This window comes from Halalkalibacter sp. APA_J-10(15), assembly GCF_023017105.1.
Lineage (GTDB): Bacteria > Bacillota > Bacilli > Bacillales > Bacillaceae_D > Halalkalibacter.
The window spans coordinates 403,701-461,371 of record NZ_JALKEV010000001.1; the positions used below are offsets into that span (position 1 = coordinate 403,701).

The window sequence follows — 57,671 nt, forward strand, 5'->3', positions numbered from 1 at the left end:
TCATAAACGGAGGTGAATAGAGGAAGATGGTGTCAAAGTTTAAGTCGTTATATGTTCCTTATTATTTTTTGTTTCCTGCTCTCTTATTATATGCGATCTTTTTTGTTTTTCCGTTTTTCTTTTCATTTGTGATTAGCTTTTCAGATTGGAATTTATTGAATGGGGATATGTCGTTTGTTGGGTTGAGTAATTATGAGGGGTTGTTTGGTGATGCCGTCTTTTGGAGGTCGATTATTCAAACACTCTACTATGTGTTTGTGACGGTGCCCTTTGCGGTGATACTCGGTTTAGTGTATGCCGTTCTTATTGAAAAAGCCGGGAAGCTTCGTTCTTTTTACCGGTTTCTCTTCTTTATTCCGGTCGTCGTCTCTGTTGCGGCTGCATCGCTTTCCTTCTCGTTGATTTACAGTCCGCAATCAGGACTGTTGAATCAGTTCTTACAAATGATTGGAATCGACGGTGTCAATTGGTTGGCGAATCCGAATACAGCACTTTTATCCATTATGGTGATTGGAGTATGGCAATCCTTTGGTTACAATGTGGTGCTATACATCGCAGGGTTAAAGCAGCTCGATCAAAGCCTTTATGAAGCAGCGGCTGTAGATGGTGCAACGCCTTGGTATCAATTTTGGCGACTAACGATTCCGTTGCTATCGCCTGTCCATCTATTCGTAACAGTTATGACGATGATCTATTCGTTCCAAGTGTTTGCCCTCGTACAAATTATAACGATGGGTGGACCGAATCATTCGACAAATGTTGTCGTGTTTTATATATGGCAGGAAGCTTTTCGATTCTTTAACACAGGGACAGCAAGCGCTGCAGCGACGCTCTTATTTGCCGTCATTCTTGTCCTCACAGTCATTCAACTAAAGCTACTCGTTAAATATGTTCATTACCAGTAAAGGTTGGAAAGGGTGTTATTTATGAAGCAGTCACCACTCCATAAATGGATGCTACATATCATATTGATATTGTCTGCGTTGCTTGTTCTCGTTCCGTTTTTATGGATGTTTAGTATTTCCATTTCAGCTACAAGCTCTGCGTTTCAACGAATCGCCTTCTTTATCCCTTCTGTCTTTAGCTTAGAAGGATATGCACATGTCTTACATACGACTCCCTTCTTTATATGGTTAGGAAATAGTGTTTTTGTAGCTATGATTCTAACAGCTGGACAAGTCATCATCGGCGTGTTTGCGGCCTATGCATTTGCGAATTATCAATTTAAAGGGAGTCAAATACTATTCTATTTTGTCCTTTGTACGATGATGGTCCCACCGCAAGCGATTATGCTGCCGACCTTTCTCGTTGTGAATGAGCTTGAGTGGGTGAATTCATTTAAGGGGGTGATTGTACCACATTTGGCTAGTGGCTATGCGATCTTTGTTCTGAGGCAATTTTTTATGCAAATCCCAAAAGATTTAGTAGAGGCGGCAGTCGTTGATGGAGCTGGGCATGTTAAAACGCTCTATCATATTTATATTCGTTCGTCTGTCTCTATTGTTGTCGGTTTGTTCCTTATCTTGTTTGTGAACAATTGGAATGACTATTACTGGCCGCTCATTATTCTCATGGATGAAAGCAAATTAACGTTACCAGTAGCCATCATTCAGTTTCGAAGTGAATCTTTCATTGAGTGGGTTCCGACAATGGCGGCCGCAACGTTAACGATTATTCCTGTTCTTATTCTTTATATGGTAGGGCAGCGCTATTTTACAGAAGGATTTATTCAAAGTGGAATTAAATAAGGAGGAAATGAAGATGAAACAATCATGGGTCTTAGTAGGAAGTTTGTTATTACTACTGTTGTTAACAGCTTGTGGGGGCGAGGAGGCAGCTCAGTCGCAAGAAGCATCGCCAAACGATAGCGATGATCAAGTAAGCTCGATGGAAAATGGGGGAGAAGCGGTTGAAATTACGTTTCTACACGTGTTTGGCGGAGATCAGGGTGAGGTCATTAAAGAGTTAGTAGAGAACTTCAATGATTCACAAGATGAGGTTGTTGTTAAGGATGAGCAAGCACAAGGCTGGTATGATGGAGTTATAGAGCGTTTGCAAGTGCTCTCGCTTTCGGATCAGCTACCAGAGGTGACGATTAGTGGCTTTGCCTTTAATGACTATATGCAATCGTTTATGCCGATTGTCCCAGCGCAAACGTTTATCGATGAGCAGGATTTTGATTTGTCGGATTTTTCAGAGCAAATGCTCGACCTTGCGAAAGGTGATGACGGAAATTTGCATTCAATGCCATTTGCGGTTAGTACACCTATTATTTATGTGAATAGAGATCACTTTGAAGAAGCGGGGATTGAATTGAAAGCACAACCAGATAGCTGGCAGGAGGTACGCGATTGGGCAGCTCAGTTATCTGAGGTCGATGATCGCTATGGAATATTCTTTCAAATGGATTTTGATACGTGGATGTTTCAGATGATGCTAGATTCAAATGGTGGTCAGCTAGCGGATGTCGATAAACAACAGGTTCAGTTCCAACAGGAAAAAGGGTTAGACGTATTAGAGTTTTGGACAGAGATGGTCTTTCAGGATGAGTCTTACCCGTATATGAATGGCGACCAAGCACAGCAGGAGTTTCAGCAAGGGAATTTATCGATGATGGTTGCGACAAATGGGCAAATCGGTCGTTTGAAAGGCAATGTTCCGTTTGAATTAGACATTATGCTGCTGCCAGAAGGGTTAAGCGGAACAGAGCGGAAGATCCCTGCTGGTGGAGCGAACATTTTCGTGCTGGAATCTGATGAGGAGAAGGAAGCGGCTGCTTGGGAATTTGTGAATTATGTCACTTCTGAAGAAGGTACGTCGATTATTGCGGAGAAATTAGGTTATATGGCTGTTAGAGAATCGGTGTTGGAAGAGGATGGCTTACTCGGTGATTTTCTTGCAGAATTTACACAGGCGAAGGTGTCGTATGAGCAGGCGGACGATATTGTACCTTGGTTTAATTGGCCAGAGGATCACGGTCCGAGAATTAATTCTGTTATGCTATCAGAATTTGAGGCGGCCTTTACTGGGCAAAAGACAGCCGAGGAAGCATTAGCAGATGCGGCTTCTGAAGTAGAAAGGCTGTTAGGTTGGTAAAAAAGATTTTGACGGTCAACACATGGCTGTTAATGGCGATGACAAGCTCGATTGAGGTCATGAAAGGGCTCCTGCCTGCTTTTTTGCAGGATGCTCTTTCCTTATCAGCATCCGAAGTAGGTGCCTTGTTTTCAATGAGCTTCTTTGCGCTCGTGTTGTCCAATGCGTTAGGAGGAGTAATTCTTCGTTTTGTGACGGTTCGTTTTCTCTACCTTACGAGCTTACTTGTGTTTGCTTCAGCCTGCTTATTGTTGGCGATATTCCTAACGGAGCCAACAGCCTGGTACAGTCTACTGTTTATAATCGGTTTTTCGAATGGATTCGGGAGCTTGCTAGCGAATGTGTTAACCCCAGCGCTTTATCCATTGAAATCAGGTAAGATGTTAAGCATCGTGCATTTCTTCTTTGGGATAGGGACGATGACGGCCCCGTACTTTTTTCTCTTGTTTTTTAATGGTATCCATTATGAATGGCAATGGGTGTTAATCAGCTTTGCGGTGATTGCTCTTGTGTTGGTTTTTTCTGTATGGATGACGGGTTGGCCGATTGAGCGACAAAAGGGTCCATCTAAGCGGAATGTGCTACAGCGTGAATGGAAGGTGATCGGAGCAGTTGGGTTTGCTTTGTTATTTTTCTTTTATATGGGCTCTGAAATTGTCTTTACGGTATGGTTAGTGGCTATTTTCAGAGAGGCGTATCAGCTTCCTGTTCAAACCGCATCGATTCTTTTCTCGATTATATTTGCGTTATACACATTTACGAGGCTGTTTGGTGCGGGTATGATTGAACGGATCGGAGCGCATCGACTTATTAGATGGAGTGCGGTGCTTTCTTTAGTAACGATTGTATGTGCGTTTTTAGGGATGGGGACGTGGGGGATGACTTTTTTCTTTCTATTTGGTATGACAATAGCGGTTATTTTTCCAGCGATGACATCGATTGCTGTGCGTTATTTTGGAGCTGATGCAAGTAGGATGATGGGCTATTTATTTGCTTGTGGGTTTTTAGGAGGTTCCTTCTCTTCTTGGTTATTCGGCTTCATGTTAGATAGGATCACCATCGAGGTTGCCTTTACCGTCTTACTATTCTTCTTTACGTTATTTACGATCAGTGTGCTTGGCGGATTACAAGAAAAGGGAGAGACATATGAAACTAAGAACATATCTAGAACACAATAAGGTTATTGCGTCTGTTCGATCTTTTGAGGAGCTACACAAGCTGAAGGAAACGGCTGTAACAACCGTTTTTCTCGTACGATCTAGCTTGAAAAATATTGAGGAATTTGCTTCTTATTGTGAGAAGGAATCCATCGATTTATTTATCTATTTTGATATGATTAAGGGGTTTTCCCAAGAGAAGGAAGCCGTTGCTCATTTGTTGAAGCTTTGCCCTAATGTCAAAGGGATCGTTTCAAATAAGGCTCATATTATTAGGGAAGCAATGGGTCAAGGGATATTTGGCATATTCACGATCTTTTTATTAGATAGCTATGGATTAAAGCAAGGGATTAAAGTGATTGAAGGCGTTGACCCTGATGGGATTAATGTTGCACCAGGGATTTTGTACCGCTCTATTGAGAATCTATCAAAGCAATTTAATATTCCAGTCATATCTAGTGGACTCATCGAAACAAAAGAGGATATGGAGCGTTTGTTTACGGCAGGAGCCACAGCGCTGTCGACAAGTAAATGGGAGCTTTGGCTATGAGAGTGAAGATTGGTGTGTTATGTACCTCTGATACACATGGCTTGTTTGATGGTAGCGTTTCAGTTGATGAGTTAAAATCGGAGTTTAACAGAATCAAGGATACAGAAGACTGTGATGGGTGGGTGACCATTGATAACGGTGACACGCTGCAGGGGAGCCCAAGCCTACATTATTATGCGCTGAATGCGAAAAAGGATCATCCTTTTCCTTTGTATATGAAAGAGCTAGATTATGATAGTTTTGTTCCAGGTAATCATGATTTTGACTATGGTAAGCTCTTTTTTGAATCGATGAACAAGAAGTCTCCTGTCCCGTTTGTATGTGCTAATATCATGAAAGAAGAAGGAAAGGTTGATTGGTTACATCCTTATGTGATAAAGGAGATTAATGGAGTGAAGGTCGCTGTCATTGGAGTTACACTGAGCGTTTCTTTGGAAGATCCACTTTTCAAAAAAGAAGGCTGGTTGATAGCGGATGAATGGATCGTGGTTAAGCGATTGCTCGCTCACCTAAAGGAATCGATCCAACCTGGTCTTATCATAGTTAGCTATCACGGTGGGCTGGACGATCAAGTAGGAGAGCGGAATGTAGGAGAACAGCTCAGTCAGTTAAATGAGATTGATTTATTAATTACAGGGCATCAACATCAACTTATTAATGACGATCAAGGTGATGGGCCGATTGTGATTCAAACGGGTAAATGTGGTGAGAAGGTTGGCTGTGTCACCTTTGATTTTGTGAAGCAAGGGAATCAATATATAAAATCTGCCTATCGTTCTAAATTAATAGAAATAAATCATGCTCAAATAGAGGAACAAGAAGAAGTGAGTGAATGGTTTAATCGTCCTCTTTTTAAGCATCACTTGCAAAAGCAAAAGCTATCACGTTTGCAAATGGAGGAAACGTGCGTGTCAAGGTGGGTACATGAGGCTATTAGTCATGAAGCTGGTGGTGATGTAACGCTTTTTTCATTGTCTGCACAAGAGCTAGAAATCCCTTCACGTTCGATTGATCGGAGGACCTTATTTGAGCTGTATCCATATCCTGATCGACTCTACTATTATTCGTTATGTGGAGAAGAAATCAAGCAACTATTAGAGATTAGTGCAAGTATGTATGATCCAACACTTGAAATGTCTGGATCATGGCTTACTCCTCATTCTCTCTATTATCAATTTGCGATCGTTGGAGGAGCTGATTATGAGATCAATGTTTCGAAGTCAGAAGGAGAGCGTGTGACATTGGGGCTATCCCCTATGAACAACTATACGGTTGCTGTGACGTCTTTTCTCGTTCACCGCGCGACAAAATACCATCCCTTCTTTGTAAAAAGGAAGCCTGTATATAAGGTCGATGTAGTCATTCCGGCATTGCTAGAAAGCTATGCTCGCAAAAAGATGACACTACAGTCAGTAACGAAACCAAAATGGAAGGTCGTTAAAGATGCCACAAATGATTAAGCTTGCTGTGTTCGACTTAGACGGTACACTGTTAAATCAGCATAAACAGTTATCGCCAAGAACAAAGCGGATAGTAAACCAATTATTAGATCAACGCTGCTTGCTAGCTGTTGCAACATCAAGACCACCTTGGTTAGTAGCGCCAATTGATCCTATCTTTCGTCGTTTTTCCATTATGATTTATTATAATGGTGGGAAAATCGTTGACCAAAGGAAACAAGAGGAAATCAATACCTATTTAGATCGAGTATCAGTGAAGCAATTTTTGTTAACTTGTCAACAAAGGCTTCCACTTCAAGTTGTAGTTATTGAAAGCAAGCAAGGAACGTACGCGACAATGGACATCCCTGATGAATATAAGGAAGGTTTATTCATAACAGAGGGAGCGTATCCAATCATCAATGACCTCGAGGGAGTCGATTGCTATAAATTATTATTACCAACCTCTCGTAAGTGTGATCTCCAAGAGCTTCAGGAGCCCTTTCGTCATGTATTTGATTTCACCTATACGCAAAGTGGAATGCTGCTTGAAGTGATCCCTAAAGGAATCAACAAAGGAGATGCGATCATGAAGGTGATTGCAGAAGAGGGGATTTCTCCATCAGACGTGATCGTTTTCGGTGATGATTATAATGATGTTGAGATGCTAAGTATGTTCGATTGCTCTTATGCGATGGAAAATGGGATCGAGGAGGCAAAGGAAGCTGCTACATATATGGCTGGTCATCATGCGGAGGACGGTGTAGCGAAGGTGTTGGAGCGATTGGGAGCGAAGTAATGAACGGAATTAATTAAAAAGGCCTTCATGAATTACAAAAAGCTCCTGCATTCATAGATTTATCAGAGAGGCGCCAAAAGCAATCTATAAATAAAAGAAGCATAATGAAAGGCCAGTGAAAAAGTACAATTGTATTTTTCAGTGGCCTCCATAAATGTTTACTAGTCGTTTGTTAGTCCATTAATAAATTCGGTAAGAATGTAACGATTTCAGGAATGAAAATGATGAGTAGAATGGCAAAAAGGTAGATAAACACAAACATTAAAATGTGTCTCATCATTTTCAACACATTCGTTCCGGCCACTTTTGCTGCTAGTAAACTGGATAGCCCATATGGTGGGGTTACAGTACCTAAGCGGATGGCCATAACGGTTACAATGCCGGCAACGACAGGGTCGATTTGAAGCCCTTGCATGACAGGTAGTAACAAAGGAACGAAAATGAGCATAGCTGAATTTGGTTCCATGAACGTACCTAAGAAAACATATAGTAAGGTCAATAATAGTAAGAAAAGCAGCGGATTAAAGTTATTCTCTAATAAAAAGTTAATTAAAGGCTGCATGGCTTGGTAATAGGTGAGGACCCACGAGAGCAAGGCTGCAGCTGCAATAAGGATGTAAATGGTTGCAGAATCAATGACGGCTTTCCATGTGACCTTCATATATTCACCGAAGTTACGTTCCTTTCTGAAAAAGAAAGCGACGATAAATACATAGACAACGGCAATACTTGCTGCTTCTGTTGCAGTGAAAACACCTGACATAATACCAACAATGACAATGAGAAATAGACTTAAAGGGAACACGCTTTTTCTAAGAGCAACGACTTTAGAAAGTTGCTCATCCTCTTTAAGACCGAGCTCCTTATTATCAATTGAACCAATATCATTTTTGGAAGCGTAGAAGTAAGCATAGACCATTTGTGTGAGTCCAATTAAGATACCAGGAACAATTCCTGCGATAAAAAGGGCGGCGACAGATGTTTGTGCCAATGCTCCGTAAACAATTAATAAGATACTTGGTGGAATAATCGATCCAATTGTAGAGGAAGCGGCTGTGACCGTCGCAGCAAATTCTCTACTGTATCCTGCCTTGATCATCGCAGGAATTAGAATTCGGCCAAGTGACGCCACGTCAGCTACAGAAGAACCTGAAATAGCCCCAAAGAAAATACTCGTTACGATGTTCATATGAGCTAAGCTGCCTTTGAATTTCCCGACTAATGCTTTTGAAATATAAATTAAATCATCTGTTACTTTAGTGAGATTCATTAAGGCGCCACAAAAAATGAACAGTGGAATGGCCAGTAGTGTGAAGCTTGAGAATGATTCAATCATGACTGAGCTAATTTGTGTGAAGCTAATTAATGGTTCAAAGATAATAGGGATGGATGCAGCAATGATAATACTAAAAGCGACAGGAACCCCTAATAACAAGCAAATAAAGAATATTAAAATAATCGTCAAAAGAATCATTGCTTTTTCACCTCTTTTCTCTTAAATAGGTCTTTGAGGTTGGCAAGGTGAAAATACAGCATGAAAATCGAGCCGACTAAAAAGGCTGAATAGTAATAGATTAACGATGGAGGCGATGATAAGAAGCGAATAGATACTAGTTCTGTTCGCATCAAGCCTGATCTGAATGCAGCTATGCCGACAAGGATTAAGATGACGATTCCGATTAAAGTTAAAACATAGACGATGATGTTTTTAATTCTTATTTTATTTTCACTCATATAATCCGAGAGAATATCGATTTCTAAATGTAGTTTTTCTTTGACTGCTAAGGCCGATCCCATAAACACAAGCCACATAACTGAAAACTTTCTAACTACTTCAATTTCGGGTATGGAATAAGAAAAGACATATCTGGCAATCACTCCTGTAAAGAGAGAGAGTGCTAATGTAATAAGCATGACAATACTTATAGCGCCTGCTACTTTCGTAATGATAGAGCTCAGTTTCTTCATGACCTCCACACCTCCTTAAAAGAGAAGAATAATGGTAGCTGGAACTACAAACAAAAGTAGCTCCAGCTTAATAATTAATTGAAAATATCGTTAATGATGTCAACGATACCGAATTCTTCGGCTAAATCATTCATTTGGATTCTAGAGATTTCGATCAACTCTTCACGATCTGGATCTGTGAACGTGACTCCAAATTCCTCCTCTAATGTGAGTGCATCTTCATCTGCTTGTTCAAAGGCTTTGGCGATATACTGAGGTTGAACCACTTCGGCAGCGCGTTGTATAGCCTCCTTATGCTCATCACTTAACGCTTCATAACGATCATTATTCATGACGATAAACCCTAATGTTAAGTTGTGTTGTGTTCTAGCAACATAATCGCCTACTTCACCAAACCGTTGCTCAATCATCGCATCGAGGCTGTTCTGAGAGCCTTCTGCTACACCTGTTTGTAGGGCAGAATATACTTCGTTAAAATCAATAGTGGTCGGGTTAGCACCTAGATTTCTCCACCATGTCATTTCTGCAGCGCTTCCGCCACTTCGCATCGCTCGCCCTTCTAAGTCAGCGGCCGATTCGATTGGGAATGTGCTAATAATGTTTCGTTCCAAACCACCTGCATACATGACGGTCTTTAGCCCAGGATTTTCAACTAATAAGTCTTCAAAGTAGGCAAGACTTCCTGGAGTATTGACAATTGATTCATAATGCTCTTGATCTTCAAAAAGGTAATTGGTACTTAATATATCAAAGACGGGGTTCTGTTCAGCAAACCAACCAGTATCTGAATAGATCATGTCAATATCACCTGTTATGACAGATTGGTAAAGGCTAGATGCATTTCCAACTGTCCCGCCAGTATGAACGGTAAAGGTAATTTCTCCATTACTTTGCTCTTCAATTTCTTCAGAAAATGCAATCAATGTTTGTGCCAATAAAGCATCCTGTGGGTTGATTGTGGCAGCGACTAATTCGACTGTTTCGCCTGATGCGGAAGCTTCTGTATCATGATCATCTGAACGATCGTTTGTAGCGCTTTCATTTGAATTATCACCACAAGCGACGATGATTAAAGAAATGAGACCGAAAGTGACAGCTAACATAATATGTTTGACATTTAACCCTTTTTTCATTGTAAATCCCCTCCAAATGGTTGAATTAAATTAGATCTTCTTCAGATAGAACAACATGCTTAATGTATTGACGTAAATAAGTGAATGTCACATGAATGTCTCCGTTGTGGTCTTGCTTGATCGAAGGGTAGGAGAATTCAGGCTTGTGCTCTAACTCTTTACTATCTACAATCGAATGCACTGGCCCCCATGTTTGCCCATCGTCTTTGGAAATAGCAATAGATAATGGGTTACGAATCACTCCCCAAATCGCTTCAGATTGATTAGTAGCAGAAACACCAACCTTGTCCATGTCACTTGGGTCAAACCAAGGAGGACGGTTTTCTTCTGGTGGACTCTGCTCTGCATTGATGTTGTTGAAAACGAGAGCCAGTCGTCCGCTATTTAATTTCACAGCCTGGATAGACGCATTATTATTTGGTAAGTGAATCGGAACTGGTCGACTCCAGCTACGACCGAAATCTTCCGAAACCGTTCGATAAATTGCATCGGCTTTTCGACTGCGGAATAGTCCAACAAGTCGCTGTCCTTCGGTAGGGACGATAGATAAGTGAACGAGTCCAACACTACCTTCAATTTTGTGTTCAGTCCATGTTGCACCTGAATCCTTTGAAATCATCACAACACTGAAATCATTATTCAAGAACCCATCCGTCGATTTGAGGCAATAATAAGCAGGAAGGACCATTTCACCGCTCTCTGAAATAATTGGAGGGTGCCTAACGAACGTCCCACTTGTATTAAATAACGATTTTATGCTGCTCCATGTTTGGCCATCATCGGTAGATGTCGAATAACGAACTACAGAGGAGTCTTGATGGACAGCATATTGTGCCGTGTATATTAACCAAAGCTCACCATTAGGGTTTCTAAAAAGAATCGGGTTTTGTTCAGAGCGTGTTGGATCGTCGGAAACGACAATTGGCTTACTCCATTGTTTTTCTTGTTGTGAAAAACGTGAAACCATTACTGAAATATCCGCTCTCCCTTCTCTTGATCCCCCAAACCATGCACATAACAAGTCATTGTTTTCTAATACCATCAAATTGGATGCATGATTATGAGGATATAATGTTGGGAGATTGTACTCTTCTTTAACAAGGTGACTGAGCATTCTTCTTCCTCCTTATCGTCCTAGTTTAATTGATATAAGTACCACCGTTAATATTGATCGTTTCGCCAGTTATAAAGCTTGATAAATCTGATGCAAGAAATAGAGAAGCCCCAGCAACATCACTAGCTTTCCCTAGTCGTTTGAGAGGGACATTTGCTAGTACTTTATCTCGGTAGTCGCTTGTCCATTGACCAACCATATCGGTTTCAATTGGACCTGGTGACAACCCATTAACGGTAATGTTATATGGAGCCATTTCTAAGGCGAGATGTTTTGTCAAATAATCAACAGCTGCCTTTGAAGCACCGTATGATGGGGAAGCATTTCTATGGCCAGATTTAGCTGTAGATGAGCTGATGTTAATGATTTTCCCTGCTCCTTTTTTGATCATGTGAGGAAGCACGGCCTTCGAGAAATACAAATTACCGTTTAAATTAATGTCAATTGTTCTCTTCCACTCCTCAATGTCCATGTCTAACGTGCTAGATCGAGCATTCACTCCAGCATTATTAACGAGGACATCGATGTGTGAATATCGATGGATCGCCTCTTCCACGATTAACTTAGCGGTTTTGGGGTTGGATACGTCTCCTGCTATTGAAATGCAGGATGCTGTATGTTGTATTGCTTCTCTCTCTACGTCTTCTAATAGGTCTTTATTTGTACCGTTTAGGACAAGGTTGGCGCCATGTGAAGCGAAAGTAAGGGCGATTTCCTTGCCAATTCCTCTGCTGGCGCCAGTAATAATCACGGTTTTATTTGCTAACATGACATCACAACCTTTTAGTTCAGATTTTCCTTCGGGGCCATTTCGGCTGCTGATAATAAGGCGGATATCATACTTCGCTCATCTGCTATCTGTTTGCCGGCTATATCAAATGCTGTTCCATGATCAACAGAAGTTCGAATGACGCCACTTTTTAACCCTACGGTAATATTCACGCCTTCTTCTAATCCTAATACCTTAATTGGAACGTGTCCTTGGTCGTGGTAGCAAGCGATAACGATGTCAAAATCGCCTTTTACGGCTCGGTAGAATAATGTATCGGCGGGGTAAGGACCGGTTACGTCGATCCCTTCCCTTGAGGCACGGTCAATACCTGGGATAAGCTTCTCTTCCTCTTCACCGTTGCCGAATAGACCATTTTCCCCAGCATGTGGATTAATCCCGCAAACAGCGATTCGTGGCTGAGCGTATCCTGCTGAACGTAACGCTTGCTCAGCAAGCATAATCACTTGATAGGTTCGTTCTGGTGTAATAGAACGAATCGCCTCGATTAAGCCGACATGTGTCGTTAAATGAATGACCTTTAAATTTGGTGAACTTAACATCATCGAGTAATTTTTCGTTTCGGTCAGTTCAGCTAATATTTCAGTGTGCCCAGGGTAGATGTGACCGCCCTTGTGTAACGCTTCTTTATTTAGAGGCGCGGTCGAAATTCCTTGGATGTGCTTCTTTTTGGCCAAGTCGATCGCTTTTTGTAAAAATTGAAAAGCAGCATCTCCGGCGACTGCTGATACTTCTCCATAAGGTAAATCACTTGGAAGGAGGTCTAAGTCTAGGCAATCAATCGTACCAAAAGAGAAAGTGGCCTCATTGACATCTTGAATCGTATGGATGGTTTGAGTACCATTTAACTGCTTCATTTCTCGTTCAAGTATTTTTTTATCGCCGATAACAAATGGGCGACATACGTCATAGATGGTTTGATTATTTAAAGCTTTGCAAATAATTTCTGGCCCAACACCAGCGCAATCCCCCATTGTAATTGCGATGATCGGTTTCATGTAATCACCTCCATTTTAAGGTAGTAATTTCCTGTAGATATTCTCCATATCTTCTAATGAAAGCTCCTTGGGGTTATTGTTTAATAACCTTGTTACTTTAGAAGCGGAAACGGCAAGTTCTTTAAGGTCTTCTTCTTTCACTCCATAGTCTGATAGGTTTTGAGGGATGTTTAATGTAGCTGTCCATTCTTCAATGACCTTAATCACTTCTTTGGCGATGGTTTCCTTGCTCTTATTCGTAATCGAGATGCCCATCGGTTCAGCGACTAAATATAGACGATCAATTATCGCATCCATATTAAAATTCATGACGTGGGGGAGTAACATTGAATTAGCTTCGCCATGTGGAATGTGATATTTTCCTCCTAGTGGATAAGCTAGCGCGTGTACTGCGGCAGTTCCTGCGGCAGTTAATGCCATTCCTCCATACATGGACCCAACTAACATGTTTTCTCTTGCTTGAACAGATGAACCGTTCTCATACGCATCTACAATACTTGAAGAAATAAGACGAATCGACTCAAGTGCAAACATATCACTAAAAGGGTTGGCTTTGTTTGAAATGAACGACTCTAGTGAATGTGTAAAGGCATCCATGCCAGTTGCAGCTGTAATAGGCTTAGGTAAGCCTAACGTTAGCTCAGGATCCAAAATGACTAAACTCGGTAATAAGTGTCTACTGACAATACCAACCTTTAATTCTTCTTCTGGAAGAGTGACAATAGCATTAGGCGTCACTTCCGAACCAGTCCCAGATGTGGTTGGAATGAGTACAGTTGGAATCCCCGGCTCTTTGACAAGATCTGTTCCAAGCATGTCTGAGATCGATTGGTGATTTGTCATTAAGACAGAGAGAATCTTTGTTGCGTCTAATACACTTCCACCACCGATTCCGATAATAAGATCGTAAGCTCTTACAGAAACCTCATGATAAACAGATTCAATATTTTCAAGAGTCGGCTCAGGTAAGATGTTTGTATTCACTTCAATGGTTGTTTCGGGTGAAGCTAGCTGTTCTTGGAGAATGTCAATGAATCCGAGATCTTTGATCGTATCCTGTGTCACGATTAATACGGACGTTAATGACGGTGTAAAGGAAGCAATCTTCTCTTTTACTGAATAAATTGAGTGTTGTCCTGAAACAATCATATCTGCTGTAATAAATTGATAAGCCATATCATTTTCCTCCTTCGTTATTAATTCCTTTCTGACTTTAGCTCGCGTAATACGTTTGATAGCTTTTGTGCAATGATGGAATCAGCTTCAGCAACAGGTGATTTCGGAGGACCTGCTTCATAGCCGTTTACTTCAACTGCCTTTTTCACGACAGAAGGAATAGTACCTAGCTTAAACAAATCTCTCAGTGGGTTTACACTTTCTTGTGCTCGTTCCGCTGCCTCTATATTGCCTGATTTCCAATGCTTATAAATAGAAGCAATCTGTTCAGGTATGATATTGGCAGTCGCAGCTACAGCACCTGTACCACCTGCTTGAAGTGTTTGAAGAATTAATGAATCAGTCCCGGCTAAGACAACAAAATCTTGGTCATTTGTCATTTGAATGTATTTGTTGGTGTTCTGAAAGTCGCCACTACTATCTTTTATTCCGACAATATTCTGAATTGGAGCCAATTCTTTCACAGCTTCAGGCTCGATAGATACCCCTGTTTTGGAGGGGATGTTATAGATTAGAATCGGTAATGTTGTGTTTGCTGCAATCGTTTTATAATGCTCAATCAATTCTTTCTGAGAAGGCTGAATAAAGTAAGGTGTAATAACAGAAAGAACATCGGCGCCAGCTTGTTCTAATTTGTGGCTTAGTCGAATTACCTCTTCTGTACTATTGCCTCCTGCACCGACGATTAATGGGACTTTACTATCAGTCTCATGAGAAACTATTTCAGTGAACGCTATTTTTTCTTCTTCAGAAAGCATATGGAACTCTCCATTGGTTCCTAAAATGAATAAGCCGTGAATCGATTGATTCAGTAAGTAGCGTGTAAGTGAAATCGTTGCAGCTCGATGTAATCGTTGTTCTTTGTCTAATGGTGTAATCATTGCCGGTATGATGCCATGGATATTCATTTATGCACCTCCTAAAACGTAATAGGATCTAAGCAAGGAATCTATCTTTCCAAATCCTCCTGCTTTTGTCACTGTTAATATGTTGTACTTCCCAGTTAATATTCCGATTGGTATACCTTCCTCTACTTCATCTAATAGGTGGAATTGGTTTGATTCGATATGCTCCGCCACTTTTTTTTGCTGTATCACCACCTGTAAATAATGCTCGTTCTATCGAAATGTCTTCGATGATCATACGGACGAGCTCGCCGATAGAGCTTGAAATATAATCACTCACTTGTACGGATGAAAGGTTACGTTTCTTCCCAATCTCGCGGGAGGATTGAATATCTTCTGGTGCTGCTGATGTATATAGGACGATGTTCGTATGCTCTTGTAATAGGTGAATCGCTTCTTTATAAGCTTGGTGGATCGTCTGTTGTTTCAGTTCTTTTGAATGGAGAAGACTTGTTGTGTTAAGTTCAATCCCCTTTATATTGGAATGGGCTAAAAGGTGTTCCAGTTGATCCCTAGTCCTTTCATGAACGCTCCCCACTGCAAATAGAATCCGTTCGTCACGACTCCCTTCCTTCGCTAAGTCGCTTACCTTTTCAGTCGCTAAATGATCTGCTAGCTGTTCTGCCATACCAGCTGAACCACACCATATAAATGGTTCGGCGTAATGATTCATGTACTGAAACAATGTTTTTAGATGGGCATTGGTTTCTGCATCACAAATCATGTACTCGACACCGTTCTCTCGTAATAATGCTAGCTTTTTATGAAAAGCTTCTTTATCTAGATATAAGTCTTCAAGCGTGATCATATCAGTTAAACGATTAGAAGAATGTTCGATTAACGCTTTAATAGAAGAACTATGAATAGGCGTACTCACATCTCTAGCAAAATAGGTTTCTTCGAGAGGTGTATCTTCAACGAAAATATGCCCATTTTTTACAAAACGATGATTATCTGGATATGATGGGGCAATAATGATGAATTTTGCATCGCTATTATCTAAAAGAGCATCGAGCTCTGAACCAACATTTCCTCTCATGGTTGAATCGATTTTTTTATAAATCGTATCAAACTCGTATTGTTTTGCTAGTTTTAAAGCTGATTGTACTTTCTCATAAGCTACATGCCTTTGTGATGAACGACTATCTGTGTCGACCACTAATACTTCAATATGCTTGGATAAGCTCACGTTTTCATGCATAAGTACAGATGTCGTTAACTGTTTTTTGGCAAATTGAACACCTGCGTCATTGGCTCCAGTGAAGTCATCAGCTATAATTAGTGCTTTCATCTTTTCACCTCCTAGTCAGTTAAGCGCTTTCAATTTATTCATACTATAAAATAGCTACTACGATCATTTCAACAAAAAAATAAAAATAATTTAATTAAATTATTTTATTAATTAAAATGTTGCAAAATAAAGCAATTATCTTTCGTGTAAAAGGCTTAATACGTACAATCTTCCGTATCAAGTGATGAGGGAGCGGGCTTTTGCTAGATAGATCAAAGATACTGAACAAATTATATTTTGCTTTTTCATATTCTAGTTCGCGGAACGGAATGTCATTCCGTTAATTAAAGGGATTGCAGCGTTTATGTGTAAAAAGTGGAACGTCATTCCGTAAATAGGTCAAAAGAAGAGACAAACGTAACGTGGATGGTCAATAGCGGAATGAGGCTCCGGAAGAACAGTAATTAAAAGAGCTTTATGAAGGAAATAACGGAATGAGGTTCCGTCGATGAGGGTGAATTTAGGTTGCGAGGAGGGCACTGAAAAAAGTTCATATCAACTTTTTTCAGTGCCCTTGCATCATGATTTTCTGTATTAACTGTTCATTTTTCTCCATAATGTTGACCGATTAAGTCCTAATCTCTTAGCTGCTTTTGATTGATTATTGTTTTCTTGGAGATATACTTCCGAGATGATATCCTTTTCAATTTTCTCCATCGGTTGATGAATATTAACGGGGATAAACGATTGATTACCATATGCGCGTTCTTTCTGAATCGTTTTTAGGGTGTGCTCTACATCATGAATGTAGACGTCGTTTGTTTGTTTGACTAATTGTTTGATAGCTAGTCTAAGTTCAACCATGTTTTCATACCAAGGATGGTTCTCTAATCGCTCGATCGCTTTATCATCAACACCAATTACTTGTTTCCCATATTGCTCATTAAAGTACAGGATAAATGTACGAACAAAGTGAGCTAACCTTTCCGTTCGTTTTCTTAAAGGTAGAAAGTAAAAGAGTTGATTTCGTACTTGTTCTGCAAGCTGTGCATGTAAGCCTGATTGTTCTTTTTCTAATAAATCGCGATCACCAACGAAAGAAAAGACTGTTTGGAAAGAGGCATCGGCTATCGCTTCGGACAGTCTCTTTTGCTGGTTTTTCGACAATTTTTCTATGTTGCAAAAATGAACAATATCTCTCTCTTGAAAGGTTTTAAGTAATTTGATTACGCGATTAAACGTACTCGTTTGGGGTTGGTGAAACCGAATTTCTGTAATTGTTTCAAAGGATTCGGCCGCTTTATCTAGAAGGATTTTGAGAAACATTCGTTTGCCTGTACCACGCTCACCTAAAATCGTGAATGGAGAACGTGTACCGCGGTTTATGATCTTTTCCAGTGCTGTTGTATACATAGGGTCGATTGAAATGAGCTGCGGGACACTCTCCATATTCGGATCAGAGAAAATAATGTCCACTTCAGCATCGCCATTAGAATGGTAACGGCTGAGTTCAACATAATGGTAAGGTGTTAAATCTGAATCGCTCACTCTCCCAATGTTTATATGATAAGGCGGTTTAAATTGATTGTCCTCAATGAAGAAGTGGACGGGAACACCTTGAAAATCATCCTCAAAAACAATGGAGGATGGATGATAAATGTTGAAAAAGTTGAGCTTTTTTATGTGTGAGTCGAGCTGCCTTTTCAATGCTGTGTTAGCGAAATGTAGCTGTCCATTTAGCTTAATAAGAGCCACGGGATTAGATAATTGATTCAGTAAATGATGATACACCTCGGCTTTCGAAGAGTGTTTTTTGATTTCCGATTTTAATGTTCTTGCCTTTTGGAAGGCTTCTTCAATAGATTCTTTCCCTGAAGTAATCAGAACGCCTTGCAACCCTAGCGAAGTTGCGAGCCTGATTGTTACAGCGTCACCTACGATAATGTATATTCCGAGTTTTTGTAGCTCCTTTAGTGTGTCCATCACGTCAGTTTCTTTCTGAACAACACGATATTCTACGTCAATTTGGATAACGGAGGACACAGCTTTAAAGCTATGAATGACATTTTCGAAGCCGACCATTCCGATTTTCACATTGTAGCTTTTTAATAATGTTAAGATTCGTAAGATGTCATAGCCTGAGATACTAATATCAATGACAGGTATATTTGTATTTTTTCTGAGAAGGTTGGCGGTTCCTCCTCTACTAATAATGACGTCGAAGTCTTCACCTGATTTTTTGTAATCATTGAGCAATGATTTACTTTGGTCTAAATCAGCAATGTGACTTTTTATGGTGAAATCACTTAATTGCGGTTGCATAGATTGAATAAGCTCTGCAAGCCCCTTATAAGGGGCGATTAGAAGTACTTTTGTTTTCATTTTAGACCTCCTGTTGCATATTTAGACAATTATTGTTTTGTGTTTCAATAATTTTAATTATACATAAAAGGTGTTTTAAAATATAGTGTAAGCGTTTAATATTTAGAGACATAACGAAATTTCTGTATCATAATGAAAGGTGGGTAGGATTCCTGCTCACATCTTCCTTCTTCTTAATTGAAGAGAGAAGTCGAATGACATGCAAGAAAATGGTTATTTTGCTCACCAGAGCCCGACCTATGGGTCTCCGTCAAAGATGAAGCAGCACTTCGGCATTAATTTTCGAGTAAGTGGAGAGAATATTGCGCACGGCTATTCGTCGTCAGAGGCGGTTGTGAATGGATGAATAGTGAGGGGCATCGCCAAAATATTTTACGTGAAGAATATACGTATATTGGTGTTGGTTATGATGGTTCAGGTCATTATTGGACTCAAATGTTTGTTGGACGATGATTGGAATAGTAACGCAAAATTGCCGTTATTAACCATTGCTTTATGAGTTGACTATCTAGAACAAATCGCATACGTTTAACGTATGTCAGTAGAGAAAGGTTACTAGGTATTAAGTCATGAATAAACTTCATACAGTTATCTATCTAGTTGTCATATTGTCACTTGTTTTTTCAAGTGTATTTATTTTTCTTTCGTTTAAAAAAATTGAAAGCCAATCAGACGATATTCTTTTTACTCTTGTCCCTCTAGAAAGGAAACTCAATCAAGCCATACGCAATCTTCTTAACCAAGAAACAGGAATGAGAGGGTATTTATATACGGATGATCCTGCTTATATGACACCTTATGATTCTAGTAATGGGCTGCTCGAAGACCGTCTTTTTCAATTGAAAGAATTAAGTCGATTTAACAGTGTTATTTATGAAAAAATCAATGGTCAGTATATCCCTCAAGCGGAAAAAGTACAAAAGACAATTGAATTACAGCTTGAGAGAAAGGCTAGTGGCGAAATGAACGTGTCAGAATCATTGATGGAGACGAAGATAGAGATGGATCGATTTAGAGAGCTTCATATAGAGGTTTCAGGAGTCCTAACGGTTGAAATGGATGAGGCGATGAGTCAGCAGCAGTCGACGAGCAAAGTAGCCAAAAACGTCCTTATTATGACAGTTGTTGTTTCGATTCTATCTGCTACATTACTAATCTTTTCATATTTGAAAACGAATAAATTAATTCATTTCCAAAATCTTGCATCTTCGGATGGGTTGACAGGCGTTCCGAATCGGCGTTTTTTAGATGAATATATTCAAAAGAGATGGCTCAAACATAGTCGAACAAACCGTAAATTAGGGGTGCTTCTCTTAGATATTGATTACTTCAAATCATACAATGACCACTATGGACACCTTAAAGGAGATGCGGCGCTAACGAAAATTGCGAAGAGGATCGCAGAAATCGCGGATCAATATCAGGCTACTTTTGGTCGTTATGGAGGGGAGGAGTTTCTAGTCGTGGCATCTAAAGTGAATGTGCAAGAGTTTCGCCAATTCGCACAAACGATTGTCGATGAGGTCGAGAAGCTGCACATTGAGCATAAGTCGTCGACTAGAGACATAGCTACAGTTAGTGTCGGTGGTGTGATTGGCACACCTGAAGAAGGTTTATCGGTTGAACAGTTTATACAAATGGCTGATGAACAGTTGTATGAGAGTAAGAGGAATGGACGGAATCAAGCAACGATTCGAGCGATTAAATAGGAGAATCCCAGAAGGAGAGTGGAGCTTTCTGGGTTTTTTTGTTTGTTCGTTTGTGATAGGAACCGTTAAAAAATGAACGGGGAAAATCAGGAGCAAAAAAATTCATTCAATTTTTCAAGTATCATTCTTAAGAATGTAATGATTAAATGATGGTAATAGAAGCGATTAAAGAACGATAGGAGGTTACAATCTTGAAAAGCTATGAATTTCCGAATGATTTTTGGTGGGGGACAGCCTCTTCTGCTGCGCAAATGGAAGGGAATGATGCTATGGATGGAAAGGGGAAGAGTATATGGGATCATTGGTATGAAAAGGAACCTCAACGATTCCACAATGGAATAGGACCTCAAAGGACATCTCAATTCTATCAACATTATAAGAGTGACGTTCTTCTTATGAAGGAGCTAGGGCATACATCATTTCGTTTTTCCATTTCATGGTCGCGTTTATTTCCAGAAGGTACTGGCAGGGTTAATCCGAAAGCTGTGGATTTTTATAATGATGTGATTGATGAATTAATAAAAGCAGGAATTGAGCCTTTTGTTAATTTATATCATTTCGATATGCCTTTTTTGTTACAGGAGAAAGGTGGTTGGGAAAACCGAGAAGTTGTAAGCGAATTCAGTCGATATGCAAGAACTTGCTTTGAGTATTTCGGCAACCGCGTAAGCAAATGGTTTACACAAAATGAACCGATTGTTCCTGTTGAAGCTGGTTATCTATATGACATGCACTATCCAAATCAAATCGACTTCAAAAAGGCCGTGCAAGTAGGATATCATTCTATTCTCGCAAGTGCGTTAGCTATTAATGAATTTAGAAAAATAGGTGAGATTGGTAAGATCGGTATCATTCTAAATGTAACTCCTTCCTATGCTAGGAGTCAGCATCCTGCTGATCAAAAGGCTTCACGTATAGCGGATTTGTTGTTTAATCGATCTTTCCTTGATGCTTCAGTAAAGGGGGTATTTCCTTCTGAACTAGTGCAACTATTAAAAGACCTTGGGTATTTACCAAAAGTACGAAAGGAAGATCTCATCATCATTCAAGAAAATACGGTTGATATATTAGGGGTTAATTACTATCAGCCGAGGAGAGTCAAGGCAAAAGAGAACCTCCCACATCCTCAGGCTCCATTTATGCCAGAACATCTATTTGATCATTATGAGATGCCAGGTAGGCGGATAAATCCTTATAGAGGGTGGGAGATTTACGAAAAAGGAATCTATGATATTTTGATTAACCTACGAGACCACTATCATAATATTGAATGTTTTGTTTCAGAAAATGGTATGGGTGTTGAGAATGAGGAACGATTTTTAAATGAGGAGGGAGTCATAGAGGACAATTATCGTATTGAATTTATTAAAGGACATTTAAAATGGGTGAATCAAGCACTTACGGAAGGGTGTAATGTTAAGGGCTATCACCTTTGGACGTTTATGGACAATTGGTCATGGTTAAATGCATATAAAAATCGCTATGGCTTTGTTTCGGTCAATCTGGAAAAACAAAGTGAGAGAACGGTTAAAAAAAGTGGTTGGTGGTTCAAAAGAGTCATTAAAGAGAATGGGTTTATGGAGTAGAAACTTGACAAAGAAATTAATGGAGAGTGGTATGTGATGGAGAAAAAGGTTCCTAAATCATTAGATGATATAATTAAAAGAGTGAGGGAGACCTTCCCTGAAGATCATGAGTTACACACTTTGTTTGAAAAGACGTTTCTTAATACGTATATGACTACAATTCAAAACAAGAGCGATGGGAAAACGTTTGTCATTACAGGTGATATTCCCGCGATGTGGTTACGTGATTCAACTGCACAAGTTCGTCCATACCTACTTGCTTCTCATGATCCAGACATTGAAACCATGTTACTAGGTGTATTAAGACAGCAGATTGAATTCATTTTACTAGACCCTTATGCGAATGCGTTTAATAAGGAGCCTAATAATCAAGGATTTCAGTCAGATAAAACGGACATGCATCCACATGTTTGGGAAAGAAAGTATGAAATTGATTCTTTATGTTATCCTGTTCAATTAGGATATCTTATTTGGAAAGAGACAGGGAAGGTATCACATTTTGATCAGGATTTTAAACGTGCCGTTCACTCTATTATTCATCTATGGAAAGTTGAGCAGAAGCATGAAGAACATTCACCTTATTCATTCGAGCGCATGAATGTTCGGCAATCAGACACGTTAAATCGTTCAGGAAAAGGTAGCAGAACAGGATTTACAGGGATGACGTGGAGTGGATTTAGACCGAGTGATGATGCTTGCTTATATGGATATCTCGTTCCTTCAAATATGTTTGCAATTGTGACCTTGGAATATATGAAGGAAATAAATGACGCTGTCTGGAACGATCCTGTGTTGCAACAAATATGTTCCCAATTAAGGCTGGATATGATGGATGGCTTAAATAGGTTTGCCATAACAGATCATCCGCATCATGGACGTATCTATTGTTATGAAGTAGATGGATTGGGAAATAAGCTGTTAATGGATGATGCGAATGTACCAAGCCTTTTATCTGCACCTTATTTAGGGTTTTGTGCTGAGGATGACCCTATTTATTTAAACACGAGAGCATTTCTGTTATCAAGAGAGAATCCTTTTTATTATGAAGGCTCAGTCGCTAAAGGGATTGGTAGTCCCCATACACCAGATCATTACATATGGCACATCGCGTTAAGTATACAAGGGTTAACAGCTGTTACTAAAGAGGAGAAGATGGCAGTTTTAGAGATGATTAAATCAACTGATGCAGAAACTGGATATTTACATGAGGGTTTTAATGCATCTAATCCTAATGAATATACGAGGGATTGGTTTGCTTGGTCGAACTCACTATTTAGTGAATTTGTTTTAGACTTATGCGGGTTGAAATTAAAAGGAAGTCCTTTATCACGTTCTTTGCAATGATTATTAAAGTCATAAGGAGTGATTGCAATGCTTAACGTTTTTATGAGTGTATCTGAATGGGTCTATCGATTACTAGTTGCTAATTTCTATTGGGTATTGGGTGTTTTAGTAGGAGGTGTCTTGTTTGGTTTTATGCCAGCAACGATTGCATTACATGAAGTGACTAGGAAATGGGCGTATGGTCAGTTTGATTTTTCAATAAGCAAAACGTTTTTTCAATCGTATAAATCTAAGTTCTTCAAGAAAAACATGGTAGGAGCAGTGTTTCTATTATTAGGTGGTTTGTTATTCGTTAATTTACGATTTGCTACACTAATTGAAGGTACTGTTATGATGGTGGTCTTCTATTTTATTTTATTCATTCTATTATTATTACTTATTAGTATGATTGTTTTCTTTAGTGTGTATACACACTATCATTATGAATCTTGGAGACAATATGTTGTACAGTCTTTCGCAATTGCTATAGGGAGTCCTGGCCTAATGGTAAGGGTGTCAATTGGTTTTCTATTACTAGCGTGGCTATTCTATCAGCTCCCTGGTTTGATGATGTTTTTCCTTGCGGTTTTGCCTGCTTATTGGAGTAGTATAGCTTGTAAAAAAAGGTTCGCTATTATTGAAAATTTAGTAACGTCTTCAACGTAAATGGATTGACATAGCTTCCTAATCTTGATAATAGAATCATATTGAGAAAGGACGGTAAGATGATGCAAAATAAAAACAGTCATTTATTCTCAAGATTACAGAGGTTAGGGAGTCAAGTGTTTAGTCGCATATTAATCATCTATTCCGTCATTATTGTATTTGTCATCATTCTCCTTCTCCTTTTTATTGGCAGATTTCTTATTAGTGAATATATTCATCAAGCTTTGGAGGCAAATGAACAGACCCTTGATCAGATTGAGGCTTATTTTGAGTCGAGAGATCAAATGTTAACATCAAATCTATTAAGGCTCTACTATAATAATGAGTTGGTTGAATCGATTGCATTTGCTCTTCAAAATGATTTGGAGGAGTATTGGGATTATCGCCTAAATCAATATTATAACAGTAGCTCTTTTGTCCCGAGTTCTATTGATTCATTTGTTAATACCATTTATTTCTCCGATATGGAAATTGATGCAATTTCCCTAACGAGCTTGGAAACGGATCACTCCTTTATGTATGTGTTTAATCACTATAATTGGAATCAAATGAATATGGTTGATGAAATGGTTACCATTCCTAAAGTTGAAAATGGTGTGACGATTTCTAAGCCAATTCATGAGGGTGTCGCTTCAAAAAGTATTGGGATGATAACGGCCTATTATAGTTTAGAACGTTTATATAATAGTATTGGATTTATGGATGAACGACAAATTGGTGGTGTGCAAGTCTATTCTCTTGAGAATGAGCTCTTATTCAATTCCATTGACGAATTACACGGTGTGACTCTTCCTACAGGACTTAGTAACAATGAGCAACAAACCTGGTCTTATAACGGAGAAACCTATTATCTTAATCATCGAGCTGACCCTAATATTGGCGTGATCTATGTTGGGATTATTCCAGAGACTGAGATAGAAGGCATTTCTTCAACGTATTGGATTATTGCCATGATGACAATTCTAGTCTCTATTACAGTTGTTCTAGCAGGGTATTTTGTATTACGTAAATATGCTAGACGAATGCGAGAGATTGAACGTAGTATGTTACTTGTGCAAGATGGGGATTTCAATATTAGAATTGATGTTTCGGATGGCGATAAGGATGAACTTGCAACGATATCAAACAGTTTTAATCAGATGGTTGAAGCGTTGCGTATGTATATTCAACGCTCATACGTGCTAGATATAAAGAAGCAACAAGCGGAGATGAGGGCGTTACAGTCACAAATTAATCCTCATTTCTTGTACAATACACTCGAAGCGATTCGAATGAAAGCCGTTATTGAAAAATCGAAAACAACAGCTAATATGATTTATCATTTAGCAAACACTCTTCGCTATTCCTTATCAGAAAAACAAGAAGTGCAATTAAGAGAAGAGCTAGAGCATTTAAGGCAATATTTGAAGATTATGTCTTATCGATTCCCTAAGAGGTTAATGATTGATTATGATGTCGATGAATCATTATTATCTATTTACGTTTTAAGATTTATTTTGCAGCCAATTGCTGAAAATTATATGATCCATGGATTGAGGACAGATAGTGATGACAATCACTTTTGGATTCGAATACAGAGAAAATCAGATTTTATTATGATTACATTAAAAGATAACGGTAAGGGGATAGAGACAGGAAGGTTAAGTGAGATTAACAGGATGTTAGAACTAGATCATGGAGAGGACTTATCTACAGGTTCTATTGGACTGTTAAACATTCACCAACGTATTCAGCTCCAGTATGGAAGCCATTATGGCATGAGGATCAAGAGTGTAGAAGATATTGGGACTATTGTAAAATTAAAGATTCCTATAGAGAAAATGAAATAATCGTAATGGTATTTATTGGCTAGTTTTAAGCTCGGAGGCAACGCCTCTGAGCTGTTCTTTAGTTTTTCCATTAAAACTAAACATTGTCAAATAGGAACGAGTAAAGGTTATTGCTAAAGTTATTGTAAGGGCTTTCAACAAGGTTATAGCTTGCAAATACTCTACTCTTATCCTGGAAGGTGGTGTAGTAAAAAGTTGAGGCCTAAACTTATCTAAAAGAAAATGTGTATTTTAAAGATCTATCTAAAAGGAGGATAATCAATGTCATTTCTATTTAAAGGACAAAAGAGATGGAGGCTTGTCGCGATTGTATTCGTTATGATTCTAGTATCAGCGGGTATCTCACCCAGGGTACTAGCTGGAGATACTCTTCCATATACAGGTGACCAAGCGACAGGTGCCAATCAACCGACTCAACATGGTTATACTTCTCATGACATATTACAATGGGAGCCAGAAAGAGATCCTTATGCCGAGATGTTACGTGCTAGAGTGCCATTGCAAGAAAGAGTGGATGCTTTCGCAGATACTCAAGCGAATCCAGAATTGAATGCAGATACACAAATGTTTAATTTAGCTGGTGATTATGGGAATGCTTTTATGGATAGTACAGCCTATACGAATAAGTTTGGTCAGTATACCTTTCCGTATTGGCAATATATTGATTACTATTCATACTGGCATGGAATGGCTACTGCTGATGTTCCCCAAGAGTTATATGATCCAGAATTACCTTGGTATGAACGTTGGTTTGAGTTTGGGGTTTTAAATATTCCTAACCCTGCTTATACGAATGCCGCTCATAAAAATGGTGTTAAATCATTAGGAGTGATCTTCTTCTCTAGTAACGATAGAGGGCCGCAAACATATACTCAGATGCTGGTGGAGGATGAAGCTGGTGGGTATCCTGTTGCGGATAAACTAATTGAGATAGCTGATTATTTTGGTTTTGATGGGTATTTCTTTAATCAAGAAGAAGCGACAGGTGTTAGGATAGAAGATCTCCCTCGTTATAAAGAGTTCTTACAAGTATTACAGGAGGGAGGGTTATATGTTCAGTGGTATGACTCAGTTAATCATTCAACAGGTGAAATGAGCTTTCAGAACCAATTTAATGAGTTAAATAGCCCGTTTATAAGGGATGATGTATTTGGTGATGTTACAAATTCAATCTTTCTGAATTATAATTGGAATCGCACACGTATGGAAAGCTCGAAGGCTCATGCAGAGAACTTAGGTTTAGATCCTTTAGAAACTGTTTTTGCAGGTGTTGAAGCTGGTGCTGATCGTTTTGGACAACACCGAAATGATTTGAGGAATAATCTTGATGAAGAGGGTAATCCGATGAATAGTATTGCGATGTTAGGTGCGGATTTCACTCATCACGGCTTAGATGAGGATCTTGGTGGTGAGGATACCATTAGAAGGTTTAAGAATGACTATCAATGGATGTCATTTATTCGTGATCGTGCGTTTTGGTCTGGTCCTCAATTAGATCCGACTAATTCTGGTAGAGATGCTACTATTGACCTTTCAGATGTAGCGGCACAAGGAGATCACTGGGATGGAGTAGCCGCATACATTGCTGAACGGAGCGTCATAAGTGGTTCCAATTTTATCTCTCATTTTAATTTAGGTCGAGGGTTAGCTTATTATGATGATGGACAAGTAAGCTCAGAAAAAGAATGGTCGAATATAAATATACAAGATATTCCTATTACTTGGCAGTGGTGGATGGAAACCAATGGGACGCCTCTCGAGATTGATTTTGATTTTGGTCCTGACTACCAAAACGGATCACGTTATGAATATGAACAGATAGGTGCTTATAATGGGGGAAGTTCACTTGTCGTCAGTGGTGATTTAGATGAGGAACAATTTCTACGGCTTTATAAAACGGATATGTTGGTAAAAGATACTTCGACGTTTACTATTACTTACTATAAATCAAGTGAAGCTGATTCATCATCAATGAGTGTCGGTTTGATTTTAAAAGATGCGCCGCAAACTTTAGAAAGGATAGAAGTCCCTTATTCAGGGGAAGTAACAAATGAATGGGTTACAGAAGAATTAGATCTTTCAGAGTATGAAAATCGTGAGTTGGCGACTTTTGGTGTTGTCTTTGATCCACATGAAGCTGATTTAATAGAAAATTATCAAATGAATATTGGCCAAGTTAAAATTAGTGACGGGACGATTGAAAAACCTGAGTCGCCTAATCAAGTTAAGATTGATAAGGCGTTCCCTCAATCAAATGAAATGGTTCTTTCATGGGATTTAGAAGATTATGAGTTGGTACGTCAATACAATGTTTACAATAACGGTGAGTATGTTGGTGGGATTTATGATGACGTGTTTTATATAAAAAATTTAAATGCAAGTCAAGGGGACATAGAAGTGACTGCTGTTTCAGCAGACGGACAGGAAAGTGATCCCACAAGTGTTGCGTATGATTTCTCTAGTGCGGTAAGCCAAATTGAAGCTACGCAGGATGAAAATGGAGACATGTTGATCGAATGGGAACTTCCATCTAATGCTTCTGGTGATATTCAGATTCATCTTGAATCTGAATACAACGATACAAGTAAGTTTGAAAAGGAGCGTATTGTAGAAGGAGGGGAATCATCCATTGTATTATCGGATATGCCTGTAAATGGAGATCGATATCATTTAAGGATAAAGATAGGAAATAATGAGGGGGTTAGTTATCGCGACCGTTTCATTGACCGAACAATTGAAGCATATTCGATGGATAAGATTGATATCGATGAATATTCTGTGACTTGGCAATTACCTACGATTCGTGATTGGCATTACTTATTTGTGTATGAGGATGGAGAGCCACTTTCCTTCTTAACGACTTATAATCAAGGGGAACGACCTTACATTATTCGTGGTCGAACTCATCTTAATGAATTAACATTTGCGACGCAATCACTTAATAGTAAGCTCGAGTTTGTTATTCAAGATTACTCAGGGAATCGTGCTAGCACAATTGTTAGAATAACAGAGGATGGGTTTCATGAATTATTAACAGATTTAAACGATGAAGGCGAGCTTTCTCAAGCGAGTTATAAACAGCTTAGTCAGACCTTTCAAATAGCTCAACAACATAAACAAGATGGACGTATACGTCAGGCTATCAATCATTTAGAACGGTTGAAAAGTCATATTAATGGGAAGACCATGGAAGGCACTGCGGAGACAGTAAAAAAACAGTTAATGGATAGCGCCGACAGTTTCATCATGCAATGGCATGATCAATAAGATTTTAAAGACTACTGAAGAGAAATCTTCGGTAGTCTTTGTTAAATATGTCGTAGTTAAGTAAAATGCGTTCTCAGGGAGCTAGCAAAAAGCGTTAATATCATGAGTTATAAGGTTAATAGAAGAAATCATTGTCGTTCTTAGAAGAAGAATAGAGATAATGAAATTTAAATTTTCCATTAAATCTATGATTTTTTATCTATAACCTAAATCAAACAGCTGGTACGCTTTATGTAAGGGTTTTCAATAAATCCTGCATTTATGATAATGACGGAGCTTGACCTTGTGTGCTAATAGATAGAAGTCCTTTTGGGGAATGACAAGTCTTGTAGGATAATAATCACAAGGAGGTATTGTAAATGTTGAATGTATTATTAGTTGATGATGAACCGCTTATTTTGGAAGGATTACAAGCATTAATTGATTGGGAATCCCTTGGATATACGATCATTGGAACAGCTTTTAGTGCAGAAGAGGCATTGCTTAAGTATAGTGATGAAGCTTGTGATTTAGTGATTACCGATATTCGTATGTCAAATAGGAATGGACTTATTCTAATATCCAAGTGGCAAGAACTTCAACCTAAAACGAAATGGGTCGTTTTATCAGGGTATGAGGATTTTAATTATGTGCGACAAGGACTTGTATTAGGGATTGAAAATTACCTCGTTAAACCAGTGAATGAAAAAGAATTAATTTCGACATTAGAACAAGTCAAAAAGAAAATCTATTCTTCAAAACATTATACGTTAAATAAATTTATTTTACGTGATAATGCTATTTGGCAATTTTTACATGGTGAAATGGAGAAGCTTGATTTTGAAGGGAGAATGGAATTATCCAATGTCCAGATTTCTTTACCATTCACTAAACTAACGTTACTCACGATTCCTAATCATAGTGCAGGAGAAGTTTCTTCTATTCAAAAACAGTTAGAATTTAAATTTAAAAAGAAAGGGTTAGTTTGCTGCTGTACACCAGAAGATGATCTATTAATTTTAATTCAAGGTGTCCATATTCAAATGAAGGATTTGCAATATGCGATTGTGACACTAATGAGTGAACAAATTCAAAAGCCATTTATTCTATACATGGGTGATGAATGTACGAGTGACAGTGAATTAAAAAAGTGCTTAAAGTACGCTAAACAGCATCGAGAGAGGTATGCATTTTTTAATGAAACAAGAATCGTCTATGATACAGATTGGAAAGAAACAGAAGAGGAATTCATTCGAATAGAACCATTATTAAAATTAATCAATGAAGCTAAGTTAGATCAAGCGAAACTATGGGTAGAATCTAACCTACTTTCTAAACGTTACCATAAAACACAAATAAAAAGTGGAGCCGTAGAAGCGGTTATCGCCATTAATACACTAACATCAGCAGTAGAACGTTCAACAATAGCTGAACTACTAGATGACATTATGAATAGTACGACAAAAAAGGAATTAGCTCAGCATATGTACTCGGTATTAGAGAACGTCATTTTGCATGTTATGAGGAGTAAAGATGTAAATCATTCTTTAATTCATGATGTTGTCGATTATTTGCACAATGGAGGCTATAAAGAAGAAGTTTCATTGAAAGTGTTGGGGCAGAAATTCTATATCAATTCTATTTACTTGGGTCAATTATTTCATAAAGAAATGGGAATATCGTTTTCAGAGTTTTTGAACCAATTACGTTTAAATAAAGCGAAAGAACTGTTGTTAATGACTCACAAAAAAGCTGGAGCAATTGGGAAACTAGTCGGTTATGCAGATCCGACTTATTTCTATAAGCAATTCAAGAAACAATGTGGTGTTACACCAAATGAGTTTCGTTCGATTGAAAAAGCAAAAAAAATTAAACAGTTTCCACTTGATTAATCCATTAAATCTATGAATTGTCAAATATGAAATGATTTTACTTGTTGATAAAATGAATGTAAGGGTTTTCTTATCCTTGAAAGAGAGGAGATGAAAGATGAAGCAGTTTATGAAGAATATCAATGATAATCGAACGTGGCTATTAATGGTGTTGCCTGGAACAGTTTGGTTTATACTTTTAGCGTATTTACCAATGGCTGGGAATGTTATTGCCTTTAAGGACTATCGCTTTCATCCCGATGGTTTCTTTGCGAGTTTGATTCATAGTGAGTGGGTTGGATTTGAGAATTTTCAATTTTTATTTTCAACAAGAGATGCCTGGGTCATTACAAGGAATACGATTTTATATAATGGTGTTTTTATTATTCTTGGTTTAATTTTTGCTGTTGCGTTAGCAATTCTTCTTAGCCAATTGATTAATAAAAGGCTTGCGAAAGTCTATCAAACAGGGATGCTTTTTCCTCACTTTTTATCGTGGGTAGTTGTGAGTTATTTTGTTTTCACATTTCTAAGTATGGATCGTGGGCTGTTTAATAATCTGCTTGAGTCCATAGGGATAACACCTATTACGTGGTATCATGAACCGCAATATTGGCCATATATCCTTACAATTATGAATACATGGAAGACGGTTGGTTTTGCAAGCATCATATATTTAGCTGCTATTGCTGGGATTAATAAAGACTTTTACGAAGCGGCTATGATTGATGGAGCAAATAAGTGGCAACAAATTAGACATGTAACGTTACCTGCATTAATGCCATTGATTGTAATTTTAACGATTTTGGATATTGGAAAAATCTTCAGTGCAGATTTTGGTCTTTTCTATCAGGTTCCTCGAGATTCAGGCACTCTCTATTCGGTAACAAATGTCATAGATACGTATGTCTATCGAGGGCTGATGCAAATGGGGGATATAAGTATGACAACAGCAGCTGGACTTTATCAATCCTTAGTAGGTTTAGTACTTGTTCTATTAACAAATTATATCGTTAAAAAGATCGATGAAGATTATGCGCTGTTTTAAGGAAAGGAGGAGTTGTCATGGAAGTAGAGCATCAAAAAAAAGCTCGTAAAGCGTTAAAGAAAGCCAAGCAGAGAGATCCTCATACTTTTAGTCCTAAAACCAATATATTTATGGCGGTCATACTAGGCATATCAGCTTTCTTATGTGTATTTCCTTTTATATACGTCATTATTATCTCACTATCTTCAGAAGAGTCTTTAATTCGGTACGGTTATCAAATTATCCCTAGGGAATGGTCGATAGATGCGTACTCGTATCTATGGAATATGCGGACTCAATTATTTCAATCGTACGGAATTTCAGTTCTAGTTACGACCTTAGGTACAGTGATTAGTGTGTCTATGATCACATTGTATTCTTATGCGATCTCAAGACCGCAATTTCGTTATCGTCGTTTTTTTACGTTTTTTGCTTTCTTTACAATGTTATTTACGGCTGGATTAGTACCACTGTACATTGTGATGACACAATTTCTTGGATTAAGAAATACAATTTGGGCTTTAATTTTGCCATTGGCAATGAATGCTTTTTATATCATTATAATGCGCACCTTTTTTGTTCGTTCTATTCCTGAATCGATTTTGGAATCTGCAAGAATTGATGGTGCTAACGAGTGGAGAATCTTTTTCAAATTAAGTGCGCCGTTGGCTATTCCGGGCATTGCTACGATTGCGCTTTTTAGTACACTCGGGTACTGGAATGATTGGTTCAATGCTTTGTTATTTATTGATAAACCGGATTTAGTTCCGTTACAGGCGTTATTAATGAGAATTGAGAATAATCTAGAATTTATTCGACAGAATACAAACCTTGGTAGCTCTGTGCATGAAGTTTATTCGACCGTTCCTCAGGACGCAGCAAAGATGGCCATGGTTGTTATTGCGACATTGCCTATTGCGGTGACATATCCATTTTTCCAAAGGTTCTTTATTAGTGGATTAACAGTTGGCGGTGTAAAAGAATAATTATTATCTTGTTTTTAAAGAGAACCGCGGCTCTTTAAAATAAATAGTAGTAGTAACCAAAAGAGAAAAAGGGAGGTTGAAGTATGAAAAAGCTATCGTTTTTATCTGTAGTATTAGTGGCGAGTGCTTTCCTATTCGCTTGCAATCATGGGGAGGAGGGAGCCAGTCAAGACGTAGTTAATGAAGGTGATAATGGAACCGTTCAAGATGTTGTAGAGCTTCAATGGTATATGATTGGGACACCACAGCCTGATACAGATGCAGTGATGGAAGAGTTGAGTAATTACACTGAAGAACAAATTGGTGTAAGAGTAGACATGACTCAAATTGATTGGGGAGATTATGAGGAACGAATGCAAATCATTACTTCTTCGGGAGAAGACTATGATATTGCCTTTGTCTTTGGTGGTATGTATACATTAAATGCTCAAAGAGGTGCATATCTTGGCTTAAATGACTTGCTAGACTCCCATGGTCAAGAATTAATGGAAGAACTACATCCAGATTTAATAGCAGGTGCAAGTATTGATGGAGAGCTTTATGGAATTCCAGCTAATAAGGAAATTGGGAATCAGACGGTCTTAGTTTTTAATGGAAATTTAGTAGATGAATATGATTTTGATATAGAAAGTGTAGAGGACTTTGCTGATTTAGATCCAATGCTTGAAACGATTAAAGAAAATGAACCAAGTTTCTCCCCTATTTCAGCAGCAAGTATGTTTCGCCCAATTATGCCTTTTGATTATGTACTAGGGTGGGATATGCCTATTGCCTTTCCATTAGAAGGCGACACTGAAACGGTGATTAACCTTCTTGAAACGGATGAAGCAATGGAAGTATTTGAAGTGATGAGAGACTATTATCAAAAAGGATATGTTCCTTCTGACGCAGCAAGTTCAACCGATCCATGGCCTTATTCTGTAGAGAATTGGTTTGTTAGACTTGAGGGCTATAATCCATATGCTGAATTACTTTGGGAAAGAGAAGCGGGTTATCCGATTAAGGTACAGGAAGTGACGAATCCAATTATTAATAATGAGGCTGTGACAGGTTCGTTAATGGCGATTTCAGCTACTTCACAGCATCCAGAAGAAGCGATGAAATTCCTGAATTTACTTAATACCGATCCATATGTTCGTAATTTAGTGAATTATGGGATTGAGGATGAACATTATGAGAAGCTAGATGATGGAAAGATTCGAGATTTGCCTGCTAGGTCTGAGCGTTATTCGGTGCCTCAATATGCATTAGGGAACCATTTTATTCTAGATTTATTTGAAAATGATCCTGATGATAAGTGGGAGGCATTTGAGGAGTTTAATGAATCAGGAGTGAGAGCGCCTTCACTCGGATTCCACTTTGATCCAACACCTGTCCGTACGGAAATTGCCAATATATCTAATGTGGCAAGTGAATTTATGCCCCCTATTTTTACAGGAAGCGTTGATCCTGAACAATATGTTCCGATGGCAGTAGAGCGATTGAATGAAGCAGGTATGCAAGAGGTATTAGAGGAAGTGCAAAATCAATATGATGAATGGAAAGAAGTTGTAGAAGAATAATGTATGCATGAAGGACAGGTCGCTGACGTGGCCTGTCTTTTTTACAGAGTTAGATTTTATAAGTGCCCTATATTAAAAGATAAGTACGAAAAAAACTTTAAAGGGTTAATGAAAGAAGGTGTAGGCGGACTTAAGGGTGGAGGTAGTTTCGTACGTTAACACGTTGATGTGTTCAGATCAACTCAAGCCCTTGCAACTGCTGTGGAGTTACTAAAAGGGGATTTATCATTAAACGGAGCGGAGGATAAGGATGGAGAGAATTCAACGGTTTCTAAACGAAATTTCTAAATATGTATTGGTGACATCAAGAGAGTTAGGTGATTGGAAAGGTACAGTAGGAATATACGAACAACCAGGGGAATACTCCTGGCATACGCACAATTTGACTATAAGAAAAGGAGACAGACTTATTTCATCAGGTGAAACGATGCGGTTAAAACAGACGGTCATCGCTCCTTCGGATAGCAATAAGGGTGAATTAGGGCTGAGGCTTTTATTTGGGTCATTGGCACAGAGAACCATACATGAAGCTTTGGTTTCGGTTGATGGTATCCCTTACCACGGGATCGATCGTAATCGTGACTATCTTCCTTTACCAAGTACAGATAAAGGTCAGTGGGAGATTGAAGTAGAACTGTATAATCCAATTGCTCAATCTAAAGACCGATTAAACGAACAAAATGAACCTGCTGAGTATGAGCCTGCTGATCTATATTTGTTAGAGAATGATTTAGTCATAAAGAACCAACCGTTAGAGAAGTATTACTATTTATTGAAGGCATATGTTGAAGCAATTGAATTGCTACCAGAGAGTGATATGGATCGTATGATGACATATAAAACAATTCAAAGACATCTCAATGAAGTTGAACATACTGATAGAGGGAAATGGATAGATGTTTCTTGGGTTGAGCAACAAATTGTGGATTTGAAAACCGAGTTAGAAAAGCTTTCACTTAGAAACAGTGGACTTATTCATTTAGTTGGTCAATCTCATATTGATTTAGCATGGCTATGGCCAGCCAAGGAAGCAGTAAGAAAATGTAGTCGGACATTTTCAACGATGAGCTCTTTGCTCGAACAACATTCGTCTTTTTTGTATGCACAGAGTCAGCCACAAGCTTTTGCATATATGAAGGAGTACTATCCTGACATTTATGAACGTGTTCAGAAGCATGTTAAATCCGGTCGATTCGAGCTTGTAGGTGGAATGTGGGTAGAGCCGGATTTAAATATTCCTTCAGGAGAGTCATTAGTGCGCCAGCTTCTATATGGATTAGCATTCTATGAAAATGAATTTGGTATTAAACCGAAAATAGAGTGGCTTCCAGATACTTTTGGATATTGTGCTTCATTACCACAAATTTTAAAATTGGCGGATATGGATTATTTTATGACAACCAAGATGAATTGGAATGATACGAACCCGTTTCCTTATGATTTATTTTATTGGAAGGGAATCGACGGAACGGATGTAATGGCTTATTTGAACCATGGAGTGAATGAATACACACACCCGGCTGAGTTAGATGATCATTGGAAGAGCTATAAGCAAAAGGATGTCCATTCTGAGCAAATGCTTTTATATGGACATGGTGATGGTGGTGGTGGTGTAACGAGAGAGATGCTGTCATATGCTGATCACTCTGGACAGTTGCCAGGATTGCCACAAGTTAAATATAGTACAGCACATCAGTTTTTTGAAAATATTGAAAAATCACAGCCATCATTACCGACTTGGTACGGAGACATGTATCTTGAACTACACAGGGGGACGTATACGACACACGCTTATAATAAAAAGGCTAACCGATATGCGGAAGTACTTTATAGAGATGCGGAAATATGGACAACATTTGCTAAATGGCAAGGTGCTTTAATCGATCAAAATGCTATTGAGAAAGGATGGAAGCTACTTCTATTTAATCAGTTTCATGATATTATCCCAGGTACTTCGATTCCTGAAGTGTATACTCAATCAAAAAAAGATTATCAGTATATTCATAAAGTCGGGCAACAGCAACGAGATCAGGCATTGAATTGGATGGTGGGTCAAGTTGGAGCTGATGGGGAAGGCAAACCTTATATTGTATTTAATAGCCTTTCATGGCAGCGATCAGAAACTGTCTATATTGCTGGGGATGCATCATTGACAACTGTAATGGTTAAAGATCATGCGGGTCAAGTTCTCCCTTCAAGTGTTAGGGAGGAAGAAGATGGTCATTATATCCTGTCTACTTTTGTGCCAACTATCCCAGCTATGGGGTATACAACAATCTGGTTAACGGAGAAGACTAGTACTTCTGATAAGGAAAATATCGGTGAATTTCACAACCGGTGGGAGACGAGATTTTATCGTGTTCAATGGAATGATCATGGGGAGATGATCTCATTGTTTGATAAGGAGGAACAAAGAGAAGTCATTGCTGATGGCTTAAGTGCCAATCAATTTCAATTATTCCATGATCGCCCACTTGTCTGGGATGCATGGGATATTGATCAAGAATTTGAAAGCACTCCTGCAGAATGTGTAGATTTAACAAAAATAGAAATTGTCGAAACAGGTCAAGTTGAAGATATTATCCAATTTAATTTTAAACTATCGAATTCAACGATTAAACAGCAAGTGGTCTTCTCCCATCATCATAAGCGTATAGATTTTCGCACATGGATAGATTGGAATGAGGAACATAAGCTGTTAAAAGTTGCGTTTCCTGTCGACATTCGAGCTTCCCAGGCAACCTATGAGATCCCTTTTGGTGCGATTGAGAGGTCTACGTCGAAAAATACATCATGGGAGAAGGCGCAATTTGAAGTATGTGGACAAAGATTTGCTGATCTTTCAGAGGGGAATTATGGCGTAAGCTTGTTAAATGATTGCAAGTACGGTTATGACATTAAAGATCAAACGATACGTTTGTCTTTATTAAGAGCACCAAAGTGGCCTGACCCGACAGCTGACATAGGAGAGCATGAATTTTCTTATTCTCTTTATCCACACAAAGGTAGTTGGCAGGATGCTCAAACGGCACAGCGTGGATTAGAGTATAATCAACCAGTTATTCTCAAGGAAGGAAATCAAGGTATAGGTAAGTTACCTGAAGAGTATTCCTTTATTCAAGTTGAAACAGAAGATACGTTTATTGAAACGGTTAAGCAAGCAGAGGATATGGGCGGAGTCGTGGTTCGATTGTATGAAGCCACCGGATCAAAACGCCGTATTGCTTTGCGGTTGAATAATAGCTTTGAGGAGATAGTGGAAACCAATTTATTAGAAAAGCCTATCGAACCATTTAGAGCATCTGATTCTAAGCTGGAATTTCATCTGAAACCATATGAAATTAAAACATTCCGATTGAAGTGAGGAGGGAGGACAGTGGATATTTATTTAGATCCGTATCGCTCTATCGAAGAACGTGTGGAGGATTTACTTCAAAGGATGACATTAAATGAAAAGGTCGGTCAGCTTAACCAACATTTATATGGTTGGGAGGCTTACAAGAAAAAGGGAGATTTATTTGAGTTAACGGATATTTTTAAAGAAGAAGTTAAGAAGTGGAATGGATTAGGAGTGCTCTATGGCTTATTTAGAGCAGATCCATGGTCTGGGAGGAGTTTTGAAAATGGGATAACGGCGGTAGATAGTCCTAAAGTTGCGAATCAAATTCAACAATATATCAAGGAGCATACTAGATTAGCGATTCCGGCTCTACTAGCTGAAGAGTGTCCTCATGGTCATCAGGCACTAGATGGAACGATGATTCCTACAAATATTGGGGTTGGCTCAACGTGGAACCCTGATTTAATGAAGGGGATCTATCAAAATATTGCAAAAGAAATACGGTGCAGGGGGGCTCATTTAGGCTTAATATCTACCTTGGATATATTACGTGACCCTAGGTGGGGACGTTCAGAAGAATGCTTTAGTGAGGACCCGTTCCTCGCAGGTGCTATGACTGAAGCTGTTGTATATGGGTTACAGGGTGATGTGAATGGGGATTTAAGTGCTGGTTATCGAATTGGTGCCATTCTCAAGCACTTTTGTGCACAAGGCGCTGGTGAGGGTGGGCTGAATGCGGCTCCAGCTAATATTGGTGAAAGAGAATTACGTGATATCCATCTCCCGGGTATGAAGAAAGGCTCAGATGCAGGAGCTATTGGTTGTATGTCGGCTTATAATGAAATAGATGGAGTTCCGTGTCATGCTAACAAGACACTATTGACGGAGATTCTTCGTGAGGAATGGTCTTTTTCAGGTATTGTCATGGCAGATGGCTTGGCGATTGATCGTTTACAGCTGCAAGGCAATAGTGATGAACAAGCAGCTGCTATAGCACTTCAAGCCGGTGTGGATGTCAGCTTATGGGATAAGGCGTTTACAACTTTAGAGGATGCGGTGAAAAAAGGATTAATATCCGAAGCGACGATTGACCGATCTGTTAGGAGAGTTCTTCATCTTAAATTTTCGTTAGGTTTATTTGAAAGACCGTTTGTCGATGAAGGGAAGGTCTATGAAGTGATAGGCAATAAAGAATTGAAGAAGAGGAATCTTCAAGTAGCCCGTGAATCTGTTGTGCTTTTAAAAAATGAGGGGAAAATCCTGCCGTTAACGAGGGCTTATAAAAAGGTTGCCGTTATTGGACCTAATGCTAATACGATCTATAATCAATTAGGTGATTACACGGCGATACAACCTAATGGTAAAGGGACAACGGTGTTAGAGGGGATACGTCAATGCGCACCTCCTCATGTGGAAATTCTTTATACAAAAGGATGCGGAGTCAGAGATAGGTCAAAGGATGGTTTTCAAGGTGCGTTGAAGCTTGCTCAAGAAGCGGATATCATTGTGTTAGCAGTAGGTGGTAGCAGCTCAAGAGATTTCAATATGACCTTTGATACGAATGGAGCTGCAATTCCAAGTAATCAGCCTTTAGATATGGATTGTGGAGAAGGGATGGATGTAGCTGATTTGGAATTAGGGGGAGTTCAAAATGAGTTAATTGAATCCCTTAGTCAATTAGGTAAGCCGATGGTAGCGGTACTTATACAAGGGCGCCCTCATTCGATGCAATTACTAGTGCGCAAATGTTCAGCAGTTCTGTGTGGATGGTATCCAGGATTAGAAGGCGGTCAAGCGATTGGAGAAATTTTATATGGGTTTGTTAATCCTAGCGGCAAACTCCCTGTTTCGATCCCTAGATCATCTTCGCGGCTCCCAATTTATTATAATCGGAAAGACATGGGGCATAGTTTGACATATTGTGATGTGGAATCTACGCCTGAATATGTCTTTGGATATGGATTAAGTTATTCGGAATTTGAATATGAAATAAGTTCAGTATCGAGGACAAAGATTTCTATTCATGACCTTAATAAAGGAAAGACGATAAAATTTGATATTAAGGTGAAAAATGTTGGTAATCAGGCGGGTGCCGAAGTGATTCAGCTTTATCGTTATGATGTCGAGTCAACGGTTACATCAAGAGTTAGAGAGTTAAAAGGTTTCCAGAAAGTTTTCTTAATGCCAAAAGAGACACAAATGGTTTCATTTAGAGTAGGTAAAGAAGAAATGGCTATTTGGAATAAAGAAATGGACTATTGTGTCGAGTCAGGTTTAATGAAGTGGTTTATCGGAACCGACTCAACGGCAAGTTCTGAAATAACCATCGAAATAGAGGGGGCAGAGGTGTGTACATTGCGATCGATTTAGGAGGCACCTTTATCAAGCTTGCATATATATCGACAGATGGGATCATTCATCAATTTGTTAAGACTGAGACCTCAGGAGATTTTGCAGGTTTTCTAGAAACAATTACTTCTTTTTCGTCTAACTACGAAGGTGTAGTAAGAGGTATCGCCATTAGTTCTCCTGGTACCGTTTATCCAGATGGAAAAGTAGGAGGTTCAAGTGCTATTCCATTTATTCATGATGGTAATCTCAAAGAAAAGGTGGAAAGAACGTTAGGCTTACCTGTGTCGATTGAAAATGATGCTAATTGTGCAGCCTTAGCTGAAGTGTGGAAGGGAGCAGCTCAGGAATACAACGATGCTGCTTGTATTATATTAGGCACTGGAATCGGGGGTGCGATTATAAAGGATCGTCAATTACACAAAGGAAGGCACTTACTCGGAGGAGAAATAGGATATACATTGATGTCAATTAATCCTGAAACGAAGTCATTAAGCCAATGTAGCCTTGTAGCATCTACTGGAGCTATGATTCGATCATATGCTAAGAAAAGGAAGGTGCCGATTGATCACTTATCTGGAGAGTGGGTTTTTAAACAAGCGGAAGACGGTGATCATATTGCCCGAGATGTGATTGAGACATTTTACTTTACTTTAGCTACAATGGTCTATAATATTCATTATATTTATAATCCAGATGTTATTTTAATTGGAGGAGCGATAAGTGAGAGGCCTGATTTACTTGATGGTGTTAGAAAGGCCTTAGCTACTATTTTTGTTGAATTAAATGATTTAGAGCATATCCTTCCTGAGGTGAATGTTTGTCACTTTCGAAATCATGCCAACTTGTTAGGTGCTCTTTATGCGCATTTACAAATATCAGGTAAGTAACCGGAAATGAAAGGGCTCTTGGGTAATCCATTACCTATAGAGCCATTTTCTTAAATTATAATGCAATCACGATAACTTCTCAAACTGCTTCACAGCTCTTATCAACCAATACAGTGCAAGCCAGGGTAAGAGGAACTTTGTCCCCCATTCGATCGCTTCGAATAAAAGACGATAATCTATTCCAAATAAAGGAAAAATAATAAAGAGTGCAAATAATGGAATAATGGCAATGCCAATTGTTTTCAAATGAACACCTCCTATTCCTTATTTTAACATTAGTGAGGAGCGTTGGCAGTGAGAGATTTGAGCGAATTTTGTCATATTAGTGCTTTCATATTGATGTGAAGTGTTTTCAACCAAGATTAGAGCACTTTCGCAATCTCTGTTGAGCGATCTAATGTCAGCGCTTGTCCTCTCTTCTTGAAGAAAGGAATTGGCCGAAATGATGTGAATTATCTATACCTTTGATGGGAAAAATGTTAGGATAAATAAAAGGAATGTAAAATAATGTATCAGTGAGTTTGGGTGAATGCGATGATACGTGCTGTACTAATAGATGATGAACCGTTGGCGATAAGGTTACTACAGAGTAGGTTAGAGGCGACAGAGGACTATGAAATTGTTGGTACATATGTCTCTGAAGATGGGCTACAAGCAGAATTGAAGAGTATTGACTTTGATGTGGCGTTTATCGATATTGATTTACAAGGTACGAATGGAATGGACCTTGCTGAATTTCTTCTTTCAGAAATAGAAAGGATACAAGTCGTGTTTGTGACGGCTTATGAAGAGTATGCGGTGAGAGCGTTTGAACTACATGCAGTTGATTATTTGTTGAAGCCGGTTATGGATGAACGATTAAATAAGACGACGAAACGATTGAAGGAGGCGATGGTCCTCCTCCATTCTGAAGTTCGTGAGGAAGTCCACGAGCCTGTTCAAATCTACAGTTTTCAAGAATTAATGGTGTATCGTCATAAGGAGCTTGTGAATTGGAAGACGAGCAAGGTGAAAGAGTTGTTTGCTTATTTGTTTACGTATCATGAACAATACATTGATCGTGATTTGATTATTGAAGCGCTATGGCCAGAGGAAGACTATAAGAGGTCTAAGATCCATTTGCATACGTGTGTGTACCATTTACGGAAACTTCTGCATTCATTAGGGTTTCATCAGCCGATTTCTTTCTCAGATAAGTGTTATTCACTGTCTCTAAGTAACGTTCAAAATGACGTAGATGAATGGCAAGCTTTGATGAATGAATTTGAACGAGACCCGGATAAGTTTTCGACGCACCAATTCGACCGAGTCCTACACTTGTATAAGGGGAAATACTTAGAACGAAATGATTATAACTGGGCGAGAGATCGATCTTCTACGTATCAGTATAAGATGATTCAGTTTTTAAACGTCATGAAGAAGAAATACAAGGGGCAGCATGAGAAAGCGTTAAAATGTTTAGCGTTTCTTGCTCAGGAAGACCCATATTCCGAGGATTTATTGAAGGAAGAGCTTGATCATTTACGGGCAATTGGTCAATTAGCGGAAGCAAAATCGAAATATGCTGAATTTGTTAGAAGAGTGAATGAGGACCTTAGTCTTGAGCCTTCTGACTCTTTAAAGAGCTACTATCGTGCACATATCCAATCATAGAAATGATGAATGACTCCTTTAAAAGTATGGTTTTTTAAGGAGTTTTTACTTGAGCTCGGTGCATAGGCTAATAGTCATTCAGTCACAATGGGGCATACAGTTCGAATTAGCCCTTTCGACACTGTTGCTTACTATCACAAGTTCCGAAATAAACGATAAGGTACAGAATGGCCATAGACACCATGATCGCACTACGCCTGAAACGGCTATAGAGTTAGGTGGGGCAGTTATGATAAGAGCTATATTAATAGATGATGAACCACTCGCGATTCAAGTGTTAGAAAGAAAGCTTGAAGAAACAGGTGCATATGACATAGTTGCGACCTTCCATTCTGAACTGGAATGGAAGGCTGAAGTATACGAGCTACAGTACGATGTGGCATTTGTTGATATTCGATTGGTTGGCAGTAACGGACTTGATGTAGTAAGAGAGATGCAAGCTACAAATAAGGAATCATTATACGTCTTTGTGACAGCTTATGAAGAGTATGCTGTTAACGCATTTGAAATGAATGTCCTTGATTACATAATGAAACCAGTTTCAATGAGTAGACTACAGAAAACGACTGAACGAATACATCATGCGCAGGAGTTACGAGTGATAAAAGCTACGGAGAAAGATGTTCGAGGGTTGAACATTAACCTGTTTCAAGAGTTTACCGTCTATTACGAAAATGAACTCGTCCATTGGAAGACGAGCAAGGTAAAGGAGCTATTTGCCTATTTACTTACGGATCGTAATCAATATGTAGAACGCGATATGATGATTGAAGCGCTATGGCCAGGTGAGGATTATCAAAAATCCAAAAGGCATTTACATACGTGTATGTATCACTTAAGAAAAAAACTTAAATCGATCGGCTTTGATCATGCGATTACGTTTTTGGATAAACGTTATTTACTACAGATAGAGACGTCTACTGATGTTGATAAATGGAAAGAGGCGTTAGACCATTTACATAAACAACCGGATTCGGTTGAACAATTTGATCGCTTATTAGCCGTGTATAAGGGGAAATATTTGGAGCGTGATGATTATGAGTGGGCAAAGGAGCGTATGCAGGCTTACCACTTTCATATGATTAGCGTCATGATGAAGATGAAGAAATATTTCATTGACAGAGAGCAATTGGAGCAAGCAAGTCAATGCTTGTTCGTACTAATGAAAGATGACCCTTATTCAGAGGATTTAGTTCAAGAGATGATGGACATTCTCAAACGGATGGGGCGGCGTGCAGATGCGGTTTCGCTGTACGAGGGATTTTCGGCACGCTTGCAGAATGATCTACAGCTTAAGCCATCTGCCAGATTGAGGGCTTTTTTTAAGAGGATTTAGATTAGACGTGTGACTGAAATCAATAGGGTTCATGCTTTGATAGGAATGATTATTGAGGTTATATGTTCAAAGTTTAAGAGATTATTGAGAGTTAACTGGTAAAGTAGAATTATGCATTTTTTGTCATATGGTGGTGAATATCGAACAATCTATAAGTTAGGTTAGATACCTTTACGATAATGAAGGAGGGAAATTATGCGTGTCAAAAAGATCCTTTTTCTTATTTTAACGACCTTAATAGTATTTAGTTCATTTCATCAGGTGAGCTTTGTTCATTTAGAAGAAGGTAGCTCTTATGTAGGAGACTTGAATGTCAATATTGATATCTCTCCTTTTCGAGAAGCGGTATATGCTGGACAAGATACTTTGTACCATTTAACTCTAAAGGTCACTGGATCACGAACAGAATACACCGATGCAACGATTATTGTTGAGTTACCAATTACAGATTACTCAGATTTCACACAAAACTTGACAGAATTAACTATTAATAGTCAGACGCCTACATACAACGAGACGAATCATCAATTAATCTATCAATTCGACTCTCTTCAATCAGGTCGATCATATGAAACGATGCTTAAAGTAAATACGATTAATGGAATAGCTCCAAATGGCACAACTTTGACAACGCTTACATAATTTAAAGCGAATGAACAATCAGTTATTTCCGATGAAGCGACAGTATCCGTTCAATCCTCTTTGCTGCTCTTGAAATTCCAAAGCTTGAGCTTGTTCTCCCTATCTATCTTGGAGCGTCTGATGAGATTTTGGACAAAGGTGTCGGTCAAGTAGAAGGCTCTTCTATTCCAATAGGTGGTGAAGGAACCCATACTGTTCTTGCGGGTCATCGTGGGTTAGGGACGAAAGAAATGTTTCGGCATATCGATGAATTACGGGAGGGAGATGTTTTTTACATTTATACATGGAGTGAAACCTTGTCCTATCGTGTTAGCGAAAAACAGATCATCTAACCTCATGAAACAGAATCACTGGAGATGGAGGAGGGAAAGGATTTAGCTACTCTATTGACCTGTCATGCCTATCGACAAAATGTTCAAAGGCTGTTAGTGCATGGAGTACGGGAGTGATGATTTTTAAATAAAAATAGCACAGGGACCAGGGCTAATGAGAACTCTGGCATAGATAAACATCTAATTCCTAATAATGAATCAATCATACTAGAAATTTCATGAAAAAATGTATGAATTGCATATATTTCCATAAAACAAGGACTTAAGAAGCCTTCCCATAGTAATGATATGGGAGGTTTTTTTGGGAATAAGAACCATCATGTATGGATAGATCGTGAATTTTTGTATCAGGTTTAAGTGATTTTTAAGCGTCCATTGATAAAGTAGGTTAGTAAAAAAATATAGGAATAGGTGGTGAAGATGTCAATGCTTATGCGCTTATCAAAAATAGAATGATACGTATGAGTTGTGATTGGTGTGCCATGGAAAAGACAACAACTAAACATCACCGTTTGAATGAGAATAGAAAAGGCTGAAATGAAAAACAATCAAGGGCTCTTAGAGGAGATGGAGATTTGGCTCACCTTGCATGATTGCAAAGAAAACTTGTAAAGCATGAAGAACTGACACTAAACGACTGTACGTGGAAGGTTCATTAGTGCTTTAAACGTGTTGGTCTACAAAGTAAGAAATAATGAATGAAGTGAGGGATAGGAATATAATGAAAAAAATCTTAAATATGCTACTGATTGTTGTATTAGTGCTACAGACAATGACTGGTAGTATTGTGTTGCCATCATTTGCTGCAGCCAATGACGGTGAGGAAACGATATTTAAAGAAGTGACAATAACCGATTCTGAGGGAAACGAAATCGGTTTAGATGAATCAACGGAACAAGAAGTAATCGTTCATGTTGATTGGTCTGTTCAAGGTCTTGAAGTGGGCGAAGGGTATCAAGAAGCATTAAGCTTACCAGACGAGCTTATCATAGACCATGATCAGACCGTTGAACTGCTCATTGATGAGCAAGTAGTCGGTGTTGCTGATGTGAACATGGATCAGACGGTCACGGTGACATTTAATGAAGTGATTGAAGAAGTACCGGAAGCGGAGGGCTTGTTTCAGTTCGAGGCATACTTCGTTCCAGATTCGACAGAGGACGAAGAGGCAGTAGATGAGAATGCCGAGGAGTCCACGGAAAGTGAAATAATTGAAGAAGACGAAGAAGTAGCTGAAGCGGATTCTGAGGAAGCAGATTCTTCAGAAGAGGTAACAGAAGACGCCGATGAAGTAGAAGAGGCGAAAGAGGAAGACGAGGATCAAGAGGAAGAAAGTGATTTACATAGCCATTCTATGTCTTCAATGAGTAGTGAAATCACAGAGAATATTATTACGGGAGTTACGTTAAAGATCGATGATGTCGAAGTCCAAAATGGAGATGAAATTGTTGTTTGGCATCCATACGACTCGTCCAATGTCTTGCTAGAATATGATTTTGCTTTGCCGAATAATCACGGTTATGGTGATGGGTCAACATTTACGATTTCAGTACCTGATATGTTTATAATTCCACAGGTGCCCGCATCAGAACACGTGCCATTATCGCGGTCTGACGGAACGATTTTTGGGACATTCTATACAGAGGGTAATGAAGTTATTATTACGTTTAATGAGAATATTGAAAACGAGTCAGATATCTCAGGGAATATTAGCCTTGAATCGAACTTTGATGAACATTATGACGGCTCAGCAGAAGGAGATCGTATTGTTTTTCCAATTGAAGGAGAAGAGGATTTAGAGTTTCCGATTAAGTTTATTCCAAATGCGAATGCTATTGATAAGCAAGGTGTTGGGAATAGAAGCTATAATACACAAACGATTACATGGACAGTAGATGTGAACAAAAATCTACAAACCATTGAAAATGCTACATTAGATGATCAACTTACAGGTGAGCATTCATTTATAGATGGCTCATTAAAAGTGTATGAGCTTGAGATGAATGCGAATGGTGAGGTTGATGGTGTAACAGAAAAAACGGATCATGGTTTTGATTTGTCATTTCCAATAGAGTTAGGAGATATCGATTCAGCCTACCGTTTTGTCTATGAAACGGAAATCAATGATTCTGATGGAAATAGTTATCAAAATAATGCCACTTTGGTCGGCGACGATATGACTCCAATGCATGCGGAAGCGTCTGTGTCTGTTGATCGTGGGAAACCGCTTGAGAAACGATCTACAGGGTATAATAATGTTTCACAAACGATCACGTGGGAAGTGAGATATAATTTTGATGAAAAGAATATTTCACAAGAAGATGCCAAGCTGACGGATGTGTTTGGTGATAATCAACAGTTAGTTGAAGGTAGCTTTGAGGTTGTCGCTGTTGAGGTTGATCCAGATACTGGAGATGAAATAGGTGAGACACCAATTAGCTCGGATAATTATACCATTGACGAAACATCAGATGGTTTTGAACTTCAGTTTAATGAAGATATTAACCAAGCGTATAAAATTGTTTACCAAACGACAGCCATAGAACGTGTTGAAGAAGGCTACACAGTGGAAAACGAGATTAGTGATGAGTTTGGCCATAGTTCAGAAGCGAATCGAGGAATTAGCCAAGGTATCTTCATTAAATCTCATGGTACTCCCAATTATAAAGATAAAGAAACAAACTGGTCGATTACGATCAACCGTGATGAGCATGTGATGGAGGATGTTGTCTTTACGGATACATTGCCAGAAGGATTTACACTAGAGGATATTCATGTTTCTCATGAAGGTAACGAATGGGAAGATGGAGAACAGTATTCGCTAGATTATAATGAATTAACGGGGCTTATCGAGATTACTTTTAATCAAGATTTGACGAAGCGTGTCAATATTCATTACACGACATTGATTGATTTTGACGAAGCTGGTCGCGGTAGTCACGTGAATAATGCAGGGCTTGAATGGGTTCCTGAGGGTGATGATACGAGTGTGAGTCGTGAAGCTTCAGCAACATTTACCCCAGATGGTTATACACAGAATAATGGCTTTAAGCACGGGTCTTACAATTTGGAAACGAAGGAAATCACGTGGACAATTGGTGTGAACTATAACAACGAAACGCTTAATGACGTTGTTGTGGAAGACTTCATTCTAGGTGAGCAAAACTTTGATATTAATGATGTGAAAGTTTATGAAATGAATTTAACATCAGTGGCTAATCACTATGAGATTGGTGACGACGTAACGGAACACTATACGATTTCATCAACAACTAGAGAGGAAGAAAGCATCACACAGGATGGCTTTCAAGTCTTATTAGGTGATATTACGACGGCTTTCGTTATTCAATATACGACTGATTTAAATGACCAATTGGTTGAAGCTTCTTATGATAATGAAGCAACTGTATCAAGTACGAACAAGGACGACTTTGGTTTACATACTACAGTTAGTCCGCAGTACGGTGGTCAGTTTATCGACAAGAGTGGACAGCAAAATGCAACAAATGGTCGAATTGTCAACTGGCGAATGAATCTTAACTTTAGTCAATCCTCTGTGGCGAACTTCGATGTTCATGATACGCCGAGTATTAATCAGACGATTCTAAGAGACACGCTAGTCGTTTATGAAACGAATGTTAGTGGGAATTCTATCAATAAGAATGAGGATTCTATATTAGAAGAAGGTGTAGATTATACACTGGTATTTAGTGAAGATGAAGATACAGGACAAGAATCCTTCACCCTTACGTTTAACGATGAAATTGATCGAGCGTATGTTTTAGAATATGATACGTATATTTTGTATGCGGGAGATGGAAATGCTTACGGGAATACAGCTACAATTGCAGGTGAGATACCCGGAGATGAAATTGAAAGCTCTGATTCGACGAATACAAATATCTCCTTCAATAACATCTCGGGAACGATTACTGGTCAGGTTGGCTCATTACAAATTACGAAAGTCGATGCAGACGACACTGAACTAACGTTAGAAGGTGCAGTATTCGAGCTGTATGACGAAGCTGGTGAAGTATTATTACGAACGGGTACGACCGATGAAACCGGAGTTGTCACGTTTAATAACTTACTTTATGCGGAGTATCAATTGAGAGAAGCAGAAGCTCCTGAGGGCTATGTGGTCGGAATTGAAGATACGCAGACAGTAAGCGTAAATGCTGCTGTGACTGAGATTGAAGTGGTGAACTATGAAATTAAACGCCATGTTGAGTTGACGAAAGTCGACGGTACGGATGGTACATTGTTAGAGGATGTCGTATTTGAGTTATGGAGCGCCTCTAATGATTCGATCATTGACACATACACAACGAATGCTGATGGAGTCATTTACGTTGAAGATTTAGAGCCAGGTGATTATTACTTTATTGAAACGACACCTGCAGATGATTATGAAGCGAATGAAAGCCAATATCCTTTCACAATAGAACCAGAACAACTCACCATTGATCAGATTACAGTAGAAAACGAATTGATTCATGGTAGTGCTTCTATTCAAAAGGTTGATGCGGATAATTCAACAACAGGATTAGAAGGCGCGATATTTGAAGTTCGAACGGCGTCAGGCGACTTTGTACGGACGATAACATCTGACGAGGATGGTGTTGTCGATACAGGTGATTTACGCCCTGGTGATTATCAATTAGTGGAAACTGAGGCTCCATTTGGATTTAGTGTTTCTAATGATGAACCAATTGAATTTACAATTGAAAGAGAAACTCAGAGGGGTACAGAAGATCTACTCAATTTAGGAACGATTGCAAATGAAGTGAAAACAACATCGATTGAACTTACAAAAGTTGATGATGTTAATGGTCAAGTGCTAGAAGGTGCAGAATTCACATTAACGTACGTAAGTGGTGAGTATTCAGCAAGTTCACAAACGGCAGAAACAGATGAAGATGGAAAAGTAACATTTAATAATCTAAAACCAGGAATCTACGAATTAAGGGAAACGTCAGCACCAGATGGTTATCTTTTAAGTAGTGAACCAATAGAGGTAGAGGTAACGCTTAATGATGTGGATAGTGGTGAAACAGTAACGACTAGTACAGAAAACAGCCCATCTATAAGTGTTGAAGTGGAGAAAATCTGGTTAGATGATAACTCACCAGAACGTCCAGAATCGATCAATGTTACTCTTCTGCAAAATGATGATATATTTAGACAAGAAGAGGTGACGGCAGAGGAGAATTGGGTCTATACCTTTGAAGATCTACCAAGATACGATGAAAATGGTGTCGAGTATACGTACACGATTGATGAAGAGGAAGTAGACGGGTATGAGAAGTCTATCGACGACTTTAAGATTACAAACTTACGAGTCGGTACAATAGACGTAGAAGGAACCAAAACATGGCTAGATAACAACTCAGACGACCGCCCAACATTGATTGAAGTGAACCTACTTCAAAATGGCGTTCAGGTTGACAATCAAGAAGTAACAGCAGCGGACAATTGGCAGTACAGCTTCACAGACCTAGATGAGTTTGATGAAGAAGGAATTGCCTATGAGTATACGGTGGAAGAAGAAGCAGTAACTGGTTATGAAACGACAATCACTGATTATGACATCACGAACTTACGAGTCGGTATAACGTCTGTTGACGTGACGAAAGAGTGGTTGGATGGAGATTCAGACGATCGTCCAGAATCAATTACGGTTCACCTTCTGCAAAATGGCGACAAATATGATGAAACAGAAGTGACGGCGGAAGAGAACTGGGAGTATACCTTTACCAACTTGTCAAGATACGATGAGCAAGGTGTCGAGTATACGTACACGATCGAAGAAGAGGAAGTAGCTGGTTATGATTCTACGATCGATGGTTATGAAATTACGAACGTACGGGTTGGCACGATTGATGTCGATGTAACTAAGGCATGGCGTGATGATAATCCAGCTGACCGTCCAGCTGAAATCACTGTGAACTTACTACGAAACGGTATAGTGATTGAAACAGTCGAAATCGATGCAGAAATGGATTGGGAGCATACGTTCACGGACTTAGCTGAGTTCGATAGTGAAGGTGTCGCTTATGAATACTCAGTAACTGAGCACGATGTTCCAGGCTACAATTCAGAAGTAAATGGCTATGACATTACGAATACTCGCTCAGAGGGAAAATCGATCATTGTGACAAAAGGTTGGTTAGATGATGATTCAGAAGACCGTCCAGAATCGATTACCGTTACACTTCTGCAAAATGGGAATGTGTATGAAACAGTTAACATCACGGAAGAGGATGGCTGGACCTATGAATTCGCTAACTTAGATGCCTATGATGATGCGGGTCAAGCGATTGAGTATACGGTTGAGGAAGAGCCTGTAGAAGGTTATGAAACGACAATCAATGGCTTTGACATCACGAACCTACGAGTCGACACGACGTCTGTTGAAGGGACGAAAACGTGGGTAGGTGATACACCAGAAGATCGCCCAGATTCAATTGTGGTTGTCCTTTATCAAAATGGTATCGAGTATGAGAAGAAAACCGTGACACGATCAGATGAATGGCAATATAGCTTTACGGACTTGCCGAAATTTGATGAGTCTGGTGTAGCGTATGAGTACACGATATCGGAGCTGGACGTGGATGGATATCGTTCAGAGACGGACGGTTATAATCTCATTAATACGTTCATACCGATTGCTCCAGAAGAAGAGGAAGTAAAAGAAGTCATATCAGATGCAACTGATACAACTGAGGAGGATGGGAAAGGCCAATTGCCTTTAACAGCAACTAACTTCTTTAATATCGTTCTATTCGGAGCAGGATTCATCGCTTTAGGATTCTTGTTACTCATGATTACACGAAGACAACGAAAAGCATAATCTGTTGAATAAGAGAAAAGCTTTCACACGGTTATTACTTGTGTGAAAGCTTTTTCTTGGTATATTAGCAATGGTGCAGGTTTGAGGGAGATGAAGTTCAAACCTGCATCAATAAGGTAGCAATGAACTACTGCTGGCTAGTAGCTTTAATTGTAAATTGAATAGTAGTCCCTTTCCCCTCACTTTTGATCGTCAAGCCTTGGCCGGTTTGTTGCTTGAGTCGGCGGTTGACGTTATAAAGACCGATCCCGCGTTTTTCTTGCGATGGTGGCTTATTTAGAAGGTGAACGGCTTTATCGTTCGGGATACCGCAGCCGTTATCGCTTATGGTGACGGTGGCAGTGTCGGATGTTACACATTTTAATGAAATGGTTATGCTACCTTCCTTCTCTTTCATTAAGCCGTGCTCAATCGCATTTTCGACCAGTGGCTGAATGGAGAATGGTGGGATTCCCCATTCTTTTACTTGTTCATCAATGTCATACTTAACGGAGAAAGGAGTATGAGCACGTTCTTGCATAATGAACATATAGGATTGAACGAATCTTAATTCATTTTCAACGGATACGAGTCCAGCTGAATTATTAAATTGAAAGCTCGTTTGTAAATAATAACAGAATTCCTCAAGAAGCTTCTTCATACGAGAAGTATCAAATTCTGCTAAGCTTAAAATGGCGTTTAATGTGTTAAAGAAGAAATGTGGCTGAATTTGTGCTTGCAACCATGCTGTTTCGATACGGACATTTTCCTCGACGGTCTTCTTAACACGAATAAGTGCAGATACTCGAGACCTTAGCTCTTGGGCATTTACAGGCTTTGTTACATAGTCATTAGCACCGGCATGGAAAGCGGCTTGAATATCTGCTGTTTGACTTCTAGCCGTTAATATAAGAATCGGGAGTTCTGTAATTAAGTATGTGTCACGAATTTGTCGTGTAAGCTCGTAGCCAGACATATAAGGCATCATGACATCTGTAATGATTAAATCCCAGTTTTCTTCGTTTAAATGTTTTAATGCTTCTGCCCCGCTTGATACGCCGTACGTCGCATATGTGCCGTTAAGTAACTCTTCCACAATGGTAATATTGATTGGGTCGTCATCGACAATTAAAATACGTCCGTTTTCTTGATGGTCTAGAGAATGACTAGCTGTTTGACTCGTTTCATATACATGGTGGTTCGTCGGTTTTGAAAGAGACGATGGTTGAGTATCTTGTGCGATTGGCATAGAGAAAGTGAAGGTTGTCCCTTTCCCTCGTATAGATTGAACGGAAACCGTTCCTCCATGTAATTCGACTAGTTGCTTTGTAATACTTAAGCCTAATCCAATTCCGCCCCCGACAACAGCTGTGCTGTAATCTCCTTGTTCATAACGTTGGAAAATGCGTTCGATCTCATCGTTAGAGATCCCGATTCCTGTATCAGAAACATGGATGAGAGCTTGTTTATCTTCACGATCTGCTGTAATTGTAATCGTTCCAACTTCTGTATATTTGATCGCATTGTGTATGATGTTAAACAAAATCTGTGTAAGCCGATGCTCATCAGCTAGAACAGAAGGGAATGATTGAGGGACAAGGATTTGAAAATGAATTTCCTTTCCGTTAACTAGAAATTTCAATAAATCAATCACACCAACTATGATAGAGTGAACATTGATCGGTTTTTTCTTTAATGTCATTTGATTTTCGTTTAAATGGTTCACCTCTAATAAATCATTAATTAAAAATGACATACGTTGACCCACATTAATAAGCAATTGTAATCGTTCTTTGTATTCTTCTTTGTCGTGTTTTTCTTTTTCTAATAACGTTTGAGCAATATTGATCATTCCATGAAGGGGGTTTCGTAATTCATGGGATGTATTTGCCAAGAAGTCGTCCTTTGATCGTAGAGAACGTTGGAGCTGCTTAGACAACGTTTTTGTTTGCTCGACTGAACGAAAATAACGCTTAAAACAATAAATCGAAAAGAGAATAACAGCTAACGTAAAGTCAATTGGATAAAAGTCTAAGTCGATTCCAAGATTATATTGAACAATTGTTGACGAAATATGAACGGCAAGTGCTGTTGCTCCAAATAAAATGAAAATGTTATCTTGAAGACCTTGTATGACTGTTTTAAGGAAGACAAATATTACGGCAGCCGGAACTATGATCAGGATCATATTAATAACAATTCTCGTCGAAATAACCCATTCAATTGGTGCCAATATAATGAACAGGCAATAAACGAAGATTAGCTTTGGTAATAAACGAAACAAAATGCCATTCGTTAACGTCGGAAATAAATGTTTGCAAAATAAAACTAAAAACAAAATAGATGCAGAAAACGATAGAAAAATTAATTTCGAAATATACTCGTATGGTAATGGTATGAGATAAAGGATGACACGATGATCAGAAAACATGACTGAGACAGCTGCTACGAATAGGAGAGCTCCAAAGTAAAGTAATACCTTTTGTTTTGGTCCGACCACATAAAGGATAAAGCCATATAATCCATGGATGATGAATATCACAATAACGGCTATTTGACTAACTATGGAAGTGATTTCTTGTCTTTGGATAACATCGCCATCTCCGAATTCTAGTGGGTGATAGATCCCACCTTTCCTCCCTTTCACATGATCATGAGCAACGTGAAGTAGCAGTTCTAAATTTGTATCATTTGCGTTGTATGTTACATATCTAGTGGCAATGCTCCCTTCGTATTCCAGTGCTGACTTAGCCACTTGACCGATTTCAATAAGCTGCTCTCCATTTAGATAGAGTCGGTAGGAAGTGTAAATGTTAGGAAGCTTCAGCCCTAACAGTTGGTTAACGTCTTCCTCATTTAGAGTGATTTCAAGGCGATATGTCCCATATTGAAACCCTTCTCTGTATGGCCAACGGTCAAATGAGCGTACATAGGAAGCTTCACTTTGATTAGCTTGGAACGGTTCTATAAATTGTTGATCGTAATATTCCCATTCTCCTTCTAAAGAAAAGATCCCTCCTTCTATTGCATCGAGGTGCAGTACACCTGCTTCTGCTTCTACTGAATGGACATTTTCATGGGAAGAAATCCAAATGATTCGTATCGTTAAAATAAGCAAAACAAAAAAGATGAGGTAAAGGAGCGTTTTCTGTTTGTTCATGTCATCACCACTATTATTATTTGTCCTAATACATCTATTAAACCATTTATTGCTACTTAATTTCATTATTTTTTAAGCGGTCATACGATATAATGAACATAGAATATGAAATGGTAGGTGTAAGAAGTGAGGACTACATTTGTAAGCAACGGCTTAGAGGAACGTCCACAAGGCTTTTATGAGAGAAAGCCTTTTGTTCTTTTTATTGCGAAGGACGAGAATATAGTATCGAACATGGAGCAGATGTTGGTAGACGAACATCGTTTTCTATACTCGGTGACGTCTGAATGGAAGCAGGTAGAATTGAGTTTACACTCGCAAATTCCAATCGTTATTGTTCTTTTACATGAAGATGGAGAACAGGTTGATCCAGTGATTGATGGAATGATTCGACAATTTTGTGAGTACTTCAAAGTTTCAGTCGTTCTCTGTAACCGAGAAATGGCAGTTGAGCAAACACGACTGCCCCATTCTTTTTTTGCAAATCCATATGATAGGAAAGGTTTAATTGAATTGGTTAGGAAATTGATTCAATTACGTTCTATTTCTTATATAGATTTGGAAACCGGGCTATTGAATCAACTGTTTTTTGAGAGAGTATATAAGTGGCAGTTGGCAGCATGCAAACGGACAAAAGTACCGTTTTCTTTAGTTTTCTTATCATTGAGTTCGTATCGGGAATGGAAGGATACGTATGGTTTGTTAACATTGAGGAAGATAAAGGAAGAATGGATTGATCAGATCCAAGAAAAAGTACGCGATTCTGATTTTGTTTTTTCCTTTGGTCAAGAGAATGAAGTGATTTTACTTCTTCCATACACGGGCGAAGAAGAGGCGCGATCTTTTTTGAAGAGGTTTGAAAATGACGGTAAACAATTACGAGTTAGTCATGATGAGACGGAGCTTTCGGTGGATCTCCATTTAAGTGGTGTTGTCGTAGAAATTCGTCAATCATCAGTCGAACATATCGAGGTGACGAGAAAAGCGCGAGAGATGATGGCTTCATTAGACGTATCATCTGTTGTTACAGTTGACGATTATTTAAAAAAAGAAATCGAACCAATCAAAGTGACGATTATTGAACCAGATGAAGTGTTTCGGCATGTATTGGTGAACTTAATGAATCGTTTAGAGATGGATGGTTTTGAGTTTCAGATAAAGGATTTTGAAGACGGGCAGTCGTTTCTAGAGTCGGATTATTATCAATCTGCCCATACACATATTGTCATTTTGAATGACATACTACCACATAGAAGTGGATTAGAATTAGTTTATGAATTACGAGGTAAGCCGAATACGAATAAATATTTAATTACAATGCTTTCAACGAGACGGGCGGAGGAAGATATGATTTATGCATTTGAATCAGGAGTAGATGAATATATTGTAAAGCCATTTACCATTCATTTACTAGAAGCAAAAATAAAACGTTTGTTAAGAAGGTATCGCTAATGGTTACAGTAGATATACGTGTTTTGATTTATAGTCTGTTGATGTTCATTTTTATACTGTCGGTTGTTTTTATTTATTTAATTGTGAATCGTTTAAGGGAAAAGAAACGTGAAACGCGCATTCATCATTATATTAATCAATATCATAAAAGCTTTTATGATCATTTAATTGAAGGAGAGCCTGCCTCAAGTGAAATTGAGCCTGAGTGCACGTTACAAATAAGGGCAGTAGAAGAGATATTGACGCGATATAGTCATTCAATAAGTAGCGAAAAGGTAGTTGAACGTATTTGTGAATATGCGGAAACATATTTATGTAGCCACTATGAAGCACAATTGAAAAGTCGTAGATGGAGTAAGCGAATGAATGCTTTGTACCATATTGTTGATTTTCGAATGTATTCGTTCAAGTCGAAGGTAGCAGAAATGCTAGCAAGTGATAAACACTACACAGATGATGAGTATTTACAAATGTATTTGTTCTTAACGAAAGCTGATAAGCAGTTATTTATGAAATTGATTGAAAGAAATAAAGCGAGCTTTACTGAATGGGAATATCGCAAGCTTGTTCATGAATTGGACCAGGATTCTTTTGCGCTATTACTACAATCCTTTGAAGAATTACCACAAAGCTTGCAATACAGTATGATTGATATAATTGGAATGGAAAATCAATTGAAGTGGTATTCATTTTTAATAGAAGTATTAGAAAGCGAAGAGTTAGAGCTTCGTATCCGGACGCTTAAAGCTTTAAGTAAGCTATCTTATGTCCACCAGCCAAAGCTCTTTAAGCCATATTTGCAATCTCCTTATTGGGAGGAGAGGATGCTAGTTGCAAGATTGCTTGAGACAAATCCTTCTAGAGATGTTCAGAATTATTTGATTACGTTATTAGGTGATTCCTCTCGTTTGGTTAGAAAGCAAGCAGCCAAATCGCTTAGCATGCAAAAAGGGGGGGAGCAGTTATTACAGGAAATTTCAATTGATGGAGACGAAGATATCATGGTTGAAGCATTTCAAGATGTGTACGGTACAAAAGTAGGTGAGTTAAATGGCTGATTTTATGAGTCAATTGCTCTGGATAATGGGTATTGTCATTCTTATTTATATGACTGTTGTTGTGGGCTTTTATTCGGTGTTAAC

The 57,671-nt window shown here is 38.8% G+C and carries 41 protein-coding genes (1 of these 41 only partly in view); 29 read left to right on the forward strand and 12 right to left on the reverse strand.

What is annotated here, in order from left to right; genetic code table 11:
• Positions 1–26: 26 nt before the first annotated feature.
• Genes MW695_RS01850 through MW695_RS01880 form a run of 7 tightly spaced genes read left to right on the forward strand, consistent with a single transcriptional unit; the run spans position 27 to position 7,041 of the window.
• The gene (locus MW695_RS01850; RefSeq protein WP_247102427.1) at positions 27–905 is read left to right on the forward strand and encodes a carbohydrate ABC transporter permease; all 879 of its coding nucleotides are present in this window, start codon (positions 27–29) and stop codon (positions 903–905) included.
• 21 nt (positions 906–926) lie between these two features.
• Positions 927–1,748: a carbohydrate ABC transporter permease gene (locus tag MW695_RS01855; RefSeq protein ID WP_247102430.1), complete on the forward strand. Its 822-nt coding sequence runs from the start codon at positions 927–929 to the stop codon at positions 1,746–1,748.
• A 13-nt stretch (positions 1,749–1,761) separates the two neighbouring features.
• Complete coding sequence (locus MW695_RS01860; RefSeq protein WP_247102433.1) at positions 1,762–3,096, forward strand: ABC transporter substrate-binding protein; 1,335 nt, start codon at positions 1,762–1,764, stop codon at positions 3,094–3,096.
• Entirely contained in the window at positions 3,090–4,274 is a 1,185-nt protein-coding gene (locus MW695_RS01865; protein ID WP_247102435.1) for an MFS transporter, read from the forward strand. Before MW695_RS01860 ends, MW695_RS01865 begins: the two co-directional genes overlap by 7 nt.
• Complete coding sequence (locus tag MW695_RS01870) at positions 4,243–4,803, forward strand: glycerol-3-phosphate responsive antiterminator (RefSeq protein WP_247102437.1); 561 nt, start codon at positions 4,243–4,245, stop codon at positions 4,801–4,803. Before MW695_RS01865 ends, MW695_RS01870 begins: the two co-directional genes overlap by 32 nt.
• A complete protein-coding gene (locus MW695_RS01875) occupies positions 4,800–6,263 on the forward strand; it encodes a bifunctional metallophosphatase/5'-nucleotidase (protein WP_247102439.1) in 1,464 nt (487 codons plus the stop codon). The genes MW695_RS01870 and MW695_RS01875 overlap by 4 nt, the downstream gene beginning before the upstream one ends.
• Positions 6,247–7,041 (forward strand): HAD family hydrolase, encoded by a 795-nt coding sequence (locus MW695_RS01880; RefSeq protein WP_247102440.1) that lies wholly within the window; start codon positions 6,247–6,249, stop codon positions 7,039–7,041. Before MW695_RS01875 ends, MW695_RS01880 begins: the two co-directional genes overlap by 17 nt.
• 172 nt (positions 7,042–7,213) lie before the next feature.
• Here the strand turns inward: MW695_RS01880 and MW695_RS01885 are convergent, their stop codons facing one another.
• From MW695_RS01885 to MW695_RS01930, 10 genes are all read right to left on the reverse strand, one after another.
• Positions 7,214–8,515: a TRAP transporter large permease gene (locus MW695_RS01885; RefSeq protein WP_247102443.1), complete on the reverse strand. Its 1,302-nt coding sequence runs from the start codon at positions 8,513–8,515 to the stop codon at positions 7,214–7,216.
• Positions 8,512–9,009 (reverse strand): TRAP transporter small permease, encoded by a 498-nt coding sequence (locus MW695_RS01890; protein ID WP_247102445.1) that lies wholly within the window; start codon positions 9,007–9,009, stop codon positions 8,512–8,514. The genes MW695_RS01885 and MW695_RS01890 overlap by 4 nt, the downstream gene beginning before the upstream one ends.
• Positions 9,010–9,083: 74 nt before the next feature.
• Entirely contained in the window at positions 9,084–10,142 is a 1,059-nt protein-coding gene (locus MW695_RS01895) for a TRAP transporter substrate-binding protein (protein ID WP_247102447.1), read from the reverse strand.
• A gap of 25 nt (positions 10,143–10,167) precedes the next feature.
• Positions 10,168–11,256: a sialidase family protein gene (locus tag MW695_RS01900; protein WP_247102449.1), complete on the reverse strand. Its 1,089-nt coding sequence runs from the start codon at positions 11,254–11,256 to the stop codon at positions 10,168–10,170.
• A 25-nt stretch (positions 11,257–11,281) separates the two neighbouring features.
• A complete protein-coding gene (locus MW695_RS01905) occupies positions 11,282–12,025 on the reverse strand; it encodes an SDR family NAD(P)-dependent oxidoreductase (protein ID WP_247102452.1) in 744 nt (247 codons plus the stop codon).
• A gap of 14 nt (positions 12,026–12,039) precedes the next feature.
• Complete coding sequence (gene pdxA / locus MW695_RS01910) at positions 12,040–13,044, reverse strand: 4-hydroxythreonine-4-phosphate dehydrogenase PdxA (protein ID WP_247102455.1); 1,005 nt, start codon at positions 13,042–13,044, stop codon at positions 12,040–12,042.
• A gap of 15 nt (positions 13,045–13,059) precedes the next feature.
• Entirely contained in the window at positions 13,060–14,220 is a 1,161-nt protein-coding gene (locus MW695_RS01915) for an iron-containing alcohol dehydrogenase (protein WP_247102465.1), read from the reverse strand.
• Between the two features lie 20 nt (positions 14,221–14,240).
• A complete protein-coding gene (gene dapA, locus MW695_RS01920; protein WP_247102468.1) occupies positions 14,241–15,128 on the reverse strand; it encodes a 4-hydroxy-tetrahydrodipicolinate synthase in 888 nt (295 codons plus the stop codon).
• Positions 15,129–15,255: 127 nt separating this feature from the next.
• A complete protein-coding gene (locus MW695_RS01925) occupies positions 15,256–16,416 on the reverse strand; it encodes a four-carbon acid sugar kinase family protein (protein WP_247102470.1) in 1,161 nt (386 codons plus the stop codon).
• Between the two features lie 534 nt (positions 16,417–16,950).
• The gene (locus MW695_RS01930; protein WP_247102473.1) at positions 16,951–18,738 is read right to left on the reverse strand and encodes a sigma-54-dependent transcriptional regulator; all 1,788 of its coding nucleotides are present in this window, start codon (positions 18,736–18,738) and stop codon (positions 16,951–16,953) included.
• Positions 18,739–19,080: 342 nt separating this feature from the next.
• On the opposite strand from MW695_RS01930, the gene MW695_RS22855 reads away from it, so the two are divergent.
• From MW695_RS22855 to MW695_RS02000, 14 genes are all read left to right on the forward strand, one after another.
• Positions 19,081–19,191, forward strand: coding sequence for a CAP domain-containing protein (locus tag MW695_RS22855; protein ID WP_306421057.1), 111 nt, complete (start codon positions 19,081–19,083; stop codon positions 19,189–19,191).
• Positions 19,192–19,307: 116 nt separating this feature from the next.
• Entirely contained in the window at positions 19,308–20,447 is a 1,140-nt protein-coding gene (locus tag MW695_RS01940; protein ID WP_247102483.1) for a diguanylate cyclase domain-containing protein, read from the forward strand.
• Between the two features lie 188 nt (positions 20,448–20,635).
• A complete protein-coding gene (locus MW695_RS01945) occupies positions 20,636–22,033 on the forward strand; it encodes a glycoside hydrolase family 1 protein (RefSeq protein ID WP_308446061.1) in 1,398 nt (465 codons plus the stop codon).
• Between the two features lie 36 nt (positions 22,034–22,069).
• Positions 22,070–23,377 carry a glycoside hydrolase family 125 protein gene (locus tag MW695_RS01950; RefSeq protein WP_247102487.1) on the forward strand — a complete coding sequence of 436 codons (1,308 nt, stop codon included), beginning with the start codon at positions 22,070–22,072 and terminating at the stop codon, positions 23,375–23,377.
• Between the two features lie 27 nt (positions 23,378–23,404).
• On the forward strand, positions 23,405–24,022 hold the full coding sequence (locus tag MW695_RS01955) for a YesL family protein (RefSeq protein ID WP_247102491.1): 618 nt from the start codon (positions 23,405–23,407) through the stop codon (positions 24,020–24,022).
• A 59-nt stretch (positions 24,023–24,081) separates the two neighbouring features.
• The gene (locus MW695_RS01960) at positions 24,082–25,851 is read left to right on the forward strand and encodes a sensor histidine kinase (protein ID WP_247102494.1); all 1,770 of its coding nucleotides are present in this window, start codon (positions 24,082–24,084) and stop codon (positions 25,849–25,851) included.
• Positions 25,852–26,112: 261 nt separating this feature from the next.
• The gene (locus MW695_RS01965) at positions 26,113–29,118 is read left to right on the forward strand and encodes an endo-beta-N-acetylglucosaminidase (protein ID WP_247102496.1); all 3,006 of its coding nucleotides are present in this window, start codon (positions 26,113–26,115) and stop codon (positions 29,116–29,118) included.
• 359 nt (positions 29,119–29,477) lie between these two features.
• Positions 29,478–30,989, forward strand: a complete 1,512-nt coding sequence (locus tag MW695_RS01970) for a response regulator transcription factor (protein WP_247102498.1) — start codon at positions 29,478–29,480, stop codon at positions 30,987–30,989.
• A gap of 97 nt (positions 30,990–31,086) precedes the next feature.
• Positions 31,087–32,016, forward strand: a complete 930-nt coding sequence (locus tag MW695_RS01975) for an ABC transporter permease (protein WP_247102499.1) — start codon at positions 31,087–31,089, stop codon at positions 32,014–32,016.
• Positions 32,017–32,033: 17 nt separating this feature from the next.
• Positions 32,034–32,981: a carbohydrate ABC transporter permease gene (locus MW695_RS01980; RefSeq protein WP_247102501.1), complete on the forward strand. Its 948-nt coding sequence runs from the start codon at positions 32,034–32,036 to the stop codon at positions 32,979–32,981.
• A gap of 83 nt (positions 32,982–33,064) precedes the next feature.
• Positions 33,065–34,543, forward strand: coding sequence for an ABC transporter substrate-binding protein (locus MW695_RS01985; protein ID WP_247102503.1), 1,479 nt, complete (start codon positions 33,065–33,067; stop codon positions 34,541–34,543).
• A 250-nt stretch (positions 34,544–34,793) separates the two neighbouring features.
• Complete coding sequence (locus MW695_RS01990) at positions 34,794–37,907, forward strand: alpha-mannosidase (protein ID WP_247102505.1); 3,114 nt, start codon at positions 34,794–34,796, stop codon at positions 37,905–37,907.
• A 12-nt stretch (positions 37,908–37,919) separates the two neighbouring features.
• Positions 37,920–40,253, forward strand: a complete 2,334-nt coding sequence (locus tag MW695_RS01995; protein ID WP_247102508.1) for a glycoside hydrolase family 3 N-terminal domain-containing protein — start codon at positions 37,920–37,922, stop codon at positions 40,251–40,253.
• Positions 40,232–41,122 carry an ROK family protein gene (locus tag MW695_RS02000; protein ID WP_247102514.1) on the forward strand — a complete coding sequence of 297 codons (891 nt, stop codon included), beginning with the start codon at positions 40,232–40,234 and terminating at the stop codon, positions 41,120–41,122. Before MW695_RS01995 ends, MW695_RS02000 begins: the two co-directional genes overlap by 22 nt.
• A gap of 66 nt (positions 41,123–41,188) precedes the next feature.
• On the opposite strand, the gene MW695_RS02005 is transcribed toward MW695_RS02000, so the two are convergent.
• A complete protein-coding gene (locus MW695_RS02005; protein ID WP_247102515.1) occupies positions 41,189–41,368 on the reverse strand; it encodes a hypothetical protein in 180 nt (59 codons plus the stop codon).
• 288 nt (positions 41,369–41,656) lie between these two features.
• On the opposite strand from MW695_RS02005, the gene MW695_RS02010 reads away from it, so the two are divergent.
• From MW695_RS02010 to MW695_RS02030, 5 genes are all read left to right on the forward strand, one after another.
• The gene (locus tag MW695_RS02010; protein WP_247102518.1) at positions 41,657–42,775 is read left to right on the forward strand and encodes a response regulator; all 1,119 of its coding nucleotides are present in this window, start codon (positions 41,657–41,659) and stop codon (positions 42,773–42,775) included.
• Between the two features lie 58 nt (positions 42,776–42,833).
• Positions 42,834–44,111 carry a response regulator gene (locus MW695_RS02015; RefSeq protein WP_247103093.1) on the forward strand — a complete coding sequence of 426 codons (1,278 nt, stop codon included), beginning with the start codon at positions 42,834–42,836 and terminating at the stop codon, positions 44,109–44,111.
• 195 nt (positions 44,112–44,306) lie between these two features.
• Complete coding sequence (locus MW695_RS02020) at positions 44,307–44,753, forward strand: hypothetical protein (RefSeq protein WP_247102527.1); 447 nt, start codon at positions 44,307–44,309, stop codon at positions 44,751–44,753.
• A 74-nt stretch (positions 44,754–44,827) separates the two neighbouring features.
• Positions 44,828–45,085, forward strand: coding sequence for a class C sortase (locus MW695_RS02025; RefSeq protein WP_308446062.1), 258 nt, complete (start codon positions 44,828–44,830; stop codon positions 45,083–45,085).
• A gap of 721 nt (positions 45,086–45,806) precedes the next feature.
• On the forward strand, positions 45,807–51,938 hold the full coding sequence (locus tag MW695_RS02030; RefSeq protein ID WP_247102529.1) for a Cna B-type domain-containing protein: 6,132 nt from the start codon (positions 45,807–45,809) through the stop codon (positions 51,936–51,938).
• 127 nt (positions 51,939–52,065) lie between these two features.
• Here the strand turns inward: MW695_RS02030 and MW695_RS02035 are convergent, their stop codons facing one another.
• Positions 52,066–55,077: a hybrid sensor histidine kinase/response regulator gene (locus MW695_RS02035; protein WP_247102532.1), complete on the reverse strand. Its 3,012-nt coding sequence runs from the start codon at positions 55,075–55,077 to the stop codon at positions 52,066–52,068.
• A gap of 126 nt (positions 55,078–55,203) precedes the next feature.
• Here MW695_RS02035 and MW695_RS02040 point away from each other — a divergent pair, with 126 nt between their 5' ends.
• The 3 genes in view from MW695_RS02040 to MW695_RS02050 are tightly spaced (each overlapping or abutting the next) and all read left to right on the forward strand, a layout consistent with a single transcriptional unit that may run on beyond the window.
• Positions 55,204–56,529 (forward strand): GGDEF domain-containing response regulator, encoded by a 1,326-nt coding sequence (locus MW695_RS02040; RefSeq protein WP_247102535.1) that lies wholly within the window; start codon positions 55,204–55,206, stop codon positions 56,527–56,529.
• Complete coding sequence (locus tag MW695_RS02045) at positions 56,529–57,587, forward strand: HEAT repeat domain-containing protein (protein WP_247102538.1); 1,059 nt, start codon at positions 56,529–56,531, stop codon at positions 57,585–57,587. The genes MW695_RS02040 and MW695_RS02045 overlap by 1 nt, the downstream gene beginning before the upstream one ends.
• Positions 57,580–57,671, forward strand: partial view of a glycosyltransferase family 2 protein gene (locus MW695_RS02050; protein WP_247102541.1) — the 5' end (the start) only. 1,333 nt of this gene lie beyond the right edge of the window; the window shows 92 of its 1,425 coding nt (coding positions 1–92); it begins with the start codon at positions 57,580–57,582; its stop codon lies off the right edge, out of view. Before MW695_RS02045 ends, MW695_RS02050 begins: the two co-directional genes overlap by 8 nt.

What these genes read in the sequence shown, in the direction of transcription:
- MW695_RS01860 (WP_247102433.1), top strand. Translation starts at nt 1,762, where the DNA reads ATGAAACAATCATGGGTCTTAGTAGGAAGTTTGTTATTACTACTGTTG.
- MW695_RS01940 (WP_247102483.1), top strand. Translation starts at nt 19,308, where the DNA reads ATGAATAAACTTCATACAGTTATCTATCTAGTTGTCATATTGTCACTT.
- MW695_RS01900 (WP_247102449.1), bottom strand. Translation starts at nt 11,256, where the DNA reads ATGCTCAGTCACCTTGTTAAAGAAGAGTACAATCTCCCAACATTATAT.
- MW695_RS01880 (WP_247102440.1), top strand. Translation starts at nt 6,247, where the DNA reads ATGCCACAAATGATTAAGCTTGCTGTGTTCGACTTAGACGGTACACTG.
- MW695_RS01925 (WP_247102470.1), bottom strand. Translation starts at nt 16,416, where the DNA reads ATGAAAGCACTAATTATAGCTGATGACTTCACTGGAGCCAATGACGCA.
- MW695_RS01855 (WP_247102430.1), top strand. Translation starts at nt 927, where the DNA reads ATGAAGCAGTCACCACTCCATAAATGGATGCTACATATCATATTGATA.
- MW695_RS01960 (WP_247102494.1), top strand. Translation starts at nt 24,082, where the DNA reads ATGATGCAAAATAAAAACAGTCATTTATTCTCAAGATTACAGAGGTTA.
- MW695_RS02020 (WP_247102527.1), top strand. Translation starts at nt 44,307, where the DNA reads ATGCGTGTCAAAAAGATCCTTTTTCTTATTTTAACGACCTTAATAGTA.
- MW695_RS01970 (WP_247102498.1), top strand. Translation starts at nt 29,478, where the DNA reads ATGTTGAATGTATTATTAGTTGATGATGAACCGCTTATTTTGGAAGGA.
- dapA (WP_247102468.1), bottom strand. Translation starts at nt 15,128, where the DNA reads ATGAATATCCATGGCATCATACCGGCAATGATTACACCATTAGACAAA.
- MW695_RS01955 (WP_247102491.1), top strand. Translation starts at nt 23,405, where the DNA reads ATGCTTAACGTTTTTATGAGTGTATCTGAATGGGTCTATCGATTACTA.
- MW695_RS01875 (WP_247102439.1), top strand. Translation starts at nt 4,800, where the DNA reads ATGAGAGTGAAGATTGGTGTGTTATGTACCTCTGATACACATGGCTTG.
- MW695_RS02010 (WP_247102518.1), top strand. Translation starts at nt 41,657, where the DNA reads ATGATACGTGCTGTACTAATAGATGATGAACCGTTGGCGATAAGGTTA.
- MW695_RS01905 (WP_247102452.1), bottom strand. Translation starts at nt 12,025, where the DNA reads ATGTTAGCAAATAAAACCGTGATTATTACTGGCGCCAGCAGAGGAATT.
- MW695_RS01950 (WP_247102487.1), top strand. Translation starts at nt 22,070, where the DNA reads ATGGAGAAAAAGGTTCCTAAATCATTAGATGATATAATTAAAAGAGTG.
- MW695_RS02030 (WP_247102529.1), top strand. Translation starts at nt 45,807, where the DNA reads ATGAAAAAAATCTTAAATATGCTACTGATTGTTGTATTAGTGCTACAG.
- MW695_RS01890 (WP_247102445.1), bottom strand. Translation starts at nt 9,009, where the DNA reads ATGAAGAAACTGAGCTCTATCATTACGAAAGTAGCAGGCGCTATAAGT.
- MW695_RS01895 (WP_247102447.1), bottom strand. Translation starts at nt 10,142, where the DNA reads ATGAAAAAAGGGTTAAATGTCAAACATATTATGTTAGCTGTCACTTTC.
- pdxA (WP_247102455.1), bottom strand. Translation starts at nt 13,044, where the DNA reads ATGAAACCGATCATCGCAATTACAATGGGGGATTGCGCTGGTGTTGGG.
- MW695_RS02035 (WP_247102532.1), bottom strand. Translation starts at nt 55,077, where the DNA reads ATGAACAAACAGAAAACGCTCCTTTACCTCATCTTTTTTGTTTTGCTT.
- MW695_RS01980 (WP_247102501.1), top strand. Translation starts at nt 32,034, where the DNA reads ATGGAAGTAGAGCATCAAAAAAAAGCTCGTAAAGCGTTAAAGAAAGCC.
- MW695_RS01985 (WP_247102503.1), top strand. Translation starts at nt 33,065, where the DNA reads ATGAAAAAGCTATCGTTTTTATCTGTAGTATTAGTGGCGAGTGCTTTC.
- MW695_RS01885 (WP_247102443.1), bottom strand. Translation starts at nt 8,515, where the DNA reads ATGATTCTTTTGACGATTATTTTAATATTCTTTATTTGCTTGTTATTA.
- MW695_RS01870 (WP_247102437.1), top strand. Translation starts at nt 4,243, where the DNA reads ATGAAACTAAGAACATATCTAGAACACAATAAGGTTATTGCGTCTGTT.
- MW695_RS01915 (WP_247102465.1), bottom strand. Translation starts at nt 14,220, where the DNA reads ATGGCTTATCAATTTATTACAGCAGATATGATTGTTTCAGGACAACAC.
- MW695_RS01850 (WP_247102427.1), top strand. Translation starts at nt 27, where the DNA reads ATGGTGTCAAAGTTTAAGTCGTTATATGTTCCTTATTATTTTTTGTTT.
- MW695_RS01930 (WP_247102473.1), bottom strand. Translation starts at nt 18,738, where the DNA reads ATGAAAACAAAAGTACTTCTAATCGCCCCTTATAAGGGGCTTGCAGAG.
- MW695_RS22855 (WP_306421057.1), top strand. Translation starts at nt 19,081, where the DNA reads ATGAATAGTGAGGGGCATCGCCAAAATATTTTACGTGAAGAATATACG.
- MW695_RS02045 (WP_247102538.1), top strand. Translation starts at nt 56,529, where the DNA reads ATGGTTACAGTAGATATACGTGTTTTGATTTATAGTCTGTTGATGTTC.
- MW695_RS01975 (WP_247102499.1), top strand. Translation starts at nt 31,087, where the DNA reads ATGAAGCAGTTTATGAAGAATATCAATGATAATCGAACGTGGCTATTA.
- MW695_RS01990 (WP_247102505.1), top strand. Translation starts at nt 34,794, where the DNA reads ATGGAGAGAATTCAACGGTTTCTAAACGAAATTTCTAAATATGTATTG.
- MW695_RS01965 (WP_247102496.1), top strand. Translation starts at nt 26,113, where the DNA reads ATGTCATTTCTATTTAAAGGACAAAAGAGATGGAGGCTTGTCGCGATT.